This is a genomic window from Rhodococcus sp. NPDC055024, assembly GCF_053608585.1.
In genome coordinates this window covers 230,686-288,356 of sequence record NZ_JBSGVT010000003.1, presented here as the reverse complement: position 1 = coordinate 288,356, position 57,671 = coordinate 230,686, and the positions used below count along the sequence as shown (strand labels likewise).

Below are 57,671 nucleotides of genomic sequence, written 5' to 3'. Positions count from 1 at the left end.
GCCAGGCGAGGATCGACCTCGATGGACACGCGGCCGTCGACGCCGTTCGACGCCTCGAACTGCGGAGCCAGGATGTCGCACGCAGCGCGCACGTCGTCGGTGGTCACCGCGGTGATGGTGGCGTCGACATCGGCGCCGCGCTGCGCGAGCTCACGAACCTGAGCGTCGTAAGCCGAGCCCTTGGACAGGGCTGCCTGGAAGATCGACGGGTTGGTCGTGACGCCCACGATCGACTTCGTGTCGATGAGGTTCTGCAGGTTGCCGGACTGGATGCGATCTCGTGAGAGATCGTCGAGCCAGATGGAAACGCCTGCAGCGGAGAGCTTTTCGGTATTCACGTTCTGTGTCATCGAGATCATCCCTTCACAGCTGCGAGGGAGCGCTGCGCGGCTTCGACAGTCGCGTCGGCAGTGATGCCGAACTCCCGGTACAAGGTCTTGTAATCGGCGGAGGCGCCGTAGTGCTCGAGCGAGACGGCCTGACCGGCGTCGCCGAGGATGCGCCACCACGGCATTGCGATGCCGGCTTCGACGGACACGCGTGCGCGGACGGCGGGCGGAATGACCTCGTCGCGGTACGCCTGATCCTGCTCGAGGAACCAGTCGAGGCAGGGCACGGAAACGACGCGGGTTGCAACGCCCTGAGCTTCGAGGGTCTCACGAGCCTCGGTGGCCAGATGCAGTTCGGAACCGGTGGCCAGCAAGATGACCTCGGGCGAACCGTTGGCTGCGTCGACGAGAACGTACGCGCCGCGCTTGACGCCCTCGGCGGCCTTCTCCTTGGTGCCTTCGAGAACCGGGATGTCCTGGCGGGTGAGTGCCAGAGCGGTCGGTCCCGTCTTGTTCTCGAGTGCTGCCTGCCATGCGAACGAGGTCTCGTTGGCGTCACCCGGGCGGACGACGGCGAGATTCGGGATGGCGCGCAGTGCGGCCAGGTGCTCGACCGGCTGGTGAGTCGGGCCGTCTTCGCCGAGACCGATGGAGTCGTGGGTCCAGACGTAGGTGACGGCAGTCTTCATCAGTGCAGCCAGGCGAACGGCCGGACGCATGTAGTCGGAGAAGACCATGAAGGTTCCGCCGTACGGGCGGGTCGGGCCGTGCAGCGCGATGCCGTTGAGGATCGAGCCCATCGCATGCTCACGGATGCCGAAGTGGAGCGTGCGGCCGTAAGGCTGCGCATTCCAGTCGTTGGTGGAGATGGAGAACGGGCCGAACGAATCTGCGCCCTTGATGGTGGTGTTGTTGCTGCCCGCGAGGTCAGCGGAGCCGCCCCACAGCTCGGGCAGGATCGGTCCGAGCGCGTTGAGTGCCGAACCGGAGGCCTTGCGAGTCGCAACGCCCTTGGCGTCGGCCTCGTAGGTCGGGAGAGCGTCGGCCCAGCCGGCGGGGAATTCGCCGGCGAACAGACGGTCGAAGAGTTCCTTGCGCTCGGACTCACGTGCTGCCCAAGCGTCGAACTCGACCTGCCACGCCTTGTGTGCGTCGGCGCCGCGCGAGACGACCTCACGGGCGTGAGCCAAAGCGTCGGCGTCGACGTCGAAGGACTTGCTCGGATCGAATCCGAGGGCTTCCTTGACCGCAGCGACTTCGTCGGCACCCAGGGCGGAACCGTGGACGTCGCCGGTGTTCATCTTCTTCGGAGCCGGGAAACCGATGATGGTGCGGAGAAGGATGATCGACGGGCGATCGACGACGGCCTTGGCCGCAGCGACTGCGTCGAGAATGCCGGAGACGTTTTCGCCGCCCTCGACGTGCTGAACGTGCCAGCCGTACGCCTCGTAGCGCTTTCCGACGTCTTCGCCGAGAGCGATCGTGGTGTCGTGCTCGATGGAGATCTTGTTGTCGTCGTAGAAGACGATGAGGTTGCCCAGTTCCTGGACACCGGCGAGGGACGACGCCTCGGAGGTGACGCCTTCTTCGATGTCACCGTCGGACGCGATCACGTAGATGTGATGGTCGAAGGGGGAGGAGCCGACCGGGGTCTCCGGATCGAACAGCCCGCGCTCACGGCGCGCAGCCATCGCCATACCAACTGCGGAGGCGAGGCCCTGGCCCAGCGGACCCGTGGTCATCTCGACGCCGACGGTGTGGCCGACCTCGGGGTGGCCGGGGGTCAAAGCGCCCCACGTGCGGAGAGCTTCGAGGTCCGCGAGCTCGAGACCGTAGCCCGACAGGTAGAGCTGGGTGTACAGCGTCAAGGACGAATGGCCACAGGAAAGAACGAAGCGGTCACGGCCGACCCATTCTGCATCCGAAGGATCGTGGCGCATGACGCGCTGGAAGAGGGTGTATGCCAACGGCGCCAAGCTCATTGCAGTTCCGGGATGGCCGTTGCCGACCTTCTGAACCGCGTCGGCGGCGAGCACGCGGGCGGTATCGACAGCCTTGGTGTCCAGGTCGGTCCAGTCCGAGGGGTGGACGGGTTGCGTGAGGACGTGGATCTCGTCTGTGATCGACACTGGCAGATGTCTCCTGACATGGTGTACGTGGATTGCGAGGGTGGGTGTCCCTCCACTGCGTAACCCAGCCTAATGGTCCTGGCTGTCCGGGTCGATTCGGTTCCTCCATGGCTGCGGTCTACCATCGTCCGTAGTAGAGAACAGTGTCAGTAGTGTGTCGTGAAGAGTTAGTGCGGTAACGCGTGGTGCAAGGAGAGAACGTGCGGACAGGGCAACAGCCGAGCGGACATGGCTTCGGCAGCCCAGGTGCCGCCCCGCGGGCGACCAACACCGATACGGTGTGGGGTCGCGCAACGGGCAAGGTTCTGGCTTATATCGCGCTCACGAAGCCGCGAGTAATCGAATTGCTGTTGGTGGCAACCATTCCGGCAATGCTGCTGGCCGATCGCGGAACAGTCGACATCGCTCTGATCCTCAGCACCCTCTTCGGTGGCTGGATGGGTGCAGCGAGTGCGAACTCCCTCAACTGCGTCGTCGACGCCGACATCGACAAGGTCATGAAGCGCACCGCCAAGCGTCCGCTGGCCCGCGAGGCGGTACCGACCCGCAACGCGCTCGTCTTCGGACTTCTCCTGGGTCTCGCGTCGTTCCTGTGGCTGTGGTGGCGAGCCAACCTCCTCGCCGGCATCCTCGTCGTGATCACGATCGCGTTTTACGTACTCATCTACACGATGGTTCTCAAGCGTCGTACCTGGCAGAACGTCATCTGGGGTGGCGCTGCCGGATGTATGCCCGTCCTCGTCGGCTGGGCCGCAGTCACCGGATCACTGAGCTGGCAGCCCGTTGTGCTGTTCCTGATCATCTTCTTCTGGACGCCGCCGCACACCTGGGCGCTCGCAATGCGCTACAAGGAAGATTACAAAGCTGCCGGTGTTCCGATGCTTCCCGTGATCGCCACCGAAGAGCACGTCACCAAGCAGATCCTGTTCTACAGCTGGGCGATGGTCGTCACGACGCTCGTCCTCGTGCCCGCGTCCGGCGTCATCTACGCCGCCATCACCATCGTCGCCGGCGCGTGGTTCCTGCTCATGGCCCATCAGCTGTACCGCAGCGTTCGTGGCGGTGCCCAGGTCAAGCCGCTGCGCCTGTTCCTGCAGTCCAACAACTATCTTGCGATCGTCTTCGTCGGCCTCGCTGTCGACTCGGTGCTCGGACTCCAGACGATCAGTGACATGCTCAGCTGATTCTGCTGTGCGCCTTTATTAACCGCGGGCGGTTAATAAAGGCGCACAGCACTTCGCTAGGGGATCAGAACGATTGATCCCGTGGTTGCTCGACCTTCCAGATCCCGATGCGCTGTCGCCGCATCGGCGAGGGGATACTCGGCCCCGACGCGAATATCGAGCTTCCCGGCCGCAATGGCGTCGAAGACATCGCCGGCACGCCAGGTCAGTTCCTCACGAGTGCGAATGTGATGCGCGAGCGTCGGACGCGTCAGGAATAGTGAGCCCGACGAATTGAGCCGCTGCGGATCCACCGGCGGAACCGGACCACTGGCCGCGCCGAACAATGCGACGGTGCCGCGGATACGTACGGAAGCCAAGCTCGAATCAAAGGTTGTTGCGCCGACGCCGTCGTATGCTGCCGCGACTCCTTCGCCGCCGGTCAACTCCCGGACGCGCGCTGCGATGTCGTCGTCGTACCGCAGTACCTCCGAGGCGCCGGCGCCACGCGAGAGTTCTTCCTTCGCATCCGAAGACACAGTCGTGACGACCTTCGCTCCGAGGCTGACGGCCATCTGCGTCAGGATCAATCCGACGCCGCCCGCGCCCGCGTGCACGAGCACGGTGTCTCCGCTCTGGATCGGATACGTCGACTTCGCGAGGTAATGCGCCGTCATCCCCTGCAGGAGCGCCGACGCTGCGGCTGATGCCGGGACACCGTCGGGCACTTTGACTGCGACTGCGGCGGGAACAGCCACCTTCTCGGCATAGCTGCCAGTGGCCGCGGCCCACGCGACACGGTCGCCCACGGCGAAGTCGGTGACATCGGAACCGACGGCTTCGACAACACCGCTGCCCTCGTCGCCCGGAATGTAGGGGAGCGGCCGCTTGTACTGGCCCATTCGGAAGTACGTGTCGATGAAATTGATGCCGATCGCTTCGGTCCGGACAAGTAGATCGCCTGGGCCCGGTGTCGGTTCGGGTTGTTCGGTCAGAGTCAGAACCTCTGGTCCGCCGGTCTCGGTCACGTAGATGGCTCGCATGGTTTCTGTTCTACACCCGCGGCGACCGAGCCTCAGTCCATGCCTGGTGTCGCTTCCGGGCTACCGACCAGTATTGTCGAGTCATGAGCACCGATACAGAGAAGTCGGACGCCACCCCGTCCGCGCCGGAACTGCCGAAGTCCACGGTGAATGCCATCACCAAGTTCGTCGCCGAGCACGGCGGAACCGCCAGCGCCGTCATCCAGCCGGTCGGCGTTGCCGGCGTTCGCATCACTCTCGTGGGTGCCGACGGCATCCTCGGTGACCAGGTCGTCGAGGACCTCGCCACGGCCAATGCCGTCGTCGCATCCTTCGACAACGTCACCGTTGCCGAGTGGGAGCGTGAGCTGACGAGCATCGTCACCCCGCAGGAAGGCCACTTCAAGAAGATGGCCGGTTGGGTTGCCAATCAGACTCGGTTCCCGAAAGCTCGCAACGAATCCTGAAAATGACGTGTGGGGAGTAGGAACACCAAAAGGTGTTCCTACTCCCCACACGTGTCTTCAAGTGTCAGACAGCTGGTATCGGCGAGCCGGTCGGCGTGAACTGGCGGGTCTTGCCCGCGGCCCAAACTGCTGCCGTCGCAGCCGTGCACAGTCCGGCACCAGCGACGTGCATGATCACCAGAACTTCCGGCACATCGGTGAAGTACTGCACGACGCCGATGAGTGACTGCGCGAGGATCAGTCCCAGCAGGACCTTCAAGCGGAGCTTCACGGCCGCTGACGTTCCGACCGCGTAAAGGCCGAAGGTCAGTCCCACGACCAGCGCGAGGTATCCGACCAGCAGCTGCGAGTGCAGATGAACAAGCGTTACGATCTCGACCTCCAGGCGAGGCACCGTGCGTTCCAGTCCCTTGTCGCCCGCGTGCGGGCCTGCACCCGTTACGAGGGTGCCAGCGACCAAAACGCCGGCGAGCGCGACACCTGACAGCGCGGTAAGCCACCGCAGCGGCTTCGGCATCACGATCAGAGTTGTAGCCTCGTCGGGTTCGGCGATCTTCGCGTACATCACCGTGGCAACCCAGACCATCAGCATCGACGCCACCAGGTGGATTGCCACCGTCCACCACAGCAGGCCGGTCAGGACGGTGATTCCGCCGATGACTGCCTGAACCACGGTGCCGAGCGGCATCATCCAGGCGTAAACAAGCACCTCTTTGCGACGGCGAGCGCGAGTCACCGCGAGCACGATTGCAGCCGCGACGATCACAACCAGGAATGTGAGCAGGCGGTTGCCGAACTCGACAGCCTGATGAATGACCGCGACCTGTCCGTGGCCGACCGGGACGAAGCTACCGGGGAAGCACTGCGGCCACGTCGGGCAACCGAGTCCCGAGTCCGTCACGCGCACCACCGCGCCGGTGACAGCGATGCCGCCCTGCGTCAGGATCACGATGAACGCGATGATCTTCTGCGTTTTCAGCGAGGGGAGAGGTAGTCGATCCACCAAGCGCAAAAATCCGGCATACACACGATTCACCACGCCAACGATCGTAGTTCCCCATCAACTACACAGTGTCGTTGGGGGCAGCTCGCTCCGCGCCTGCCCCGCGTCGTTGGGGGCAGCTCGCTCCGCGCCTGCCCCGCGTCGTTGGGGGCAGCTCGCTCCGCGCCTGCCCCGCGTCGTTGGGGCCAGCAAGCTCCGCGTCGTTGGGGCCAGCTCGCGTCAGTTTGCGCGAACCCGCACGATTCCCGAGATCGTGCCCTGGAAGTACTCGCCCGACTCGGTGATGAGCGCAGACATCTGCAGGGTGTCGTTGAGGATGGTCGACGGCAGGGGAGTCGAACCGATCTGTGACCCGTCCTTCGAGTCGATCACCGCGAACGAGTACCCGTCCAGCGGCGAGGTGTTCGCAGCGCCGTCCCGGGTGACGGTGTAGATCGCGCCATCAGCGGTCGAGAGGTGCGGGACCGCGGAGCTTCGAATCGTGTTGTCCCACACGACATGGCAGCCGACCGGGTCGATGTCGACGCGGGTCATGCCGCCGTTGAAGGGTGCCGTGGCGGGGACCGCCGGGCCGGCGCCTTCAGGAGTTGTGGGGTACGGGTATCCGTAAGTGCCGGCGACGTAGACCGAATGACCGATGCCGACGGGCGAGTTCTCGCTGCCGCTCGGTGAGCCGTCCTGGCTTGCAGCGGACAACACCGGTTGTGTGCACACCTCGGCGCCCGTGTCAGCGCGATAGACGTGCAAGCTCACCGTCGGATGGGCGTTGTCGACGATGGTCAAGAAATCACTGCCCGTCGAGGGGCCGAAGTACGTCGGAGTCGATCCGGTACCCCAGCTGAGCTGACCGGGATTGCGGGCCGGCCCGCGATCGTACGGCTGACGCCAGTCGACGACGACCTCGTCGCCGCTTCGCTTCAGTTGGTAGAGCGCGTGTGTGGTAGCGACGGCAGTGCCCGTCGGGGAGGTGGAGATGCTGTTCTGCACCTGTTCACCCTCGGGGAGAGCGATGCTGTGCGCGATTCGATCCGTGCCGACATACCCGACGGTGCCGTGCCCGGTGGCGAACCAGACATTGCCTTCCCAGTCGGGAGCGAGGCCGGTGACGTTGTCGTCGGCGGCAACCGCACCACTGAGATCGACGGCATCGGCGAGTTCCAGCCGCCAACTGCCGTCCGGATTCTGAGCATGGGAAATGCGGACCAGCAGACGATTTCCGTCGACCGCGACGAGGCGGTTCTCGTTGTCCAGGTAGGCGTAGACGCCGCCGAGGAGACTGCCCTTCGCGAGCGGCAGTTGCGCCACGGATCTACCCAACGGCGTGGCGTCGGCCTTCGGATCGATCAAATGGATGGTCGGGATCTGGCCGAGCATCGTCGTGCAGAGCGAGACGATCATGCCGTCGGAACCCTGCAGGACCGTCGGGCAGGCGGCCATCATCGGGAAGGCGGTCACTTCGTGGGGGCCGGTTCCGGGTCCGGGCAGCGGAGTGACGTCGGACGAGCCCGCGTCACCGTGCATGGTGGAGGTACCGACGGGACCGAGGTACGGATTCGCAGGTGCGAGTGGACCGGACACCGAGGGAGTCGCCGTTGCGGGTCCGGCACACAACATCACTGTTGCGGCCACACAGCCGACGATCTGAGCTGTCCGTCGTGTACTCACGTGAACTTGAACCACCTTGCTGCGCAGACACCGGCCACCGCGGCCCAGATGAGAAGTACGAGAATCGAGAACCAGTCCATCGAGGTGTCGAGGGCCGCTTCGAGAGCGTGAGCGAGAGCACCGGACGGAACAATGCGCACCAGCGTGTGAACAGCGGTCGGAAGTTCGCCACTGGCGAAGACCACACTGCCGATGCCCACCATGATGAACCACAAGACGTTGGCGAGAGCGAGAACGATCTCCGCTCGCAAAGTGCCGCCGAGCAGCAGTCCCAGCGCTGCAAACGTGACAGTACCGATGGCAATGACCACTGCGCCGAGTACCAGTTCGGCGAACGACGGACGCCACCCCAACGCCAAACCGATAGCGCCGAGCAGCAATGCCTGCAGTGCCACGACGATGATGACGGCGGCGCTCTTGCCCGCGATGATTCCCCACCGCGGTAGCGGCGTTGCACCGAGTCGTTTGAGCGCGCCGTATCGGCGATCGAATCCGACGGCGATGGCCTGTCCGGTGAACGCCGTCGACATCACGGCAACCATCATGACACCAGGGAGCACGGTATCGACCCGAGAATCGCCCAAATCGCCGATCGGAAGTAGACACAGTCCGATGAGCAAGGTGATCGGGATGAACATCGTCAGCAGCAACTGCTCACCGTTGCGGAGCAGAAGAGTCAGTTCCAGTTTGGTCTGCGCCGCCAGCATTTCGGCCGCCGAACTGGGGCGGGGATCCGGCGAGAAAGTGCCAGGCTCGAAGCGGTTCTCGGCGAGCCGGCGTTCCCTGGCTCCGTTGGCAGTCCCACTGTTCTGGCCGTTCGCTGCTGTTTCGTTCATGACCTTGATCTCCGTCATCCCCTCAGTTCCCGGCCCGTCAATTCGAGGAAGACGTCTTCCAGACTCCGTTGATCGACGCGAATGTCGTTGATCAGCACGTCCTGATCGGCACACCACGTCGCGACTGTCGCCACGGTTGCCGGATCGATTGCACCTTCGACGACGTAGGTGCCGGGGTTGGATTCCTCGACGCGGAACCCGGCGAGTGAGCCGACTAGCGAGTCGAGGCTCAAACCGGGAACCGTCGTCAGACGGAGTTGGCCTTCGGCGCCCTTGCTGGTGACCTCGGCCGGCGTTCCCGACGCGACGATCTTGCCGTGGTCGATGATGACCAGTTCGTCGGCGAGCGCTTCGGCCTCGTCCATGAGGTGCGTGGTGAGCAGGACGCTGACGCCGTCGCGGCGCAGAGCGTCGATGAGTTCCCACACGAGTAGACGTGCCTGAGCGTCGAGTCCGGCGGTGGGTTCGTCGAGAAATACCAACTCGGGACGGCCGACAAGCGCGCACGCCAGAGACAGTCGTTGCTGCTGGCCGCCGGAAAGGCGACGGTAGGGTGTCTTGCGCGCATCGGTGAGGCCGAGTTTGGCAAGGAGCCAGGTGGGATCGAGTGGGTCGGCAGAGTATGCGGCGACGAGGTCGAGCATTTCTCCGGCTTTGGACCCGGGGTATGCGCCGCCGCCCTGAAGCATGACGCCGATTCGCGAGCGGACTTCACCGGAGTCGGCGATGGGGTCGAGACCGAGCACTCGAACGGTGCCGGCGTCGGGGGTGACAAACCCTTCGCACATCTCGACGGTGGTTGTCTTACCGGCTCCGTTTGGGCCGAGCAGGGCAACGACCTGGGCCGTCTCGACAGTGAGATCGATACCGTCGACGGCTCGAACACCGTCGAAGGACTTGACGACACCCTGGATCTGTACCGCCGGCGTCGACGATCTGGAGGCTCTCGAGGTCACGGGGAATCAGCGTAAGCCCCCGCCGAGTTGTCTTCGTCTACCGGTCCGCCTTTCGTGATCTCCGCTACTGGCTTGTCGCTGCGCCAGGGGAGTGAATTGCGGGTGAAGACGATGAGCGTTCCGGCGGTGAGGATGGTCGCGATGACGGCCTGCACGATCATGAACGGAAGGTATTCGGCGCCGTTCGACATCAACATGACGCTGACGATCGAGGTGAACACCACAGCGGGGATGCGGAAAATCGGCGCGGTGGCCCAGGCTGCGAGCGGAAGTATCGCCCACAGCAGGTACCAGGGCTGAACGACCGGGAACAGGAGAACGATGGCCCCGAGTGCGATGCCGAGTCCACCGACCGGGTGAATGCGGCCCATGTACACCGAGATCATCATCCGCGCGGTGATGAGAATGGCAACCAGGTACGCGATTGGCCGCGTGATCGTGAGGATTGCCGTCGTGTGATCGCCGAGTCCGAGCAGTACACCGGCCAACCCCGTGCCGACGCCCAGCAGCGTCGGGATGGACATCCAACTCCTGACCGCCGTAGCGGTGTCGAGGGTGTTGATCCAACCCATGCCGAGCCCACTGGCCGAGCTGATGACAAACGTGACGACGGCGGCAACGATGCCCAGGAGAATCGCGGCTCCCGCCAGGGCTTTCCAGGTGCCACCCCAACGCCGGGCCAGAGCCATGCCGACAAATCCGAGTGCGAGCAAGGACGGAATTTTGACGGTCGACGACAACGCGATCAATCCGGATCCCGCGATGAGATAGAACAGTGCCCGCCCACGGATGGGCCCGGACCCTTCGACTGCGCGGAGGGCGATCTCGATTCCGGCGAGCATCAACCCGAGCATGAGCGCTTCGTTGTGGATGCCGGCCACCAAGTGGAAGAGCAGCAGCGGGTTCGCGGCTCCGAGCCAGAGTGAACTGACTGCGGAGACGCCGCATCGCTTGGCCAGTCGAGGTATCGCCCACACGATGAGCGCGACGCCGGCCAATGCGAGCAAGCGGTGCAAGAAGATTCCGGCCACGATGTTGTCGCCGGTCAGTGAGCTGATTCCGCGTCCCAGCCACAGGAAGAACGGCCCGTACGGAGCCGGCGTGTCCCGCCAGATGGTCGGAACAGTGCGGGTGAGGACGTGGTCGACGCCCAGTGCCGCCTTGGGGCCGATGGCGTACGGATCGAGTCCGCGGGCCGCGATTTCGCTTTGTGCCAGATACGAGTAGACGTCGCGGCTGAACATCGGCGGTGCGACGGAGAGCGGCAGGATCCACAGCAGGAGTGTGCGGTCCAACTGAGAGCGGGTCATGCGCCGCGGTGCGCCGGATCGGCTGCGTATGTCGCCGACGGCGAATCGGCCCATCATCAGCCAGGCGAGAACGACGAGCACCGTTCCGGTCATCGTCATGGTGAGCGAGACCGTCGGCATACGTCCGGGAAGGCTGAGGACTCGAAGGCCGGCGGTCGGATTCTGCAGGACGGGTTGTGCGCCGGCGCCGAGCGCGCCCACTGCCATCAAGACCGCGCCGGTCGCTCCGAATCGACGGATACCTCGCAGTTGCGCGGTTTCCTTCGCGTTCAGGCCCGGGCGCTCGCTTTCGTCGCCGTGCAACACCGCGGCCATACTCTGCCGGGGAGCGGAACCGAAAGGCCGAACGCCGATCGTGGAAAGCGCGAGTGCCTTGGGTTTGTCCAGCAGGATCACGCGCGCCGATCGCGCGGTCGTCGTCTTCTCGGGGGTCTGCGGCACACCAGGCAGCGTAGCGGCTCCATCCAGCCGGACAGACAAGCACAAACAACGTGCGCTGTCCGGATATTCCCGGATGTAATGCAGGTTGCCCTTAGTAGACCTGCGAAAAGAATTCGGTCACACTTGTGTTGTGAAAAGAAATGCGTCAGACCCTCGAAGCAAGGAAGTTGCAGGTCAGCCCACTGTAGCGACCTCGCCGAGTGCTGCCGCAAATCCGGTGACGGTGAGCGTCGAAGGCCAGACCCGGGCCGCAGTGGTCAAGCTGCTACTCGAAGAAGGCCCCATTACGGCCTCCGAAATCGGCACACGTCTCGGTTTGAGTGCCGCAGGTGTCCGACGTCACTTGGACGCCTTGATCGAGTCCGGTGAAGCACGAACGGCTTCGGCGGCGTCGCTGCGCCAGCGCGGACGCGGTCGACCTGCCAAGCAGTTCCAGATCACCGCGACCGGCCGCGGGCGCCTCGGCCATACCTACGACGATCTGGCGGGAGCCGCGATGCGGCAACTCCGCGAAATCGGCGGGGACGCGGCAATCGAGGAGTTCGCCAAGCGTCGGGTTCAGGCCATCGTCGGAGACGTCGAACCGGCTGATCCGACAGATGTGGACAACGTCGAGGCGACAGCGGACGCAATCGCCGAAGCCTTCAATGCGGTGGGGTTCGCAGCGTCGACCCGGCCGGTAGGCAACGGCGTGCAGATCTGCCAACATCACTGCCCGGTTTCCCATGTGGCAGAAGAGTTTCCGGAACTGTGTGAGGCAGAGCAGCAAGCATTCCGGCAGTTGCTCGGAACGCATGTCCAGCGCCTGGCGACCATCGCCAACGGTGACTGCGCCTGCACGACGCACGTGCCCCTCGTGTCCACCGGGAGTAGATGACCGGACCACAGTGTTCTACAGAGCGTTGCTCTACTGAGCGTTACCCCAGAGCGGCGTTCGAATAGAGATTTTTCAGCTAGTTCCTCAAAGTCAGAACTGCTCGACCGCAGCGACCAGCCCTCGCTGAGACCGAGCAGCCGTCAAGAAACAAGACTCCGGAAGGAGCTCGCATGACCGTCACATCAGACCAGGCGACTACCACTGCAGCTGCAGGCACCGAGCCGCTCACGCAGGAAGAGACCATCGCGTCCCTCGGTCATTACGGCTACGGCTGGTCCGATTCCGACGAAGCCGGAGCCAGCGCGCAGCGCGGGCTCTCCGAGGCTGTCGTGCGGGACATCTCGGCGAAGAAGAGCGAGCCGGAGTGGATGCTCGACATCCGTCTCAAGGCTCTGCGCACCTTCGACAAGAAGCCGATGCCGAACTGGGGCTCCGACCTCGAAGGCATCCACTTCGACAACATCAAGTACTTCGTGCGCTCGAGCGAGAAGCAGGCCGAGTCCTGGGAAGACCTGCCCGAGGACATCAAGAACACGTACGACAAGCTCGGCATCCCCGAGGCAGAGAAGCAACGCCTGGTTGCCGGCGTCGCAGCTCAGTACGAGTCCGAGGTCGTCTACCACTCGATCCGTGAGGATCTCGAGCAGCAGGGCGTCATCTTCCTCGACACCGACACCGGCCTCAAGACGCACCCGGAGCTGTTCAAGGAGTACTTCGGTTCGGTCATTCCGGCCGGCGACAACAAGTTCTCCGCACTGAACACCGCTGTGTGGTCGGGTGGCTCGTTCATCTACGTTCCGCCGGGAGTCCACGTGGACATCCCGCTGCAGGCGTACTTCCGCATCAACACCGAGAACATGGGTCAGTTCGAGCGCACCCTGATCATCGTCGACGAAGATGCCTCCGTGCACTACGTCGAAGGTTGCACCGCGCCGATCTACAAGTCCGATTCACTGCACTCGGCGGTTGTCGAGATCATCGTGAAGAAGGGCGGCCACTGCCGCTACACGACCATCCAGAACTGGTCCAACAACGTGTACAACCTGGTGACCAAGCGCACCAAGGTCGAAGCCGGTGGATCGATGGAGTGGATCGACGGCAACATCGGTTCCAAGGTGACCATGAAGTACCCGGCCGTGTGGCTGATGGGTGAGTACGCCCGCGGTGAGGTTCTCTCCGTTGCGTTCTCCGGCGAGGGCCAGCACCAGGACACCGGCGCCAAGATGCTCCACCTCGCGCCGCACACGTCCTCGACCATCATCAGCAAGTCTGTCGCCCGTGGCGGTGGACGCGCGTCGTACCGCGGTCTGGTGCAGGTCAACAAGGGTGCCCACGGCTCCAAGTCGACCGTCAAGTGTGACGCTCTGCTCGTCGACCAGATCAGCCGAAGCGACACCTACCCGTACGTCGACATCCGCGAGGACGACGTCACCATGGGTCACGAGGCCACGGTTTCCAAGGTCAGTGACGATCAGCTCTTCTACCTGATGAGCCGCGGACTGACCGAGGACGAAGCGATGGCCACCATCGTGCGTGGATTCGTCGAGCCCATCGCGAAGGAACTCCCGATGGAGTACGCGCTCGAGCTCAACCGCCTTATCGAACTTCAGATGGAAGGGGCTGTGGGTTAGTGACCACGCCAGAGACCGGAGTCATCGGAGCTGTTGCCGGGGAGAACCCGACCGCTCCTGTAAAGGGTGCAGCCACCGGCTCACCTATCACGAACAAGGGCGAGCAGTTCTCGTCGTTCGACGTCAATGCATTCGAGGTTCCCGGCGGACGTGACGAGATCTGGCGGTTCACCCCGCTGCGTCGTCTGCGTGGATTGCACGACGGCAGCGCAGTTGCCAACGCTCAGGTCAGCGTCGAGGTGGACGGTGGCGGCGACATTACCGTCGAGACCGTCGGCCGTGACGACGAGCGTCTGGGCAAGGCTGGTGTTCCTGCGGATCGCATTGCAGCGCAGGCATATTCGAGCTTCGAGACTGCGACGGTCATCTCGGTTGGCGCCGAGGTCGAGGTCGAGAAGCCCGTCGTGGTCACCATGACCGGCCCCGGAGTCGACAATGTCGCCTACGGACATACCCAGATTCGTCTGGCGCAGTTCGCCAAGGCGACGTTCGTCATCGACCAGCGCGGCAGCGGAACCTTCGCGGAGAACATCGAATTCGTTCTCGGTGACAGCTCGCAGCTGACCCTCGTGGCCATTCAGGACTGGGCGGACGACGCAGTTCACGTGACGTCACACCACGCTCGCCTGAACCGCGACGCAGTGCTCCGGTACACCTCGATCAGCCTGGGCGGCGACCTGGTTCGCCTTTCCGCCACCGTCAAGTACGACGGACCGGGCGGCGACGCGGAACTGCTGGGCCTGTACTTCGCCGACGCCGGCCAGCACCTGGAACAGCGTCTGCTGGTGGATCACAGCCAGCCCAACTGCAAGTCCAACGTGGTCTACAAGGGCGCGCTTCAGGGCGATCCCGGATCCGGCAAGCCCGACGCGCACACCGTGTGGATCGGCGACGTTCTCATCCGCGCCGCAGCGGAGGGCACCGACACGTTCGAGCTCAACCGCAACCTGGTGCTCACCGACGGCGCCCGCGCCGACTCGGTTCCGAACCTCGAAATCGAAACCGGTGAGATCGTCGGAGCCGGCCACGCAAGTGCAACGGGACGTTTCGACGACGAGCAGCTGTTCTACCTGCGTGCTCGCGGTATCCCGGAGGATCAGGCGCGTCGTCTGGTCGTACGTGGGTTCTTCCACGAAATCATCAACAAGATCGCTGTTCCCGAGGTGCGCGATCGCCTCGAAGCCGCGGTCGAAGCCGAACTCGCAGCAGTCGGCTCCTGACCGCCCTGGCGGCGACACCACCCCGTCGCTACGCTCGCCCCGCCTCATCTTGAAGGAATTTCATGTCTACCAGTGACAACACCACCACACCGGCCATCTCGGTCCTCGAGGTTCGTGACCTGCACGTCGAGGTTGCGAACTCCGACGCCAACGCCGAGCCCATCCAGATCCTCAAGGGCGTCGACCTGACGGTTCGCTCCGGCGAGACCCACGCGATCATGGGCCCCAACGGCTCCGGCAAGTCGACTCTGTCGTACGCCATCGCCGGTCACCCCAAGTACCAGGTCACCTCCGGTTCGATCACCCTCAACGGTGAAGACGTTCTCGCGATGAGCGTCGACGAGCGTGCACGTGCCGGACTGTTCCTGGCCATGCAGTACCCCGTCGAGGTTCCCGGCGTCTCCATGTCCAACTTCCTTCGCACCGCCGCTACGGCAGTGCGCGGCGAGGCTCCCAAGCTGCGCCACTGGGTCAAGGAAGTCAAGGAAGCCCTCAGCGAGCTCGAGATCGACCCCTCGTTCATCGAGCGCTCGGTCAACGAAGGCTTCTCCGGTGGTGAGAAGAAGCGCCACGAGATCCTGCAGCTGGGCATGCTCAAGCCGAAGATCGCCATCCTCGACGAGACCGACTCTGGCCTCGACGTCGATGCTCTGCGCACCGTTTCCGAAGGCGTCAACCGCTACAAGGAGCGCGAGAACGGCGGAGTTCTGCTGATCACGCACTACACGCGCATCCTGCGCTACATCAACCCCGACTTCGTCCACGTGTTCGTCGGTGGCCGCATCGTCGAGTCCGGCGGACCGGAACTGGCCGACGAGCTCGAGACCAACGGCTACGTTCGTTTCACCGCGGACACCGCAGCTACCCAGGGAGCGTAATCACGATGACCACCTCGGTGCGCGAGCTCGACGTCACAGCGGTTCGGGCCGACTTCCCGATCCTGGCGCGGACCGTGCGCGACGGAAAACCTTTGGTGTACTTGGATTCCGGCGCTACTTCGCAGCGACCGGTCCAGGTTCTCGATGCCGAACGGGACTTCCTGACCACGTGTAACGCGGCAGTACACCGGGGTGCTCATCAGCTCGCAGAAGAAGCGACGGACGCGTACGAGAATGCTCGCGCCACCATCGCTTCCTTCGTGGGTGCGGATTCGGACGAGTTGGTGTTCACCAAGAACGCCACCGAGGCCCTGAATCTGGTGACCTACGTTCTCGGTGACGATCGCTTCGACCGTCACGTCGGTCCTGGCGACGAAATCGTCATCACCGAACTCGAACACCACGCCAACCTTGTTCCCTGGCAGGAACTTGCGCGCCGAACCGGTGCGACCCTCAAGTGGTACGGCGTCACCGACGACGGCCGGATCGATCTCGATTCGCTGGAGTTGACGGACGCGGTGAAGGTCGTCTCGTTCACCCACCAGTCCAACGTGACGGGTGCGATCGCACCGGTGGAGGAATTGGTGCGACGAGCACGCGCTGTCGGTGCACTTGTCGTGCTCGACGCGTGCCAGTCGGTGCCTCACATGGCAGTCGACTTCCACGAACTGGGAGTGGATTACGCGGCTTTCTCCGGCCACAAGATGCTCGGACCTTCGGGTGTCGGCGTCCTTTACGGCCGTCGTGAACTGCTGGCAGCGATGCCTCCGTTCATCACCGGCGGCTCGATGATCGAGACGGTCACCATGGAGGTCAGCACTTACGCGCCGCCGCCTCAGCGTTTCGAGGCCGGTGTCCCGATGACCTCACAGGTGGTCGGACTGGGCGCTGCCGTGGATTACCTGAACACCTTCGGGATGGACGCCGTCGCCGCGCACGAGCACGTGTTGGTGGATGCTGCGCTCGAGAAGTTGTCGGCGATCGAAGGCCTGCGCATCATCGGACCGCAGACGTCCGAGAACCGCGGCGGCGCGATTTCCTTTGTCGTGGACGGTATTCACGCCCACGACCTCGGCCAGATCCTCGACGACGAGGGTGTAGCGATCCGCGTCGGCCACCATTGCGCGTGGCCGTTGCATCGCAAGTTCGGCGTGGCTGCGACGGCCCGCGCATCGTTTGCGCTCTACAACACCACCGCGGAAATCGACGTTCTCGTAGCGGCGATCAAGCGTGCGCAGGAATTTTTCGGTGTCGCAGGGGAGTTGAACTGAATCATGCGCATGGAGCAGATGTATCAGGAAGTGATCCTCGATCACTACAAACATCCGCACGGCCGCGGACTCCGCGAGCCGTTCGGCGCCGAGGTGCACCACGTCAACCCGACGTGTGGCGACGAGGTGACGTTGCGCGTCCAGATCTCCGAGGACGGAACGGTCTCCGACGTCTCGTACGACGGACAGGGCTGTTCGATCAGCCAGGCGTCGACGTCAGTGCTCAACGACCTCGTCATCGGGATGCAGGTCACCGACGCACTGAAGACGGTGACGGCGTTCAACGAGATGGTGAGCAGTCGAGGCACCGTCGAGGGGGACGAGGACGTTCTCGGCGACGGCATCGCCTTCGTCGGCGTCTCGAAGTACCCGGCACGCGTCAAGTGCGCCTTGCTCGGATGGATGGCATTCAAGGATGCTGTAGTCCAGATTGTCGACGGCAGTGCTGTGACGACGGCGGACAGCAGTGAATTGGTCGACACGACTGAAGGACAGGGATCATGACCGAGACACAACCAGTGCAGGACGCCGAGGTCGGCGCTCCGGTGAATCCGAATCCCGATTCCACTGCGGAATTCGGTGGCGCACAGGGCAGTGGCACTGTCCCGTCGCCTGAGCGACTCGACGAACTCGAAGAAGCGATGCGCGACGTCGTCGACCCCGAACTGGGGATCAACGTCGTCGATCTCGGATTGGTCTACGGACTCTTCGAAGACGACGGCGTCGTCACGATCGACATGACTCTGACGTCGGCGGCGTGCCCGTTGACCGACGTGATCGAGGACCAGGCACGCGGTGCACTGGTGCGTAGCGATCTGTGTACCGACATGAAGATCAACTGGGTGTGGTTGCCGCCGTGGGGACCGGACAAGATCACCGAGGACGGACGCGAGCAGCTGCGCGCACTCGGCTTCACCGTCTGACGAGTGATCTCAGCACGATCAACTGAATAAATTTCACCGGAGCGTCGGTGCCCGTTCGTCGGGTACCGGCGCTTCGGTTTGTTATATAGGGCCGTTTTAGCCATGATATTCAGGACAATAGTCCCAAATGGTTGTTTGATGAATATTTGCTGGAAGCTGACTCATCGGTAACATCGCAGCTGATTGTCACGATGTGATCTCCGGCGGGCGATTTGCCAGTTTCCGTCGGACCTTTCCAACGTATTCGTCTCATTTCGAAGTACCCCGATCAGTTCGAGGCGTCCAACGGACGCATATACCTGTTTGCATCATGATCAAGTTGTAAGAGGGAGATTCGTGTGGATGGCAGTCCCGACCGAGGAATCGTTTCCGCAGCTCGTCCGGACGACGAACTCACCTTCCCTCTTTCTGCCGCGCAACTTTCCCTACTTGTCGCACAACAGCTTCGACCCGAGATACCGGTCAGCATCGCTCAGTACGTCGATGTGGACGGCCCGCTCGACATCGACCTGCTGACCGCTGCCAGTAAGCAGACCGGCCGCGAGATCGGTTCCGGATACCTGCGCCTGGTCGAGGTCGACGGGGTTGCGCGTCAGTGGCTCGATGTCGACATGGACGATTCCCTCGACGTGGTCGACCTGCGCACCGAATCAGATCCGGAATCGGCGGCGCGCGAATGGATGCGGCGCGAGCACACCGCCGCCATCGACCCGTTCACCGATCGCCTGGTCAGGCTCGCGGTCCTGATTCTTCGCGACGACCATTCCTACTGGTACAGCCGCATCCATCACGTAGCCCTCGACGGTTTCGGTGCGATGTCGATGATGAACCGCACGGCCGAGATCTACACCGCCGCCGTGCGGGATCTGCCAGTTCCCCCAGTGGTAACTGCGCCTCTCGAGGCTTTGGTGAAGGCTGAGTCCGACTATCTGGGCTCCACGCGGTGGGAGCGCGATCGCGACTACTGGACTACGAAGATGGCCGACAAGCCGAGCGGAACCTCGCTCGCGTCCTCGACTGCTCCGTCGCAGGCGTGGTCACGGCTGCGGTCGGCGACCGTGCCGGAAGAACTGCGAAGCTCCCTCGAACGCCTTGCCGAAGTGCACAACGTGACGACGTCCTCGGTGGTGATCGGCGCTCTGGCCGCCTACCTCGCCCGGGCGATCGGAACTCGCGATGTCGTGCTCAGCCTCCCGGTCTCGGGGCGGACGACAAAAGCTGCTCGCAGGTCCGGCGGAATGATGTCGAACGTCGTCCCGCTACGCGCGAGCGTCGACCCCTACTTCGCAGTGGGGGATTTGCTTCGTGAGGTGAAGCTCGAACTCACCGGTGCACTGCGTCATCAGAAGTACCGCCACGAGGACCTGCGACGCGTCCTCAACGCCGGTGATCACAGTATCGCCGACGGCCGCGGCTTCCACGGACCGCTGATCAACCTCATGCTGTTCCACTCCGGAATCACTCTCGGCGACGCGCACGGCGAACTCCACGTGATCTCGACCGGGCCGATCGAAGACCTCTCGGTCAACGTCTATCAGACTTCCGCGGCCGAAGAGATCCAGATCGACTTCGCCGCGAATCCAGACCTCTACACCGATGAGGACATTTCGCGTCACCATCGACGGTTCCTCGACTTCCTCGAATTGTTCTGTGCCGCAGAATCGGGAACTCGATTGATGGACATCGACCCGGACGCCGCGGGGAAGTGGATCGCAGAAGTACAGCACGCCCGCAACGTCGAATACTGGTCGTCGACATTGTCGAACCCGGCCGAGGAGCTGGGGTTGCCGGTCGTCGCCGGAACCGGTCGAACGTCCACGCCCCTCCAGATCGAGGCAGACCTCTGCCGCCGCCTCGAGACGATGGCGACGACGATGAACACGAGTCTGTTCGTGCTGTTCCAGTCTGCGATGACCGGACTGCTGCGCCGCGTCGGTTCGGCCGACGAGGTGTCGATCGGAGTTTCGGTTCGCGGATACGGCGCCTCGAATCCGGACGACTTCGTCTCGATGTTCGCCAATCAGCTGGTGCTTCGCTCGACAGTGTCGAACACCATGACGCTCACCGATCTGGTCGGCGCGGTGGACACCGTCTCGATCGACGCCTTCGAACACGCAGACATTCTTCTGTCTTCGGTGACCGCCGCCCTCGGCGACGGTCGATGGGTGGAGACGGGCCCGTTGTTCCGGGCGATGGTCTGCTTCGAGGAGCCGCTGGATGCTCACCCGAGATTTCCGGGACTCATGGTCGGTGCGCCGATCGGGTCCGACCTCGCGACAGCTCCGGAACTGTTTGTCTCCCTCGCGATTCCGACGGGTGAGCATGCCGACTTCGATCAGCCGATCTCCGGGGTTCTGGATTGGCTCGGCACGAAAGAACAAGCCGACGACCTCGCCGACCGCTATCTACGAATCTTGACCGCAATGGTCAGTGCTCCGCAGTCGGTGCTCGGCGCTGTGGACTTGCTCCGCGCGGACGCGCGCCAGGCGCTTGTACCGCCCGTTCTGCCGACCACGCCGGTCCGAACGCTCTCCGACATCTTCGCCGACCGTGTTCGCGCGACCCCTGACGCGATCGCCGTCGTGGGTGACGAGCGAGTGTCGTACCTCGAACTCGATCGACGATCGAATCGGTTGGCGCGCAAGCTCGTCGATCATGGTGTGCAATCGGAGTCGCTGGTCGGAATCATGCTGCCGAAATCCGTCGACATGATTGTCGCGGCTGTCGCGGTGTTGAAGGCCGGCGGCGGATATCTCCCGCTCGATCGCGCGCACCCGGCCGAGCGATTGGCATATGTGGTCGAGGATGCGCAACCGGTGTGCATCATTTCCGATTCCACCTTCCCGAACTCCACCTTCCCGAACTCTGATGTGACGGTCGTCGGAGTCGACTCCGACGAGTACTCCGGTGCGAGTCTGGAAGCCGATGAGCGCCCGCGTGCGCACGGAGCCGACAATCTGGCGTACGTGATCTACACCTCGGGGTCGACGGGTCGACCCAAAGGCGTCTCCGTCACCCATGCCACCGTGGTGCGATTGTTCGAGAACACGCACGTCGAATTCGGATTCGACGGCAACGATGTGTGGACGATGTTCCACTCGTTCGCCTTCGACTTCTCGGTGTGGGAACTGTGGGGCGCGCTGCTCCACGGTGGAACTCTGGTGCTGGTCGATCACGAAGTCTCACGTGACCCCGATGCCTTCCGGGCGCTGGTTGCGGCGGAAGGCGTCACGGTGCTCAATCAGACGCCTTCGGCCTTCTACCAGTACATCGAAGCCGACCTTCGGGCCGATTCGCAGACCCGGCTCCGGTTCGTGATCTTCGGTGGCGAAGCGTTGGACCTGCGTCGTCTCGGGCGCTGGTACGACAGTCACCCGGGCTACGACAATCACCCGAAACCCGGGCCCGCGCTCGTCAACATGTACGGCATCACCGAGACGACGGTGCACGTCACGCATCTCGAACTCGACCGACCGAGCGCGAGTTCGGTTACCGGCAGCCGGATCGGTGACGCGATCGACGGACTTCGTGTGTACCTGCTCGACGAGCATCTCTCGCCGGTCCCGGCGGGAATCGCGGGGGAGATCTACGTCGCGGGCGGTCAACTCGCCCGTGGTTATCTGGGCCGACCCGATCTCACCGCGGGCCGGTTCGTCGCGGATCCGTTCAATGCCGGCGGACGACGGCTGTACCGCTCCGGCGACCGTGCACGCTGGATCGCGCCCGGACAACTCGAGTACCTCGGACGCGGCGACGCACAGGTCAAGATCCGCGGATTCCGGATCGAACTCGGCGAGATCGACTCCGTCATCCTCAGCGCGCCGGGAATCGACGACGCCGTGACCGTCGTGGCTCCGACGCCGGCCGGTGGCGCTCTGGTGACTTACGTGACGGCTTCCGGCGCCGTGGACGTCGACGTCCTCCGCGCCCACGCCGCCGAAGTCCTCCCGACCTACATGGTTCCCGACGCCTTCATGGTCATCGATTCGATTCCGTTGACCACCAACGGAAAACTCGACCGGCGTGCGCTGCCGTCGCCGATCCTGGCCTCCACCAAGGTCTTCCGGCCTCCGACGACACCGACCGAGGGCAAGGTTGCCGCGGTTCTGGCTGACATCCTGGGTAGCGGACCGCTCGGACTCGACGACAATTTCTTCCATCTGGGCGGAAACTCGCTGGTAGCGACGACGGCGGTAGCGCGCTTGACCGAAGCTACCGGGGTTCGGATGCCGCTGCGTGCTCTCTTCGATCACCCCACGGTGTCCGGGATCGCGGCGACCATCGAGCGTGCCGCACAGACCCCGGACGCCGACGGTATTCAGGTCGTGGCCCGGCCTGCTGTACTGCCGCTCGCTCCCGCGCAGCAGCGACTGTGGTTCCTCAACCGTGTCGCACCGGAATCAGGTGCCTACAACATTCCGTTGGCGGTGTCGCTGCGCGGCGCCGTCGATCCCGACGCACTCAGTGCCGCGATCGTGGACGTGGTGACCCGCCACGAGTCACTACGCACGGTGTTTCCTCACATCGGGGACAACGCAACGCAGAAGGTTCTGGACCTGGGCGAGGGTATCGCGGGGCTCGAGTCGATCGAGGTGGAACGCGAAAGCCTCGAGAGGGTGATCTTCGAATTCTGTTCGGCGGGTTTCGATCTGGTTCGCGAACGCCCGGTGCGCTACCTGTTGATCACTGTCGCCGACGACACGGAGGGCAGAGACGAGGAAGCCGTCCTCGTCGTAGTTCTGCATCACATGGTGGCCGACGGTTGGTCGCTCGCGCCGTTGGCCGCCGACCTCACCGGCGCCTACGCGGCCCGCGTCGGCGGCAACAGCCCGCAGTGGGCGCCCCTTCCGGTGCAGTACGCCGACTACACGCTCTGGCACCGGGAACACCTCGGGGACACGGCATCCACCGATTCGCTTGCCCACTCACAGATCGCGTTCTGGAAGCAGCAGCTGGCAGGAGCACCCGAGCAGCTCCACCTGCCGACGGACCGTCCGCGCGCACTCGACCCGACCATGCGCGGAGCCGGCGTCGACATCAGAATCGGCGCTTCCACGCATCAGAAGCTCGTTGTCCTTGCCGCCGATCACGACGCCACACCTTTCATCGCTCTGCACGCGTGCTTCGCCCTGCTTCTGGCCAGGTACAGCGGCACGGACGACATCGTCATCGGAACACCGGTGGCTGGGCGAGGGGACAGGTCTCTCGATCTGCTGGTCGGCATGTTCGTGAACACCCTTGCCTTGCGGACCGTCGTCGATCGTGATGCACCCTTCGGGGAGTACCTCGCGCAGGTCAGAGCCGTCGATGTGGATGCCTTCGACAATGCGGACGTGCCGTTCGACGTCGTCGTGGACGCGCTCGAACTGGACCGCTCGTCCTCGCATCACCCGGTCTTTCAGGCGGCCATCACCTCGCGGATAACCACCGCTCACACAGCCGAACTCGCCGGAGTGTCGATGACGGCGCGGGCGGTGGAGACGGGGCTGACCAAGTTCGATCTCGAACTCACCGTCACGGAGCGTCGCGAGGGCGGGTCCGCAGCGGGAATCGATGCCACGTTCACCTATTCCACCGATCTGTTCGACAAAACGACCGTCGAAGCGTTGGCGCGTAACTTTGTGACACTCGTGGAATCAGCAGTGTCGGAACCGACTGCACCGGTTGGCGGCCTTCGTGTACTCGGTGCCCGGGAGAGCGCCGTGATTTTGCCGCGGCGCGGCGACCTCTCCCTCGGCGAATCGACCTTGGCGCAGATCCTGGGCGAGACCGCGCTGGCCCACCCCGACGCGATCGCCCTCGAAGACTCCGAGCGGTCACTCTCGTACGCAGAGTTGGAGCGCCGATCGAATCGGATCGCCCGATACCTCATGGACCTGGGTGTCGGCCCCGAGACTCCGGTCGCGCTGGCTGTTTCCCGATCGGTCGACTCGGTGCTCGCAGTCTGGGCGGTCACCAAAGCCGGCGGCGTTTTCGTCCCGGTCGATCCTCGCTATCCCGCAGATCGCGTTGCGCACATGCTCGAAGATTCGGGGGTGCGGATCGGAATTCGGTCAGCCGAGGTTGCGGCGGGTCCGGCGGTCGGCGGGAACGTTGCGGTCTGGATCGACCTCGGCGACGCGGACACCGTTGCAGAATGTGCCGCCTACTCCGATGCTGCGATCGACGAAGCGGACAGAACGGGATCGATCTCTGCGGCCTCGGCTGCGTACGTCATCTACACGTCCGGCTCGACCGGAGTGCCGAAGGGCACCGTCGTCACTCACGCGGGTTTGGTCAATCTTGCTCGCGAACAACAGGATCGGTACCGGATCACCGCTGATTCGCGGACTCTGCATTTTGCGTCGCCGAGCTTCGACGGCGCCGTACTCGAACTTCTGCTCGCCGGTTCGACCGGCGCGACGATGGTGATCGCACCCGCCGACATCTACGGAGGGGAGGCGTTGAGCGAGTTCCTCCGAAGCCGCGAGGTCACTCATGCCTTCATCACTCCGGCTGCTCTGGCGACCGTCGATCCGGCGGGCGTGACGGCACTGGAATGCGTCGTCGTCGGCGGCGATGTGTGCACTCCGGAACTGGTCTCGAGCTGGGGCAACGGGCGCAGACTGCACAACGGATACGGTCCGACCGAAACCACCGTCATGGTCGCCATCAGTGATCCACTTTCACCGGGCGAGCCGATCACCATCGGCGGTCCCATCCGCGGGATCGACGCCGTGGTGCTCGACGCCCGGCTGCAACCGGTCCCCATCGGCGGCGTCGGCGAGCTGTACATCGGTGGGCCGGGCCTTGCACGTGGTTACCACCTTCGTCCCGCACTGACGTCGGATCGGTTTGTCGCGCATCCGTACTCGACGCCCGGTGCCCGGATGTACCGAACCGGTGACCTGGTCCGCTGGACCAAGGACCTGACCCTTCGCTACGTGGGCCGCAGCGATCACCAGCTCAAGATCCGCGGGTTCCGCATCGAACTCGGCGAGATCGACGCTGCCCTGATGGATTCCCCTCTCGTGCACTTCGCGACGACAATTCCCGTCGAATCTGCTGCCGGCACCACCCTGGCGTCGTACGTGCTGCTGAACGGACACGCTGATACCGAGTCGCTCTTTGCCACCCTCGCCGAGACGCTGCCGCGCTACATGATTCCGTCGTCGATCACCCCGATCGACGCGATTCCGCTGACCCCGGTCGGCAAACTCGATCGCAGAGCACTACCGACACCGATTCCGCGCGAAATCCTCGGAACGGGTCGTGATCCGGAACCCGGGCTCGAACGAACCGTCGCCGACGTCTTCGCCTCACTGCTCGACGTATCCGAGGTCCGGGCCGCCGACAACTTCTTCGATCTCGGAGGCAACTCCCTCGTCGCGACGCAGGTGTCCGCACGGTTGAGCGCAGCGACGGGATTCGCCGTGGACGTGCGCTCGATCTTCGAAGCGCCGACCGTCGAAGCTCTCGCTGCACGTCTGGCGGCGAACGCCGAAGAATCAGACGATCGACCTGCCCTGAGCGCCGGTGCTCGCCCGGACCGCCTGCCACTCTCCGCTGCACAACAGCGACTGTGGTTCGTCAATCGCTTCGATCCGCAGTCCTCGGTCTACAACATCCCGTTCGCGATCCGGATCACCGGACAAATCCACGGCGATGCGCTCGAAGACGCACTTGCGGACGTCATCGCACGCCACGAGGTACTTCGAACGATCTACGTCGACAGCGTGGACGGCCCGAGCCAGGTCATCCGAGCGCTTTCCGACGTGCAGTTCTCGATCGAGCACTATGTCGGCTCCGAAGGAGTCGACGCGGCGACGACGGAGTTTGCAGCGGCGACGGAGTTTGCGGCGCGGGGGTTCGACCTCGGTTCGGATCTGCCGATTCGGGCACTGCTCGTGCGCGAGGACGCCGACGCTCACGTACTGGTCGTCGTCATCCACCACATCGCCTTCGACGGCTGGTCCCTGACTCCTTTTGCCACAGATTTCATCGCTGCGTACACCGCGCGCGTTGTCGGAGATGCACCAGTTTTTGCGCCGCTCGACGTGCAGTACGCCGATTACGCGCTGTGGCAGCAAGACTCGCTCGGACAGACCAACGATCCGGAGTCTCTGGTTGCCCGCGAGCTGACGTTCTGGACAGCTGCCATGGCGGGTGCCCCGGACGAGGTACTGCTACCCGCGGATCGCGCACGCGGATCTGTCACCACCAACGCTGTCGGATCGGTCCCGATCGTCATCGACGCGGCGACGGGGGAGCGACTCGGCGCCCTGGCGCGACGGAGTGGTACGACGCAATTCATGGTCGTGCACGCGATCCTGGCGGTTGTTCTCGCCCGTCTCGGTGCAACCGACGACGTGGTGATCGGGACTCCGGTAGCGGGCCGCGGGCGACCCGAACTGGATTCCCTGATCGGGATGTTCGTCAATTCGGTACCGCTTCGCACACCGGTCGATCATCGAGCGTCCTTCACCTCCTTGCTCGAGGTGGTCCGCGATCTCGACCTTGCCGCGTTCGCCCACGCCGAGCTGCCCTTCGAGGTGCTGGTCGACGCCCTCGATCTCGACCGGTCCACCACACGGCACCCCCTGTTCCAGGTCATGCTGTCGTACCACCAGAATCTGCTCTCGCCGCAGGTCACGGTCCACGACGCGCATCTAGAGGCGCAGCCACTCGAACCGTCCGTCGCGAAGTTCGACCTCGAGTTCACCCTGCTGGCCGGCGACTCCGAGAACAAGGAGATCACCGGATCGCTCAGGTTTGCCGAGGCGCTCTTCGACACCGTCACCGCAGAATCGATTGCCGCCCGGGTTCAGTCTGTGGCCCGCGCCGTCGCCGCCGAACCGGACACGGCGATCGACGACATCGAATTCCTCAGCACCCTCGAGCGGGCGTCGCTGATGCCGGTTCGCGGTCCGGCGTGGACAGCCTCGCGTACTTTGGCCGAGATCTTGACGCGGACTGCTACCCGCTCAGGCGAATCGGTGGCCCTTCGATCCGGTGACATTACCGTGCTCTACCGCGACCTGTTCGCCCGTGCGTCTTCCCTTGCCCGGCGCTTGACCACCGAGGGGATCGGCGCCGAAGATATTGTGGCAATAGCCATTCCGCGTTCGATCGACTCGATCGTCGCGTTGTGGGGCGTCGCCTTGACCGGTGCCGCGTTTGTTCCGGTCGATCCGCGATACCCCGCCGATCGAATTCTGCACATGCTCACCGATTCGGGAGCCACCCGCGGAGTGACGACGGAAGCGGTGATCGAGTCGCTGCCCCGCCCGGTTCCGTGGATGACGATGGGCGGCATCGAGGATGCCGGTGTCGGGCAGCCGGTCCCGGCCGCACCGATCCGAATCGACAACCTCGCCTACATCATCTACACCTCCGGATCGACGGGAAAGCCCAAGGGGGTCAGCGTCACTCACCGTGGCCTGAGCGCATTGGCGGCCGAGCAGACGGCGCGCTACGGCATCTCGGCGCAGTCGCGGACGCTGCACTTCTCCTCACCGAGTTTCGACGCATCCATCCTCGAACTGCTGCTCGCCGTGGGTGAGGGCGGGGCGATGGTGATCGCCTCTCCCGACGTCTACGGCGGCGCGGACCTCGCGAAACTTGTCACCGATCACCAGGTGACCCACGCGTTCATCACGCCGGCTGCACTGGCCTCGGTCGATCCCACCGGGCTGGACGTCTTGCAGTCGATCGTTGTCGGCGGTGAGGCCTGCTCACCCGAACTGGTCCGCAAGTGGGCGCCCGGTCGCCGGTTGTTCAACGGATACGGGCCGACGGAAACCACCGTCATGGTGTGCATCAGCGATGCCTTGACAGCGGGGGAGACCGTGACCATCGGCGGACCCGTCCGCGGAGTGTCTGCGGTGGTTCTCGACGGTTCCGCTCGGCCGGTTCCCGTCGGGGTCACCGGCGAGCTCTACATCGCCGGCCTGGGACTGGCCCGCGGCTACCTCGACCAACCCGCCTTGACCGCGACGCGATTCGTGGCGGCGCCGTTCGGTCCGGCCGGCACCCGCATGTACCGGACCGGAGACCTGGTTCGGTGGACGCCGCACGAGACGCTCGAATACGTCGGACGCTCTGATCACCAGGTGAAAGTGCGCGGATTCCGCATCGAACTGGGCGAGATCGACTCCGTGCTCAGCGCATACCCCGGCGTCGAGTTCGCGGTCACCGTGGGCGTGAACGCAGCCTCCGGTGAGACGATGTTGGCGTCGTACGTGGTGCTCGGCACGGAATCCGTCGAGGTGGACGAGCTGTTGAGTCACGCGCGCCGCTCGCTCCCGGCCTTCATGGTGCCGTCGGCGATCACCCCGATCGAGCGCGTTCCGCTCACCCCCGTCGGGAAACTCGACCGAGCCGCGCTGCCTGCGCCGACACTGCGTTCGTCCGAACGAAGTGTCGAGCCGCTGATCACCGAGACCGAATTCCGGGTCGCCGGCATCGTGGCGGAACTGCTGGGAATAGAACAGATCAGTGCGTCGGACAGCTTCTTCGAACTCGGTGGCAACTCCCTACTCGCCACCAGACTGGCTCAGCGCCTGGGGGAGTCCCTGGGTAGGCAGATCCCTGTCCGAATGCTGTTCGAGCACCCCGAAATTCGGGAACTTGCCGCCGCGCTCGACACTTCCGCCGAGGTAAAGGCACTTCCTCCGATCAGCGCTGCCGATCGCCCGGACCGGATTCCGCTTTCCTACGCGCAAGCACGCATCTGGTTCCTCAATCAGATGGATCCCAGCTCGCCGGCCTACAACGTCCCTGCCGCGATTTCGCTCGACGGTGCTCTCGACGTGCCGGCTCTCGAAGCTGCTGTCCTCGACGTGATCGAAAGACACGAGATCCTGCGCACGGTGTTCCCCGACTCCGACACCGGTCCACACCAGGTGATCCAGGACGTGTTCACCTCGCTGGAATTCGGAAACGCCGACACCCGCGAACCGGCAGAGCTCGCCCGAGAATTTGCGTCGCACGGGTTCGACGTCACAACCCAAGCCCCCGTTCGGGCACTTCTGCTCGAGTCGACACCGCAGCAACACACTCTGGTCATCGTGATCCACCACATCGCGGCGGACGGGTGGTCGATCGCCCCGTTGATGAAGGACGTTCTCACCGCCTACGTCGCGAGAAGTTCGGGACACGCCCCCGAGTTCATGCCCCTCGAGGTGCACTACGCGGACTTCGCCATCTGGCAGCGGGAAGCGCTGGGCGCGGTGAACGAATCCGAGAGCGTGCTCGGGGCACAGGCGTCGTACTGGCGGGAGACGTTGCGGGGAGCACCCGAGCTGATCGACCTTCCCAGCGATCGGGCTCGCCCGCTCACCCAGTCGTTGAGCGGTGCCCACGCCGCGGTCTCGCTCCCGGCGCACACCCGGATCGCGGTCGAGGCGGTTGCCGGCGCGAATGGGGCGACGCCGTTCATGGTGTTGCACGCTGCCTACGCGGTGCTGCTGGCCAGGCTCAGCCGGAGCACCGACATCGTGATCGGATCTCCGGTCGCCGGGCGCGGACACCGAGTTCTCGACGACCTCGTCGGGATGTTCGTGGGCACGGTAGGGCTGCGTACGACGATTGACCCCGGATCCACCTTCGTCGACGTCCTGCGTACAGTCCGGTCCGTAGATCTCGACGCGTTCGCCCACGCGGACATTCCGTTCGAGCAGGTCGTGGACGTCGTGGCGCCGACCCGGGCCACCGACCGTCATCCGGTGTTCCAGACGATGATCTCGTTCCACGGCGCTCATCCGACGGCATGGGATCTCCCGGGACTTACCGTTCGCGCCCACGAGGTCACACCGGACATCGCCAAGTACGACCTGCAGTTCACCGTTGTCGAACAGACCGCGGAGGAGGGCGGTGGCTATGCGGCCTCCCTCACCTATGCACGGGACCTCTTCGACGCCGACACGGCGAACTCGTTTGCGGTGATGCTGGAAACGATCGTCGAGACACTGACCGCCCAGCCCTCCGTCGTCGTCGGTGACGTGGACCTCGTGGGACATGGTCGGCGCGCGCTGCACGGACGTCCGGCCGGCGATGCTCTGACCTTGCCGGAACTGCTGCTTCGCGGCGCCGCCGATCCGCATTCCCTGGCACTTGTCGACGTCGCCGCATCCACCACGCTCACGTACGGCGAACTCGACCGCCGCTCCGACGCGATGGCGTTTGCACTGATCGCTCGCGGAATCACTCCGGAAATGATTGTGGCATTAGCGCTTCCGAGGTCAGCCGACTACGTGATCGCTCTCTGGGCCGTGGCGAAAGCAGGCGGAGTGTTCCTTCCCGTCGATCCCGCGTATCCCGCCGAGCGGATCGAGCACATGCTCACCGACAGTGGGGCCGTCCTCGGTATCACCAGGGGCCGGTATCTGGCCGAGCTCCCGGACGTCACGTCGTGGATCGAACTCGACGCGGCCGAATTCACCGCCGAAATCGAGGCCGTCCATTCCGAGACTCTGCCCGACGCGCCACTCGAGCTCGACAATCCGGCCTACCTGATCTACACCTCGGGCTCGACCGGAAAACCCAAGGGCGTGTTGGTCACTCACGCCGGACTGGCAGCGTTCGCCGACGAACAGCGTGAACGCTTCGGGGTCACCACACACTCCCGCGCTCTGAGCTTCGCCTCGACGAGCTTCGACGCTTCGGTGCTCGAGCTGTTGCTGGCGTTCGGCGCCGGCGCAACGATGGTGATAGCGCCGCCGACAATTATCGGCGGCGTCGAATTGCACGAATTGCTCGACGAGCAGGCAATCACCCATGCGTTTGTGACTCCGGCCGCGCTGGCAACTGTCGATCCCGCTGGACTCGACCATCTCGAAGCCGTAGTCGTCGGCGGCGATGCGTGCTCTGCCGACCTCGTATCTCGGTGGGCCCCTGGGCGTCGAATGTTCAACGCGTACGGCCCCACCGAGGCAACTGTCGCGGTCACCATCAGCGATTCGCTCGCAGCGGGGGAGCCCGTGACTATCGGCGGTCCGATCCGCGGCGTGGACGCGATGATTCTCGATTCCCGCCTGCACTCGGTCCCCGGCCGGGTCGTCGGTGAGCTCTACGTCAGCGGCGACGGTCTCGCCCGCGGGTACCTCGGCAACCCCGCGCTGACGGCGACGCGGTTCGTCGCCGACCCGCACGGACCCGAAGGCGCTCGGATGTACCGAACCGGGGATCTCGTGCGTGAAGATCGTGCGGGGTCGCTTGTCTACCTCGGACGCGCGGACCACCAGGTCAAGGTGCGAGGGTTCCGGATCGAACTCGGTGAAATCGACGCGGTGCTGGCAGCGGAGGCGTCTGTGCATTCGGCCGTGAGCGTGGTCGTCGGTGAAGGTGGCGACGCTCGGATCGTCGCGTACGTCGTCCCGGCCAACGGGGACGTCGACGCCTCCGCGTTACGCCGCCACGCAGCCATATCCCTGCCTGCGCACATGATCCCGTCCACTGTTGTCGCGATCGATGCAGTCCCGACCACACCGGCCGGCAAGCTGGATCGCACCGCTCTTCCGGCTCCCCTCTGGGAGTCGCCCAGTGGACGCGCCCCGGAAGGCAGCGACGAGATCGCGATCTGCGCTGCTTTCGCAGAGGTGCTGGATCTCGCCGACGCCGACACCTTCGCCGATTCGAGTTTCTTCGAACTCGGCGGAAACTCACTCATGGCAACGCGTTTGGTCGCTGCCATCAAGGAACGCACCGGCCTGACCGTCCCCGTCGCGTGGATATTCTCCGACCCGACTCCGGAGGCATTGGCGCGCAGACTCTTCGAACTCGAGGAAACAGTTGTGACAAGTGACGCGGATACCTCCGCACTTGCAGTAGTTCTGCCACTGCGGCCGGAAGGCCGCGCCGAGCCACTGTTCTGCATCCATCCGGCCATCGGATTGGCCTGGTGCTACGGGGCGCTCGACCGCTACGTCGATTCGAGCCGGCCGCTGTACGGCCTGCAGTCGCCGGTCCTGACGGACCCCGAATTCCGGGCGGAGCTGATCGAGGACTTCGCGGCGCGGTACGTCGAGGAAATCCGCGGCGTCCAGCCGCACGGTCCGTATCACCTGCTGGGGTGGTCGATCGGCGGATTGATCGCCCATGCGGCGGCGGTGCAGTTGCAAGCAGCCGGTGAGAGCGTCGCCGACCTGATTCTGCTCGACAGCTTCGTTCTCGAAGACCCGACTATGGCAGGTGCGCAGCCTTCTCTCGCCGAACTGATCGGCGGGTTGGGGATCTCGGTGCCGGACACCGACGAGCGCGATCTGACACCCGAGGACGCCGAGGAACTGTTGCGCGGAGCCATTGGCGATCATCCCTTGGTCTCGAGCGAGCGGATCGAGCGACTGTTCGAGGAGTACTCGGCCGGCGCCGAGCTGGCTCACCGTTACCGTCCGGGCAAGTTCGTGGGCGATCTGCTCTTCTTCTCGGCACAGACCGACACATTCGACCCACTGCGGACTGCGTCGGCGTGGCGCCCGTTCGTGTCCGGGGTGATCATCGACCGTCCGGTGCCCACGTCACACGCCGAGATGTTCACCGAAGCAGGGCTGGACGCTGTCGGACCCGTGATCAACCTGGCAGTCGGAACGGGCCGTCACGCCGCCCCGGACGTCGACGCGGAACTGGACGCTCTGATCGAGGTTCAGGACGTGCGCGGCTGACTCAGGCGCGCTTCTTCGCTCGCGTCTTGCTTCCACTCGTTTTGCCGGCAGAGGTTTTGCTTGCGTTCGACTTGGCTTCGTCCACACTGCGCTGGAGTGCGGCAACCAGGTCGACCACTTCGGCGTCGGTGCCTTCCTGATCGACCTCGGCGGCAGGGATGACCTTCTTGCCGCCGTTCTCGATCATCTCGTCGAGGAACTGCCGCAGTTGGAGTTGGTAATCGTCGGTGAACTCGGTCGGATCGAAGTCGCCCGCCATGCTCTCGACGAGCGTCTGCGCCATCTTCAGTTCCTTGACCTTCGGCTTCTCCACGTCGTCGAGCGAGGGGAACTCTGCGGCGCGAACTTCGTCAGGCCAGAGAAGCGTCTGGATCACGAGGACACCGTCGCGGGCGCGCATCGCGGCCAGACGCGTCTTCTGCCGCAGCGTGAAGTGCACGAGTGCTGTTCGATCGCTCTCGGTGAGCACAGTCGAGAGCAGGACGTACGCCTTTGGTGACGCCGAATCCGGTTCGAGGAAGTAGCTCTTCTCGAACAAGATCGGGTCGATCTGATCGTTCGGCACGAATTCCAGCACCGGAATCTCGTGCTTCTCGGCGGCTGGGAGCTTGTTGAAGTCCTCGTCGCTCAGGATGACCCGTGACCCGTCCTCCGAGTCGTACGCCTTGTCGATGTCCGCGAATTGGACCGTGTTGCCGCACTCGGAACACACGCGGTTGTACTTGATGCGGCCACCGTCTTTTGCATGGACCTGGTGAAATCGGATGTCGTGGTCCTCGGTCGCCGAGTACACCTTGACCGGAACGTTGACCAGACCGAAGGCTATCGAGCCTTTCCAAATCGAGCGCATGTCTCCCATGATGGTCGTCGCCGGCCGTTTGCGCGAGGCAAACGCTCTCGGTTGATCCCGAACCGTTGCGTGTGGATGGGTCGGTTCGGGGCGTATCGAGCGGGTATCCGCTCCGAGAACCCGACTCGCACCCCTGGGGGGCACGCTCCGATGAGAATCCGAACCTACCGTCGACGCGTCACCGCTGCGCTGGCGATTTCACTGTTTCCACTGCTGTTCGCACCGTGGCCCGCAACAGCCGAACAGGTACGCACCGTCAGGGTCACCGTTCATTCGGATGCGATGGACCGCGACATACCACTCGAGGTGATCCTTCCCGCCGACACCAGCGCCCCACGCCCGACGCTGTATCTGCTCAACGGCGCCGGCGGTGGCGAGGACAGTGCAACGTGGGAAGGACGGACGGATGTCCTGGACTTCTTCGCCGACAAGAATGTCAACGTCGTGACGCCGTTGGAAGGAGCGTTCAGCTACTACACCGATTGGCAGAAAGACGATCCCGTACTCGGACGCAACAAGTGGCAGACATTTCTCACCCGCGAACTACCGCCCGTGATCGACGCGCAGTTCGGCACCAACGGGGTCAACTCCATCGCGGCGATCTCGATGACGGCGACCTCGGTTCTCAACCTCGCGATCTCAGCACCGGGGCTCTATCGCAGTGTCGGCGCCTACAGCGGATGCGCGGAGACCTCCACCCAGCCAGGGCAGGACTACGTGCGGCTGGTGGTCGGCGCGCGGGGAGGCGCTGACCCGACAAACATGTGGGGACCGTTCGACAGTCCCGGATGGCGCGAGAACGATCCCGTCGTGAACGCGGAGAAACTGCGAGGAACCGAACTGTACGTCTCCACCGGTTCAGGGCTGCCAGGTCCACACGAAAACCTTCAGGCACCCGATGTGAACGGAAGTCCCGGAGCGCTCCTGAATCAGATCATCGTCGGCGGCATCATCGAATCCGCGGTCAACGGGTGTACGCACGGACTGGCGGACCGACTGAACGCTCTGGGAATCCCCGCGACCTTCGACTTCAAGCCGACCGGAACACACTCGTGGGGTTACTGGCAGGACGATCTACACAATTCCTGGCCGATGATCGCCGGCTCGATGGGAACGCAGTAGTCGGTCCAGAGTGCTCACCTCAGAAACGGCGCGCGCATCAACGTCTTTCGGACGTGCCACGGTGACGATCGGAACAGTGTTGCCATCACCTTCGCCGTCGCGGACGCGTCCCGCCGATCGGACAGGTAGGACCGCTGAGCCTCGATCGGTAGATCGAAGAACGTGTCGAAAAATGTCGCGACCTCGCCGGAGCCGAGGGTGAGAAGTGCGTTCAGGCCAACGCGGCGAAGGGCAGACACTGCCCTGGCCGATCGCGGCCAGAGTGCTGCGTTGGGATCCCCACCGCCGGCGATTGCTTTCGCGACAGTGTCTGCCTCGGCGAGTGAGGAGGCAACGCTGTATCCCGTTCCAGGATGCATCAAACCGCCTCGCCCGCCGAACCGGAGGATGCCGTCCGGTGAGGACCCCCTCGGGCCTTCGACCGCAAAACGGACTCGCTCGACCGGCGCGTCGTCGGGCACTTCGCAGCCCCGATTGTGAAGTCGGGTGCGCAGACGTGCTTCGAGTTCGCGGAGCCCCAACGCCGGCCGGCCGACGAGGCAGGTCTCCTCGAGGAGAACTCGCTCGTCGTCGAGTGGGACCGCATAGAGGAACGACGGGGCGTCGGCGTCGGAAGTGCCGTTGTCTCTTCGCCAGTCCATGAACCAGTCTTCGCCATCGCCCAGAATCGGATCGGCCAGGGCGCGGTCGACGATCACTCCGAAGGCGGTCTGCTGCGCGGTTGTCACTGTCAGATCGGTGCCTCTGGCGTCGACGACGACGGATCCCGTCAGCTGCGATCCGTCCACGCACTCGACGGTGGTGGGGGACAGTGTTCGAGCGCGCAATGCTCTGAACTGCATGGAAGCATCAGAGAGAAATGATTGCAGTAATGGTGTATTCAATACGCAATATGCGCGATCAAGCTTTTTCTGTCCATCGGTCCACACGTTCGGACATTGAATCCGGCTCGCGATCACCTCGTCCGGCAGCCACGACGGAAGCTCGTCCGCCCACGCCGAATACGTCGGAGTCCACACCCGATGGGGATGCGGATCGACAACGACGACGGTGAGTTGCCGGGCGATACAGCGGGTCGCGAGTGCCCGTCCGGCCGGGCCACCACCGACGATCACCACGTCGGCGGAGGAGTTTTCTGTGCTCACGACCGGCGCACTACATCGATCCCGTTGCGAGCAGACCGCCGTCGACCCGCACGGTTTCGCCGGTGATCCACGCCGCCGCGTCGGAGACGAGGAAGCCGACCAGGCCGGCAACGTCTTCGGGAGTGCCGAGCCGTTTCATCGGGTAACCCGCCGACGCCTTGTCCTCGCCGGCAGCGACCAAGGCCGCCGCAAACTGCGTCTTGACGATCCCGGGAGCCACGGCATTGACACGAATCTTCGGTCCCAGTTGCCAGGCCAGTTCTTCCGTCAAACGGATGAGCGCAGCCTTCGATGCGCCGTACGCGGCGATCACGCCCGTCGATCGGATCCCGGCCACGCTGGCCAGATTCACCACCGCGCCACCGTGTTCTCCCATCCATGCCCGATGCGTTTGTTGGACGTAACCGAGGGCGGCAACCACGTTCACGTCGAAAATCTTGCGCACGGCGTCGAGGTCCGCCTCCATGAGCGAACCGAAGACGGGATTGATGCCGGTGTTGTTGACCAGAATGTCGAGTGAACCGAATTCGGAGACGGCGCGGTCGACGGCGCCGGAGCGGGCTTCGGCATCGGCAGCGTTGCCCGCGAATGCGACGACCTTTCCGCCGTGACCCAGAGCGGACAGTTCTGTTGCAGCGGCCTCGAGGGGCTCCGGCTTGCGGGCGGTGATCAGGACGTCTGCGCCGCGCGCGAGGAGTTCGGCGGCGACAGCTTTGCCGATCCCGCGACTTGCGCCGGTGACGATGGCGGCGCGGCCTTCGAGGTCGCGAGGACGAGTGCTGTTTTCGCTAGTCATGTCCCGAACGTTAGCGGACTCACACGCTGCTGGTCGGAACGACCGTCAGGTCACGGTAAAATCGATAGTTCTTGTGTCTGAAGTCAGGCATTGTTTACCCGTATTCGTCGTTTTTCCTGAGGAGTTTGCTTGATTACCGCCACTGACCTCGAAGTTCGTGCCGGTGTCCGCACCCTTCTCACGGCTCCCGGGCCCTCGCTGCGCATCCAGCCGGGCGATCGGATCGGACTCGTCGGACGTAACGGAGCCGGAAAGACGACCACACTGCGCATCCTGGCCGGTGAAGGTGAGGCATACGCGGGAAGCGTCGTACGCACCGGCGAACTCGGATACCTCCCTCAGGACCCCAAGGAGGGTGACCTGAGCATCCTCGCCAAGGACCGGGTTCTCTCCGCACGAGGTCTCGACACGATGCTCCGCGAGATGGAGAAGCAGCAGATCCTGATGGGCGAGGTGCTCGATCAGGAATCCCAGGATCGCGCCGTCAAGAAGTACGGCCAGCTCGAGGATCGGTTCTCGGCCCTCGGCGGATACGAAGCCGAGAGTGAAGCCGCACGAATCACCAGCAGCCTGGGCCTCGAAGACCGTATTCTCGGGCAGCCGCTCAGCACGCTGTCCGGTGGTCAGCGTCGTCGCGTCGAATTGGCACGAATCCTCTTTGCCGCCTCGGACGGCAGCGGTGCCCGCTCAGACACGACGCTGCTCCTCGACGAGCCCACCAACCACCTCGACGCCGACTCCATCACCTGGCTACGTGGATTCCTCCAGAACCACGAGGGTGGACTGGTGGTCATCAGCCACGACGTCGACCTGCTCAACGACGTCGTCAACCGCGTGTGGTTCCTCGATGCCGTCCGCGGTGAAGCCGACGTCTACAACATGAACTGGAAGAAGTACCTCGACGCACGCGCCACGGACGAGCAGCGTCGCCGTCGCGAGCGCGCCAATGCCGAGAAGAAGGCCGGCGCGCTGCGGATTCAGGCTGCGAAGATGGGCGCGAAGGCAACCAAGGCCGTCGCCGCGCAGAACATGGCGAAGCGAGCCGACAAGTTGATGGCGAACCTCGACGCAGAACGCGTCTCGGACAAGGTGGCGCGGATTCGTTTCCCCGAACCCGCAGCGTGTGGCAAGACTCCACTGATGGGCAAGAACCTCACCAAGGTGTACGGCTCGCTCGAGATCTTCACCGGTGTCGATCTCGCGATCGACCGTGGATCGCGTGTGGTCATCCTCGGACTCAACGGTGCGGGTAAGACCACGTTGCTTCGCATCCTCGCGGGCGCGGAGAAGGCGGACGCGGGCGAGCTGATCGCCGGTCACGGACTCAAGGTCGGATACTTCGCTCAGGAGCACGACACCCTCGACGACGACGCGTCCGTGTGGGAGAACATCCGCCACGCCGCGCCGGACACAGGGGAGCAGGAACTGCGTTCGCTGCTCGGTGCCTTCATGTTCACCGGCCCGCAGCTCGAACAGCCGGCCGGAACGCTCTCGGGTGGTGAGAAGACGCGTCTGGCTCTGGCCGGCCTGGTGTCTTCGGCCGCCAATGTTCTGCTTCTCGACGAGCCCACCAACAATCTGGACCCGATCTCGCGCGAGCAAGTGCTCGACGCGCTCCGCAGCTACACCGGCGCCGTCGTCCTGGTCACTCACGATCCGGGTGCTGCCGAGGCACTCAACCCCGAGCGCGTCATCCTCCTGCCCGACGGCAACGAGGACCACTGGTCGCAGGAGTACCTCGAGCTGATCCAGCTCGCCTGACCCCCTGTGAGTGGTTAGGGAGTCCCCGCACTCCTCAACCACTCACAGGGGCGAAGCCCCTAATCCCTTCGCCGCACAGACTCCTCGACCAGGTCGAGAACAGCCGAAAGGTTGTCGACGCCGTGGCCGGAGGCGATTCTCGCGACCAGGCCGTCCATCACCAGATCCAGATACCCGATCAGGATTTCGGTGGGAACGTCGTCACGCAGCCGGCCGGCCGATTTCTGTCGGGCGAGGCGCGCACTGGTCGCTTCCGTCAGTTCTGCGGAGCGCTGTGACCATTTCTCACGGAAATCGGCGTCGTTGCGTAGTCGACGCGCTATCTCCAGTCGCGTTCCCAGCCAATCGAATTGATCGGGCTGCGCGAGCATGTCCCGCATGACCTGGACGAGGCCCTCTTCGGCGACGACATCTGCCATCCGGCTCGCATCCTCGCTGGCAAGCGCGAGGAACAGGCCGTCCTTGTCCTTGAAGTGATGAAAGATCGCTCCCCGGGACAAACCGGTGACTTCTTCGAGACGGCGAACTGTGGCGCCGTCGTAGCCGTATTCCGCAAAGCAGCGGCGGGCGCCGTCAAGGATCTGACTGCGCCGTGCCGCGAGATGGTCTTCACTGACCTTGGGCACGGGCATCCCTCCTTTGTCGGGTTGCCTGTGAGCACTTTCGGCCGTAGGCGCTGAATGTCGACTCAGTGCACAAAGCGCTCACGACCACCGATGAAACATGGTTCGCCTTCCGGCGAAAGTGGTCGTGAGCGCTTTGTGACCCGTCATGGGCCGAAAGTGCTCACAGGCACGTAGTGCCTACTAGCCCCGGATCATGTTGCGAAGCACGTACTGCAGGATGCCACCGTTGCGGTAGTAATCCGCTTCGCCCGGGGTATCGATGCGTACGACTGCGTCGAACACGACCTTCTCGCCGTTCTCGCGCGTCGCCGTGACCTTCATGGTCTTCGGGGTGACGCCCTCGTTGAGCTTCTCGACGCCTTCGATGTCGAAGGTCTCGGTGCCGTCGAGCTTGAGCGAACCTGCGGACTCGCCGACCGGGAACTGCAGCGGGACAACGCCCATGCCGATGAGGTTGGAGCGGTGGATGCGCTCGAACGACTCGGTGATGACGGCCTTGACGCCGAGCAGGCTGGTGCCCTTGGCTGCCCAGTCACGCGAGGATCCGGAGCCGTACTCCTTGCCGCCCAGGACGACCAGCGGGATGCCGGCTGCCTGGTAGTTCTGCGACGCGTCGTAGATGAATGCCTGCGGTGCGCCTTCCTGCGTGAAGTCGCGGGTGTATCCACCCGAGACGTCGTCGAGGAGCTGGTTGCGCAGACGGATGTTCGCGAAGGTACCGCGAATCATGACCTCGTGGTTACCGCGACGCGAGCCGAGCGAGTTGTAATCCGCACGCTCGACGCCGTGAGAGTCGAGGTACTGCGCAGCGGGGGTACCGACCTTGATCGGACCTGCCGGGCTGATGTGGTCGGTGGTGACCGAGTCGCCGAGCAGCGCGAGGACGCGGGCGCCCTTGATATCCTTGACCGGAGCCGGATCCATCGTCATGCCGTCGAAGTAGGGTGGCTTCCGCACGTAGGTGGAGTTCACGTCCCACTCGAAGGTGTCACCCTTCGGGGTTTCGAGGTTCTGCCAGCGGCTGTCGCCCGCAAAGATGGTTGCGTACGACTTGCGGAACATGTCCTGGTCGATCGAGGACTTGATGGTCTCTTCGATTTCCTGCGTGGACGGCCAGATGTCCTTGAGGTAGACGGGGTTTCCGTCGGTGTCGTTACCGAGCGAGTCGGTCTCGAAGTCGAAGTCCATGGTTCCGGCGAGGCCGTAGGCAATCACCAGCGGCGGGGAAGCCAAGTAGTTCATCTTGACGTCGGGGGAGATACGTCCCTCGAAGTTACGGTTACCCGAGAGCACCGCGGTGACCGAGAGATCGTTGTCGTTGATCGCCTTGGAGACTGCCTCGGGCAGCGGTCCGGTGTTACCGATGCACGTGGTGCAGCCGTAACCACCGAGGTAGTAGCCGAGCTTCTCGAGGTACGGCCACAGGCCGGCCTTCTCGTAGTAGTCGGTCACGACCTGCGAACCGGGAGCCATGTTGGTCTTGACCCACGGCTTGGTGGCAAGGCCCTTTTCGACGGCGTTGCGTGCGAGCAGTGCAGCGCCGAGCATGACCGACGGGTTGGACGTGTTGGTGCAGGACGTGATGCCGGCAACAACGACGGCGCCGTGGTCGAGAACGAACTCACCAGCGTCGGACTTGACGACAACCGGCTTGCTCGGACGGCCTTCTGCACCGTTGGCAGCGGAGAGAACGTCGACCGCTCCGTCGTCGGCAAACGACAGAACTGCGGGGTCGGAAGCCGGGAAGGATTCCTCGACTGCCTCGTCGAGCTGGGTGTGCTCGGTCGGGTGGTTCTCTTCCACGTAGTTGTGGATGTCCTTGCGGAACGCAGTCTTGGACTCCGACAACAGGATTCGGTCCTGCGGGCGCTTCGGGCCGGCGATCGAGGGAACAACGGTTCCCAGATCCAGCTCGATGTACTCCGAGAAGACGGGTTCCTTGTCGGGGTTGTGCCACAGGCCCTGTTCCTTGGCGTACGCCTCGACGAGAGCGAGCTGCTCGTCGCTGCGACCGGTGAGGCGCAGGTATTCGATGGTCTCGGCGTCGATCGGGAAGATCGCTGCGGTGGAACCGAATTCGGGGCTCATGTTGCCCAGCGTTGCGCGGTTCGCGAGCGGAACCTCGGCAACACCGTTGCCGTAGAACTCGACGAACTTGCCGACGACGCCGTGCTTGCGGAGCATCTCGGTGGCGGTGAGCACGACGTCGGTTGCGGTGACGCCGGGCTTGATCTCACCGGAGAGCTTGAAGCCGACAACGCGGGGGATCAGCATGGAGACGGGCTGGCCGAGCATTGCTGCCTCGGCCTCGATGCCGCCGACGCCCCAGCCGAGCACGCCGAGGCCGTTGACCATCGTGGTGTGCGAGTCGGTGCCGACGCAGGTGTCGGGGTAGGCCTGTCCGTTACGGGACATCACGGTGGGAGCCAGGTATTCGATGTTGACCTGGTGAACGATTCCCATTCCCGGGGGGACGACCTTGAAGTCGTCGAATGCGCCCTGGCCCCAACGAAGGAACTGGTAACGCTCGCCGTTGCGCTCGTATTCGAGGTCGACGTTGCGCTCGAGTGCGTCGGCCTGGCCGAAGACGTCGAGGATGACCGAGTGGTCGATGACCATGTCGGCGGGGGAGAGCGGGTTGACCTTGTTCGGGTCGCCGCCGAGGGTGGTGACGGCCTCACGCATGGTGGCGAGGTCGACGATGCAAGGAACGCCGGTGAAGTCCTGCATGATCACGCGGGCAGGCGTGAACTGGATTTCGATGCTCGGCTCAGCTGAGGGATCCCAGCTCGCGATGGCGCGGATGTGATCCGCGGTGATGTTGGCACCGTCTTCGGTGCGGAGAAGGTTCTCGGCGAGAACCTTCAAGGAATAGGGCAATTTCTCGGTGCCGGGGACAGCCGAGAGGCGGAAGATCTCGTAAGAGTTCTCACCGACCTCGAGGGTTCCCTTGGCTCCGAATGAATCGATACTGGTGCTCACGTCTGCTCCACTCGTCTATGAGGGTCGCTACCGACGGGGCTGTGTCGGCAGCTGAAGCGAGGTACTTCGGCTGGTAGATCCTCCGTAGCTCACGCCAATCGCACAGTTCGCGTGAGAACTGTCCGAACATCGGAGCTGCAGTAGAACCTGTCCTGACCGGTGGTACCTCTCGGTCCAAGTCTAACAGTACGCTTGTCCTGTGAGAATTCAGGGCAAGTTGACCGAAACAATCTTCATGCAGACTGCGGGCCTGCGCAACGCAGGCTTGGCTGGGTGACCGCACCCACAGTTGCCACTCAGGCGGCACGCGCGGCGGTTGTGTGTGACGCCGGGTGGCAGTCGACCTGAAGTAGGCTGCATGCAGGCCCGTCGCGGGTCGGCCGCCGACAAACGACCTCGGACCAACTCCCCGCAACTCAGCGGTGGACGGAATCCGAACAGCACCCGGATGAGAGATGTCTGCTCCTACCAATCACGCTTTCGCGCCCGTGCACGTGAAGTCCCCGTCGCACACCGCTGTTCCGTCGGACGTCGATCTCGACGACGTATTCGCGGATCTCTCGACGGACGGCGTCTCCGCCCCCGAGTCCGATGTTGCCGGGCTGACCGCGGTGGTGACCGACGCTCGCGAACGTGGTGTCGACTTGAGCGTCGTCGTCGTCGACGCGAATCCGGGCCGGCCGTCCGATCTTCGGGACCTGGCCACGACGGTCGGCAAGACCGAAGGCGGCACGGTCCTTGTTCTGAGCCCGGACTGGATGGGCAGCTACAGCGACTCGATCTCTCGCGTCCAACTCGAAACTGCACAAGACCGGTCATTCGGCGAGAGCGCGAGTGTGACCGCGGACCGTTTCTCGCACGAGATCGTGGCGCCTGGTCCGCCGTGGCCGTTGTACACGGTTCTTGTCATCGCCGTGGTGGCGGTAATTGCCGGAATCACCTTCGCGGTCAAGTGGCGGCGAGAGCCGGAAAATACGCAAACCAGACATATCGGTTCTGCTTCAGGGATTGCGACATCTTCCGACCACCGGGCCGATTCCGTCTGACCTTGGTCCTTTTGCGAGATTTTCAGTAACTCGTCGAAAACAGGTACTCACCGCTGTTTGCGGTGAGTACCTGCCCTTTTTGGTGCCTGCATGCCATTCGACCAGCTCAAATACCGTTTGTGTTATTTGTGGCTAAAGTTTCCAAAGAACGCTTGAGTGTCGTACGGTACAACTGGCACTTTTTGGGGAAGAAGTGTCGCAGACAGGCTGATGTTGTTCGACGCGTACTTGTCGGTTGCCTTGTTCTCGAGGTTCCGGCGGTGGCGTTCTTACGGCACGTCCGGGTCAACCGTCAGCTCTCGGGCTGTGGGCGACCGGTGCTTGGTCTGCGCATTCCCTCCCCGCACGGATCGGCGACCCAGCGGGCCGTGGCGTTACACGCGAGGGAGAGTTATTTGTGAGGCAAGTAACACGTGGCGGCGAGTCCCGTCGTGGTCCTTCCCGTAAGTCGATGCGCCTGGCGCAACTGGTCATCGGATTCGGCGTCGTCGGATCCCTGATTGTCGGAACGCCGGCCATGTCCTCGGCCGTACCGCCGCCGCCACCGAATCCGAGTGACTCGGACATCGCCGCAGCAGATTCGCAGGTCTCGTCGAGCGTCGGCACCGTCAGCGCGCTCATCAATCAAGTCGCATCGGCCAACGAACAGTTGTCGGCACTCGACAACGAAGTTGCGATCAAGCGTGAAGACGTCAACAAGACTCTCGTGGATCTGCAGAACGCCCGCGGCGCCGCAGACTCTGCAGCGCAGGCCGTCGGAGTCACCAAACAAGCTCTGAAGGACGCGTCGGCGCAGATCGAAGTCGCTCAGACGGACTTCGACAAGTACGCACGCTCGAGCTACGTCAAGGGCACCAATACTGCGTCGATCTCGTCGTTCCTCGACGCCAAGGGGCCGGGCGACGTTCTCGACCGTGCCCAGGTCCTCAAACTTCTCGCCAACACACAGAGCGCAGTGCTCGACGGTCTTCAGCGAGCACGCACCGAGCAGGCGAACAAGGACTCCGCGACCCGCCAGGCCAAGCAGCAGGCCGACGCCGCCGCCGAGGTCGCCGCGCAGCTGAAGGATCTGGCGGAGCAAGCGATTCAGATCGCGCGCAACGCCCTCGATCAGCAGGTTGCCAAGAAGGCGTCGATCGAAGCCGAGCGTAACTCCGCTCAGGCCCAGCTCGACGCCGCCCGCAATGCCGTCGCCGGCTTGCAAGGGCAACGCCAGGCATACGCGACGTGGGACGAACAGCGCCGCGCCGAGGAAGCTCATCAGAAGGCTCTCGAAGCCGCTGCCAAGGAAGCAGCCGCTCAGGCCGCCGCCCGTGCCGCTGCCGACCAGGCAGCCAAGGACCGAGCTGCAGCACTGGCAGCAGCCCAGCGTCCGCACACCGCTGTCGAAGACCCGACTCCGACGGTAATCCCGGACGACGACGAGACCTGGACGGACGAAGAAACCGGGACCGACGAAGAAACAGGCACGGACGAAGAGACCGGCACCGACGAGGAAACGGTCACCACGCCCAAGCCCACCACCCCCAAGCCCACCACGCCCAAGCCGACGACGCCGAAACCCACCACGCCGAAGCCTTCCGTTACCGGAAGCGCTGCAATCGAATCCGTCATCGACCGCGGGATGTCTCAGCTAGGCGTGCAGTACGCCTGGGGCGGCGGCGACGAGAACGGTCCGACGCGAGGCATCCGTGACGGCGGCGTCGCTGACAGTTACGGCGATTTCAACAAAGTCGGGTTCGACTGCTCCGGCTTGATGATCTATGCCTTTGCCGGCATCGGGATCTCGTTGCCGCACTACACCGGCTATCAGTACACCGCGGGCACGCAGGTTCCGTCCTCGGAGATGAAGCGCGGCGACATGATCTTCTACGGCCCCAACGCCAGCCAGCACGTGGCGCTCTACCTCGGTAACGGGCAGATGCTCGAAGCACCACAATCCGGTTCGAGTGTCATGGTCTCGCCGGTTCGTTGGGGCGGAATGACGCCGTACGCCGTCCGACTGGTGTCCTGACGGTCAGAGGAAATTGTCGCTGACGCCCGCATTGTCAGGAGAAGTATCAAGTTCCCGACGTGGTGTTACGGCATCGAGCGCAACTACCTGGAATAGTTGACGGGGAACACGTTACTGTCGGTACTTTTCTAGGTGAAAGCGATGGATTCTTGGTGACCTCACGTGAAGATTCGGTCGGAACGGTCGACGTAAGCAAGGCGGGCGGAAGTGCGGACGGAGCAGCACCTTCCCTGACAGCCGACGTTCAGACCTTGGAACGAGCGATCTACGAGGTCAAGCGAGTCATCGTCGGGCAGGACCGGCTTGTCGAGCGCATTCTCGTCGGTCTCCTGGCCAAGGGGCACGTCCTCCTCGAGGGAGTCCCCGGCGTCGCCAAGACGCTGGCCGTCGAGACTTTCGCGAAGGTCGTCGGTGGTTCCTTCTCCCGCGTGCAGTTCACCCCGGACCTGGTGCCCACCGACCTCATCGGTACGCGCATCTACCGTCAGGGCCGCGAGGAGTTCGACACCGAACTCGGACCCGTCGTCGCGAACTTCGTCCTGGCCGACGAGATCAACCGCGCCCCGGCCAAGGTGCAGTCCGCGCTCCTCGAGGTGATGGCCGAACGCCACGTCTCGATCGGTGGCAAGCGGTACCACATGCCCGATCCGTTCCTGGTGATGGCGACGCAGAACCCCATCGAGAACGAGGGCGTCTATCCGCTCCCCGAGGCGCAGCGCGACCGCTTCCTGTTCAAGATCCTCGTCGACTACCCGACTGTCGAGGAAGAACGCGAAATCGTCTACCGGATGGGCGTCGCAGCCCCGGAGCCGCACCAGATCCTCGGTCCGGAGGAGTTGGTCAGGCTCCAACGCGTCGCCAGCAACGTCTTCGTCCACCACGCCCTGGTCGACTACGTGGTCCGAGTCATCGCCGCTACGCGCACGCCGCGTGACGTCGGACTCGAGGACGTCGCAGGCTGGATCGCCTACGGTGCCTCACCCCGTGCGACGCTCGGCATCATCGCCGCGTCGCGGGCCCTCGCACTCGTCCGCGGCCGCGACTACGTCGTGCCGCAGGACGTCATCGAAGTGATCCCGGACGTGTTGCGTCACCGCCTCGTTCTCTCGTACGACGCCATGGCCGACGAGGTGACTCCCGACGCCGTCATCGCCCGGGTACTGCAGACCGCCGGACTGCCGCAGATCGCCGCGCGACCGGTCCCCACCGTTCCCGGACCGCCCCAACAGGGCGCACCGCAAGCACCGCAGTTCAACGCACAGGGTGCCGTCAATCCACAGGGCGCCGTCAACCCACAGGGCACAGCTAATCCGCAGGGCAACGGCGCGCCGATCGCGACCGCTGAGACGATGAGTCGCCCGCAGTGACCGAAGGCCGCGACGGTGGCCAGGCGACACCCGCCGGATCCACCGGTTCTCCGCCGTCGTTCCGATCCGGCGAGCTCAGTGATCCCAAGCTCACCGCTGCGCTGCGCACCCTCGAGCTGACGGTTCGTCGCCGCCTCGACGGTGTGCTGCACGGCGACCACCTCGGTCTGATTCCCGGCCCGGGTTCGGAACCGGGGGACGCTCGCGAGTATCAGCCAGGCGACGACGTGCGGCAGATGGACTGGTCCGTCACCGCCCGTACGACGCACCCGCACGTGCGTCAGTCGGTCGCAGATCGTGAGCTCGAGACGTGGCTCGTCATCGACTTGTCCGCAAGTCTCGATTTCGGGACGGCCGGATGCGAGAAGCGCGACCTGGTCGTCGCCGCGGCTGCAGCGATCACCCACCTGACCAGTTCGGGAGGTAATCGCGTCGGCGCCATCATCTCGACGGGCGCACAGACAACACGAATTCCGGCCCGTGGTGGGCGAATTCACGCACAGGCGATGCTTCGTAAGATCGCGACGACCCCGCACGCTCCGGACGGGGTACGTGGCGATCTGGTCGGGGCGATCGAAGCGCTCAGACGCCCACAGCGTCGGCGCGGACTCGCGGTGGTCATCAGTGACTTCCTCGGGCCGATCGACTGGGAACGCTCGCTGCGCGCCATTTCGGGACGGCATGACGTGCTCGGCGTCGAAGTGGTAGATCCGCGTGACCTCGAACTGCCCGACGTCGGCGACGTGGTGCTCCACGATCCGGAGTCCGGTCGGACGAGAGAATTCACCACGACGCCGCAACTGCGAGCCGACTTCGCCAGAGTCGCCGCTGAGCACCGTGTCGAGGTCCGACAAGCTCTACGTCGTTGCGGCGCACCGCTGATGTCTCTGCACACCGACAGGGACTGGATCGCCGACGTCGTGAGATTCATCTCGGCACGCCGCCACAGTTATGGTGCCGGCGCCGGAACTGGGGGCGTTCGTTCGTGAGTCTTTCTCAATTCACCGCACCGTGGTGGCTGATGTTCCTCGCTGTCATCGCCGCGTTGGTGGTCGGTTACGTTTTTGTCCAGAAGCAGCGTGAAAAGCACACACTTCGGTTCACGAACTTCGCGCTACTGGAGAAGGTCGCGCCTTCGCGGCCGGGGCGGTGGCGTCATATTCCGGCGATTCTGATGGTCGTCGCGTTGGTGTTCTTCACTGTTGCCCTCGCCGGTCCGACGGCAGACAAGAAGGTCCCGCGAAACCGCGCCACCGTGATCCTCGTGATCGACGTGTCGCTGTCGATGCAGGCCACCGATGTCGAGCCGACGCGATTGGCAGCAGCGCAGGAAGCAGCCAAGTCGTTTGCCGACGGTCTCACTCCTGGAATCAACCTCGGGTTGGTCGCATTTGCCGGAACCGCCTCGGTTCTGGTGTCGCCCACCACGAATCGTGACGCGACGAAGGTCGCCATCGACAACCTGAAGCTCAGTGAGCGGACGGCGACGGGCGAGGCGATCTTCACCTCCTTGCAGTCGATCGACACGCTGTCGGCGGTTCTCGGCGGAAGCGATCAGGCGCCCCCGGCGCGCATCGTGTTGCTGTCCGACGGTAAGCAGACCGTTCCCGAGAACCCGGACGATCCGCGGGGCGGATTCACCGCTGCCCGTCAGGCCAAGGACAAAGGCGTTCCGATCTCGACCATTTCCTTCGGAACGACATACGGACGCGTCGAGATCGAAGGGGACCGAATCCCCGTCCCGGTCGACGATGCGTCGTTGAAAGAGATCGCCAACCTGTCCGGGGGAAGTTTTTTCACGGCATCGAGCCTGGAAGAACTGCGCCAGGTGTACGACACGCTCGAAGAGCAGATCGGTTTCGAGACGACTCGAGGCGACGCGAGTCGACCATGGTTGATCCTCGGCGTCGTGTTCGCGACCGCAGGTCTGACGATCGCCCTGGTACGCAGGCAGCGTCTGCCTTGATCGAGAGCAGTTCCGAATTGTCCAAATACCGCTGGTACGCGGCCCGCAGAGAATTGATAGGTTGATCGCCATGTCTATCCCTCCCACGCCAGTGGTTTCCGAACGGACCGTCACCACACCGCGCTCGGTGCTCGTCACCGGCGGCAACCGCGGAATCGGCTTGGCCGTCGCTCAGCGACTCGCTGCAGACGGTCACAAGGTAGCCGTCACGCATCGCGGTTCCGGTGTCCCTGAAGGTTTGTTCGGCGTTGTCTGCGACGTCACCGACACCGAGTCGATCGACCGGGCGTTCAAAGAGGTCGAGGCACACCAGGGCCCGGTCGAGGTCATCGTCGCCAACGCCGGCGTCACCGACGACACACTGATCATGCGGATGAGCGAAGAGCAGTTCACGAGCGTCGTCGACGCGAATCTGACCGGAACCTTCCGCCTCTCCAAGCGTGCGACCCGTTCGATGCTGCGCGCGCGTTTCGGACGGTTCATCTTCCTCGGTTCGGTGGTGGGTCTGGCAGGACAGGCCGGCCAGGTCAACTACGCCGCGTCCAAGGCAGGCATCGTCGGTATCGCTCGTTCCCTGACCAGGGAACTCGGCTCGCGCTCGATCACCGCCAACGTGGTCGCTCCCGGATTCATCGAGACAGACATGACGGCCGCCTTGGGCGACGACGTCAAGGACAAGGCCACCGAGTTCATCCCGTTGCAGCGGACCGGAAAGCCGGAAGATGTTGCAGCAGTTGTCAGTTTCCTCGCCTCGGACGATTCGGCATATGTCTCGGGTGCGGTCATCCCCGTCGACGGTGGACTCGGCATGGGGCACTGACCCGCTTTTTCGAACACGCACACCTTTCTCGTACGTCTGAAATCAGGAGGACATCTCATGGGCGGTTTGCTCGAGGGTAAGACCATTCTTGTCACCGGCATCATCACCGATTCGTCGATCGCGTTCCACGTGGCCAAGGTCGCGCAGGAGCAGGGCGCGAAGGTTCTCATCACCGGGTTCGATCGTCTGCGCCTCATCGACCGCATCGCACAGCGCCTGCCGCAGCCCGTGCCGCCGGCAATCTCGCTCAACGTCCAGAGTTCCGAGGATCTCGCCTCCCTCGCCGAGCGTGTTCGCGAGCTGGCTCCCGAGGGTATCGACGGCGTCGTCCACTCGATCGGCTTTGCCCCCCGTTCCTGCCTGGGAAGCCCGTTCATGGACGCGCCGTGGGAGGACGTGGCGGTCGCACTCGAGGTGTCCGCATACTCGTACAGCGCGCTGGCCAAGGCGTTGCTGCCGGTGCTCAACGACAACGCGTCCATCGTCGGTATGGACTTCGATCCGGCACGCGCGATGCCGTTCTACAACTGGATGGGCGTCTCCAAAGCGACGCTCGAGGCCGTGAACCGCTATGTGGCCAAAGAGGTCGGCGTTCGTGGCATCCGCTCGAACCTGGTGTCCTCCGGTCCGATCAAGACCCTGGCCGCCAAGGCCATTGCCGGTGACAGCACCGGTCCGGGCGCGGAGTTGGACAAGCTCAACACCGCGTGGGACGGCGCTGCGCCCATCGGCTGGGACGTCGACGATCGCGAGCCCGTGGCCAAGACCGTCTGCACCGTCCTCTCGGATTGGTTGCCCGGCACGACCGCGTCGATCATCTACGTCGACGGCGGCTTCCACGCGATGGTCGGCTAGTAGCACTAGTTCTACTACGCAGGTGAGTACCCGGATGATCCCCGCCGAACGGCATCGCGCAAGATTGAACTCATGACCGCAAGTATGGACATGCAGTTCGATGCTCTTCTCGTTTTGTCGTTCGGCGGTCCCGAAAAACCCGAAGACGTACGACCCTTCCTCGAAAACGTCACGCGCGGTAGGGGAGTGCCGGCGGAGCGCCTCGACGCCGTCGTCGAGCACTACATGCATTTCGGTGGGGTTTCACCTATCAACGCGCTCAATCGGGACCTGATCGACCGGGTCGAGGGTGAACTGGCAGCAGCCGGCCTGGACTTGCCCGTGTACTTCGGCAACCGCAACTGGCACCCGATGGTCGAAGACACCGTTGCCAAGATGCGCGAGGACGGTGTCCGCAACGCCGCCGTGTTCGCCACGTCGGCGTGGGGCGGTTACTCCGGGTGTCGGCAGTACCACGAGGACATCGCCCGTGCCCGTGAGGCGGTCGGTGACGGCGCACCGACGCTGACCAAACTCCGCCAGTACTACGACCATCCGCTGGTCGTCGGCGCATTCGCCGACGGGGTCCGAGCTGCCCGCGCCGAGTTGCCCGAAGCGACTCGCGATACCGCGCGCCTGGTGTTCACAGCGCATTCGGTACCGATTGCCGCAGACCGCAATGCGGGTCCCCCGACGGAGGGCGGAAACCTCTACAGCCGGCAGGTCGCCGAGGCCGCGAAGCTTGTTGCCGAAGCCGTCGGCGTCGAAGATTTTGATCTGGTGTGGCAGTCGCGATCAGGCCCGCCGCAGGTTCCGTGGCTGGACCCTGACATTTGCGATCATCTGGATACGTTGTCCGCCAAGGATGTTCGTGCTGTGATCGTGTGCCCCGTCGGCTTCGTCTCCGATCACCTCGAAGTGGTGTGGGATCTGGATACCGAGGCCAAGGACAAGGCAGCCGAACTCGGGATGGATTTCGTTCGTGCAGCGACACCCGGCCGCGATCAGCGTTTTGCGCAGCTGGTGCCCACGCTCGTTCAGGAACTGGCCGAGGCCGAGCAGCCACTGCGACTGGGGGTCGAGCCGCTGCTCGGCTCGACCACCAACGGACTCTCGTGCGCAGTGAACTGCTGCGCGGCCGTTCAGCGCCCCCGCTGACGCCCCGACGCTCAGGTGTTCGGCTGCTTGAGCTTTCCGCAGGGCCCCGGAACGGTGGACGTGCTGCGCGAGGTGAGGAGCGTCTCGACGATCTGTCGCTCTTGCGGGCTCAGTGACGGGTCGATGTAGTTGAGTTCGGGCGCGCCCAGTTCGCGGACTCGCCCGGCGAGGGTCGCGACAAACGAGACCCGTTCCTCGTCATCGTCGTTGACGTCGTGGATCTGCAGAACCGACACCGGGAACTTGCGCAGCGTCACGGGCAGGAAGCGGGCGCTCAACACGTGGTCGACATTGAAGCCGGCCCACTGTCCCTGGTTGGCTTCCACGCATTCGGCATCGGAGTGAATTGCGCTCTCGCCGATGTACTTACGGGCGGGCAGCATCTTCTTCGGTGCAAGTTCGGATGCGCCTTGCTGAAGGACGGGAAAGTCGCCGTCCGAGTACAACCACGGTTGGTTGGCCATCGAGATCAACCGGCCGGCGTCCAGATCCGGCAGATAACGAGACTTGAGGAGAAACGCGACGCTGTCGACCGAGATACCCAACAGTTCGGCAGCCTTTTGTCGGCTCATCGCAAACGTCGGGGCATTCTTCGGGGCGATCTGGATCAAATTGACCATGCGAACTCCTGTGAGTGTTCAATTGTTGCGGGCTTGGTACAGCTGACATGACAATTCGCCGATTATCAACCTCTAGCTGATTTCCGACTTGTAGATGAGTCGGTTGTCACCATCCGAGTTCGCGCAACCGGGGATCCCCGATCCCGAAGTGGTGCCCGATCTCGTGGATCACGGTTCGGCGAACCTGCTCGATGACCTCGTCTTCGGTGCTGCAGATCGCACAGATGGCCCTGCGGTAGATCGTGATGCGGTCGGGGAGTACGCCCGCGTACGTGGTGGTTCTCTTGGTCAGCGGGATACCTTGATACAGCCCGAGTAGCCCTGGTCGTCCCCCTTCGAGTTGAACGGTCACCGCGACATTGGCCATCTCCGCACCCAATTTGGGCGGCAGACTGTCGAGCGCCCGTTTGACCATGTCCTCGAACTGACTGTCGTCCACGTCGATCATTTGCCCATTGTGCGTGCGACGGTGGGATCCGGGTGTGTCCATGTGGAAACAGTGCAGCTTACGGCTATGTTCATTGCGTGGCCGAAGACCTCTATCACCGTTACGAATTCACATTCATCGTTCAGATGCTGACAGTCTCGCAAGAGCAGGCGATCGAAGAGAGCTTGGGCGGAAGAGTCGAGGATCGACGTGGGTTGCAGTTGCTGACGCTCACCGCGGAGGGCATGCGCGCAGCGACGACGGCTATCACCGTGGTGGACCAGTTGGTGGCCGCGGGCGTGCGCCCACAGCGGACACATCCTGACCTGGTGTCACGCCAGGACATTGCCGACCGTGCGGGCGTGACCCGGCAAGCCGTCGGACAATGGGTGCGAGGGGTTCGGCAGGCCGCTACTCCTTTTCCGATTCCTTACAATTCGGTGGCCGGTGGTATCTGGTTCTGGGGCGATGTCCTGGATTGGTTGCGCCGTCAGGGGTACAGCCAGGACACCGGTCTGCGCTACCCGACGCTGGACGAACATATTCGAATCGACCGCCACATCGCGATCAATCACAAGCCCGGGCGTTGACCAGACAAACTGTTTGCTTGAAAATAGCTATTGAAACAAACCGACGGTAGGTATAAAGTCCCTAGATACCTCAATCAATCTATCGGTGCGTCGGCCCGGCTCTGGGGGGAGTTGGGTCTGCGCTGCGGATACTCGAGCATGCGAGCAGGAATCCATGGTTTCAACCCCCGAAGTCACACCGCTGCCCACATCCGCTGCCCTCGCGACTTCTGTGGCCACTGCGGGTGTAGGAGCTACGGTGAAGCTACGCGAAGGTGGATCGGCCAAAGGGCGCTTGCGGGCGGCCACCGCGGCGCTGTTCCGGCGCTCGCGCCCACACGTCTCTTCCGCGCCGCCGTTGAGCGTGCTTCTCCTCGTCACCTCCGACAACGGTCTTTCCCAGCGGGCCGCCCTGGTTCTTCGGGAGGCAGGACACCTGGTCCGCACCTCCGTCGTAGCCGACGCAGAATCGGCGCTGGCCGCAACGGCGGCCGGGGATTTCGATATCGTCATCTGCCCATTCCTGAAAGCCTATGTACCGGAATCCATTTGGCAGCGGTGGACGACGATCATCATTCACCCCGGCCCACCCGGAGATCGCGGACCGTCGTCGCTGGACTGGGCAATTGCAGACGACGAACCGATCTGGGGAGTCACCGCATTGCAGGCCGCCGAGGAACTCGATGCAGGAGCGGTGTGGGCGTGGCGGACCTTCGAACTTCCGAGCGGGGCAACCAAATCCTCGGTGTACAACGGGGCCGTCACCGACGCGGCGATGGAGTGCATAGCGGAGGTCGTCGAGCATTTCCGTACTCCTGATTTCCAGCCGATCCCGTCCGAGCGCGTTTCCAGGCCCGTGGCATCGGCCCGATCGAGGCCGAGCATGAAACAGTCCGATCGCGTGTTCAGTTGGGCGGAGGACGCATCGAGCATCGTCCGCGCCGTCAACGCCGCCGACGGGTTTCCCGGCGTCGCCGTTCAACTCGGGCTCGACCGTGTCTACGTCTACGACGCTTTCCTCGACGCCCACGTCGATGCGGCACCTGGCACCATCGTCGAGTACTTCCACCAGGCAATACGCGTTGCTACCGGGGCAGGCTCGGTGTGGATCGGGCATGCTCGGCTCGTCGGCGCGGGCAATGTCAAACTTCCGTCGACCGCTGTCGTGCGGCCGGACGTGTTCGTTCCGCAGGTCTGGGAGAGCCGTTATCCCGAGACCGACTATCACCGGGACGGCGATATCGGATATCTCTCGTTCCGCTTCTACAACGGCGCGATGAGTACGAAGCAATGCGCACGCCTGGTGGCCAGGCTGCGCTGGGCGATCGCGCAGGACACCAAGATCCTTGTCCTCACGGGCGACTACGACAGATTCAGCAACGGCATCCACCTCAACGTCATCGAGGCGGCGTCGGATCAAGCCGGAGAAGCGTGGGCCAATATCAAGGCCATCAACGAGATCGCGAAAGCGATAGTCACCTGTACGGAGCAGGTGGTGGTTGCGGCCTTCACCGGCAACGCCGGTGCCGGCGGGGTCATGCTCCCGCTCGGAGCCGACGTAGTCGTGGCCAGGGACGGTGTGGTTCTCAATCCTCACTACGCCACGATGGGCCTGTTCGGCTCGGAACTGCACACGTACACGCTTCCGGCCCGCGTGGGCGAGGAGCAGGCACGCAGCCTGCTGACCGAATGCAGCCCTATCGGTATTCGCCGCGCATTGGACATCGGACTGGTCGACGCGATCGGCCCCAGGCGGCCGGATCTGTTCGAGGCGTGGCTGGACAAGGTCGCCGTCGACTTACTCGAAGGAGATCGCATGGAATCGATGCTGGAGCGCAAACGTCTTCGGCTGGAACGTGATCCGGTGCAGCCCTATGAGGAACGTGAACTCGAAGAGATGAAGATCGACATGTTCGGTGACCGCAACGGGTTTGCCGAGAAACGCCGGAACTTCGTGCTCAAGCTCTGATCGACACGCTGTTGGCCGACGCAACACGGGCGATGCGGACGACGTCCCACAGTCGACGCAGCAGGTCTTCACGCGTCTGCGCGGTGGACACGCTCGGTGCCTGATTGGTCCCGGCCGACGCGGCGACGGCAAGAATCGCTGCCACGTTGTCTGCGGTGTCGATCACCTGCAGATGCCGCGGTGACAGCGTCGACGGCCAGCGATACCCGGCCTGCGCCTGCAGTGCTTCGGCGACCAGGGTGCGCGCGTCGCTTCCGGGCATACCCGTGGCAACAGTCGGAAGCCCGCCGAGGATCTCCGCTGCATCCCGAACAGCTTGACGCAGTTCGTATTCGGCTTCGCGGAGTCCGATCGTTTCGGCGCTGCCCGCCACAGTCGGGATGGAGAAGACCGTCCACCGCAAGACGTCCGGGCCTTCCTTCGACGGCACGAGGCCGACTCCAGGTTTGCCGACGGCGCCGATTTGTATCCCCTCACCCGCGTTGATCGCAGCGCGAGCGAACTCAGTTCCCGTAGGCAGGCCTCGCACGTCGCCGGCCGTGGGAAGGACCAGGCGGACTTCGGCGGCCTCCGAGCGCGCGATTCTCAGCAGCGTGGAGATACCGGATGCCGTGAGACCCGGCCACTCGAGATCGTGGCGGACTGCGGTTTCCGCATCGGCGGCCCCGATCAGGTGCATCGGTGCCCACGCGGCAAGGGCGTCGATGACGTCGTCCGGCGCAGCGTCGCCGGCGAGCCATGACGCTGCCCACACGGTGAGGGTTGCGCTGGGAGAACTCATGACCGTGAAGTTTAGTTCGGCGTGGCGAGATGCGCGGCCCCGGCGTTGTGACCTAGCGTGATCCGGCGTGAGCGGTGGCAACGGATACGGTGACATTTTTGCGGGTCATACCCGTAAACAGAAGCGCGTGACGCCCGAAGTGGCGGCCGAACGTGATCTAGTCGTCGAGGATGCGGCGACGGGATTCTGCGGGGCGGTAGTCGGTTTCGAGCGCACGTACGACGGCGATTTCGTGCGCCTCGAGGACGGGCGTTCCCGGACGCGGTTGTTCGCGATGCGCGAGGCGGCTTTCCTCGTCGACGGCTCACCGGTCACCCTCGTCCGGCCTGCACCCAAGCCCGCGTCCGCCAAGCCCGCACGGTCGGCTTCGGGTTCGACGCGAGTCGAAGGCTTGCGTGCCCGCACGGCACTGCCCAGCCGGATCTGGGTGGAGGGCGTGCACGACGCCGCCCTCGTCGAGCGGGTATGGGGTCACGACCTTCGCGTCGAAGGCGTTGTCGTCGAACATCTCGAAGGACTCGACAATCTGGGGGAGCGGCTTGCCGAATTCGGTCCAGGTCCCGGCCGCCGCGTCGGGGTCCTGGTCGACCACCTGGTCACCGGTTCCAAGGAAACCCAACTGACGCAGGGCCTCGGCCCGAACGTGCTGGTGACCGGTCACCCGTACATCGACGTCTGGGAGGCAGTGCGCCCCACATCCGTCGGTATCGCAGCCTGGCCGAAGATTCCGCGCGGGGAGGATTGGAAGACGGGAATCTGCCGCGAACTCGGTTGGGGGACCCCTCAGGAGGGCTGGCGACGGGTCTACAACTCGGTGGAGAGCTTCCGCGATCTGGAAGCTCCGTTGATCGGCGCCGTCGAACAACTTGTCGATTTCGTTACCGAGCCGAACTGACGTAGCGGCGGCCTGGGTCACACATTCTGGTTAGATGGTGTTGTGGCTGCACTAATTTGGCTGATCGGAGCACTTGTGCTCGCCGGGGCCGAGGCGTTGGTGGGGGATTTCTTCCTGCTGATGCTCGCCGGTGGGGCGCTCGCTACTGCCGGTGTCAGTGCTGTCACCGACTTCCCGGTGTGGGTCGACGCCGTCATGTTCGGAGTTTTCTCCGCCGCTCTGGTCCTGGGCGTGCGACCGATCATGTTGCGTCGCTTCGGTAGTCCGCCGCCGACCCCGACCGGAATTCAAGCACTCGAAGGTAAGCACGCTCTGGTTCTGGAAGAAGTGGGCGAGCATTCCGGGCAGGTCAAGTTGGACGGCGAGGTGTGGACTGCCAGGCCGTACGACACCACCGAGGTGTACCCGCCGGGCACCAAGGTGACGGTGATGGAAATCAACGGCGCAACAGCAGTCGTCTGGAGGGGACCTTAATGGCAGCACTCATAGTGCTCGGTGTGTTGGTGCTATTCGTGATCTTGGTGGTCGCGAAGTCGGTGGCACTGGTACCGCAGGCAGAAGCCGCGGTCATCGAACGGCTCGGCAGATATTCGAAGACGGTGTCCGGTCAGCTGACGTTCTTGATCCCGTTCGCCGATCGCGTGCGCGCCAAGGTGGATCTTCGCGAGCGCGTCGTCTCCTTCCCGCCGCAACCGGTGATCACCCAGGACAACCTGACACTGTCCATCGACACCGTGGTGTACTTCCAGGTCACCAATCCCCAAGCTGCGGTGTACGAGATCAGCAACTACATCGCTGCCGTCGAGCAGTTGGCAACCACGACGCTGCGAAACGTCGTCGGCGGAATGACCCTCGAAGAGACGCTGACCTCGCGTGATTCCATCAACGGTCAGCTTCGCGGTGTCCTCGACGAGGCAACCGGTCGCTGGGGCCTGCGAGTGGCCCGCGTCGAGCTCAAGAGCATCGATCCGCCGCCCTCGATCCAGGAGTCGATGGAGAAGCAGATGAAGGCGGACCGTGAAAAGCGCGCCATGATTCTGACGGCTGAAGGTCACCGTGAGTCCGCCATCAAGACCGCCGAGGGTGCAAAGCAGAGTCAGATTCTTTCTGCCGAGGGCAACAAGCAGGCGTCGATCCTGAACGCCGAGGGCGAGCGTCAGTCT

General features: G+C 63.9%; 41 protein-coding genes (2 of these 41 only partly in view). 25 read left to right on the top strand and 16 right to left on the bottom strand.

All coding sequences use genetic code 11. The features are described from left to right. Positions 1–350: the 5' end (the start) of a transaldolase gene (gene tal / locus ACWF6P_RS10035; protein WP_378445962.1), read on the bottom strand. It extends 775 nt beyond the left edge of the window; 350 of the gene's 1,125 nt are visible here — the first part of the coding sequence; its start codon is at positions 348–350; its stop codon lies beyond the left edge, outside the window. A gap of 5 nt (positions 351–355) precedes the next feature. Further along, positions 356–2,458 (bottom strand): transketolase, encoded by a 2,103-nt coding sequence (tkt, locus tag ACWF6P_RS10030; protein WP_452620920.1) that lies wholly within the window; start codon positions 2,456–2,458, stop codon positions 356–358. 200 nt (positions 2,459–2,658) lie between these two features. Between tkt and ACWF6P_RS10025 the strand changes: the two genes are divergently transcribed. Next, positions 2,659–3,642: a heme o synthase gene (locus tag ACWF6P_RS10025; protein WP_283304656.1), complete on the top strand. Its 984-nt coding sequence runs from the start codon at positions 2,659–2,661 to the stop codon at positions 3,640–3,642. 56 nt (positions 3,643–3,698) lie between these two features. Here ACWF6P_RS10025 and ACWF6P_RS10020 read toward each other — a convergent pair whose 3' ends face one another. Next, positions 3,699–4,664 carry a quinone oxidoreductase family protein gene (locus ACWF6P_RS10020; protein WP_452620919.1) on the bottom strand — a complete coding sequence of 322 codons (966 nt, stop codon included), beginning with the start codon at positions 4,662–4,664 and terminating at the stop codon, positions 3,699–3,701. An 83-nt stretch (positions 4,665–4,747) separates the two neighbouring features. On the opposite strand from ACWF6P_RS10020, the gene ACWF6P_RS10015 reads away from it, so the two are divergent. Further along, entirely contained in the window at positions 4,748–5,110 is a 363-nt protein-coding gene (locus tag ACWF6P_RS10015; protein WP_230815574.1) for a hypothetical protein, read from the top strand. Between the two features lie 64 nt (positions 5,111–5,174). Here ACWF6P_RS10015 and ACWF6P_RS10010 read toward each other — a convergent pair whose 3' ends face one another. The 5 genes from ACWF6P_RS10010 to mptB form a co-directional block, all read right to left on the bottom strand. After that, on the bottom strand, positions 5,175–6,149 hold the full coding sequence (locus ACWF6P_RS10010) for a COX15/CtaA family protein (RefSeq protein WP_378533107.1): 975 nt from the start codon (positions 6,147–6,149) through the stop codon (positions 5,175–5,177). A gap of 183 nt (positions 6,150–6,332) precedes the next feature. Then, on the bottom strand, positions 6,333–7,727 hold the full coding sequence (locus tag ACWF6P_RS10005; RefSeq protein ID WP_452621008.1) for a hypothetical protein: 1,395 nt from the start codon (positions 7,725–7,727) through the stop codon (positions 6,333–6,335). A 47-nt stretch (positions 7,728–7,774) separates the two neighbouring features. Next, positions 7,775–8,614 carry an ABC transporter permease gene (locus ACWF6P_RS10000; protein WP_378630241.1) on the bottom strand — a complete coding sequence of 280 codons (840 nt, stop codon included), beginning with the start codon at positions 8,612–8,614 and terminating at the stop codon, positions 7,775–7,777. Positions 8,615–8,628: 14 nt separating this feature from the next. Next, positions 8,629–9,570 (bottom strand): ABC transporter ATP-binding protein, encoded by a 942-nt coding sequence (locus ACWF6P_RS09995; protein ID WP_452620918.1) that lies wholly within the window; start codon positions 9,568–9,570, stop codon positions 8,629–8,631. Beyond that, the gene (mptB, locus tag ACWF6P_RS09990) at positions 9,567–11,321 is read right to left on the bottom strand and encodes a polyprenol phosphomannose-dependent alpha 1,6 mannosyltransferase MptB (RefSeq protein ID WP_452620917.1); all 1,755 of its coding nucleotides are present in this window, start codon (positions 11,319–11,321) and stop codon (positions 9,567–9,569) included. The genes ACWF6P_RS09995 and mptB overlap by 4 nt, the downstream gene beginning before the upstream one ends. 130 nt (positions 11,322–11,451) lie before the next feature. Between mptB and ACWF6P_RS09985 the strand changes: the two genes are divergently transcribed. The 8 genes from ACWF6P_RS09985 to ACWF6P_RS09950 all read left to right on the top strand — a co-directional run bounded on the left by ACWF6P_RS09985 (position 11,452) and on the right by ACWF6P_RS09950 (position 32,760). Next, a complete protein-coding gene (locus tag ACWF6P_RS09985; RefSeq protein ID WP_076948451.1) occupies positions 11,452–12,198 on the top strand; it encodes a helix-turn-helix transcriptional regulator in 747 nt (248 codons plus the stop codon). 170 nt (positions 12,199–12,368) lie between these two features. After that, positions 12,369–13,829, top strand: a complete 1,461-nt coding sequence (sufB, locus tag ACWF6P_RS09980; protein WP_317552895.1) for a Fe-S cluster assembly protein SufB — start codon at positions 12,369–12,371, stop codon at positions 13,827–13,829. Beyond that, entirely contained in the window at positions 13,829–15,049 is a 1,221-nt protein-coding gene (sufD, locus tag ACWF6P_RS09975) for a Fe-S cluster assembly protein SufD (RefSeq protein ID WP_452620916.1), read from the top strand. Before sufB ends, sufD begins: the two co-directional genes overlap by 1 nt. A 62-nt stretch (positions 15,050–15,111) precedes the next feature. Continuing rightward, positions 15,112–15,927: a Fe-S cluster assembly ATPase SufC gene (gene sufC / locus ACWF6P_RS09970; RefSeq protein WP_230815582.1), complete on the top strand. Its 816-nt coding sequence runs from the start codon at positions 15,112–15,114 to the stop codon at positions 15,925–15,927. Positions 15,928–15,932: 5 nt separating this feature from the next. Further along, entirely contained in the window at positions 15,933–17,198 is a 1,266-nt protein-coding gene (locus ACWF6P_RS09965; protein ID WP_452620915.1) for a cysteine desulfurase, read from the top strand. A 3-nt stretch (positions 17,199–17,201) separates the two neighbouring features. Beyond that, positions 17,202–17,702: a Fe-S cluster assembly sulfur transfer protein SufU gene (gene sufU / locus ACWF6P_RS09960; protein WP_452620914.1), complete on the top strand. Its 501-nt coding sequence runs from the start codon at positions 17,202–17,204 to the stop codon at positions 17,700–17,702. Beyond that, positions 17,699–18,121 (top strand): metal-sulfur cluster assembly factor, encoded by a 423-nt coding sequence (locus tag ACWF6P_RS09955; RefSeq protein ID WP_003944963.1) that lies wholly within the window; start codon positions 17,699–17,701, stop codon positions 18,119–18,121. The genes sufU and ACWF6P_RS09955 overlap by 4 nt, the downstream gene beginning before the upstream one ends. 338 nt (positions 18,122–18,459) lie before the next feature. Next, positions 18,460–32,760 carry an amino acid adenylation domain-containing protein gene (locus tag ACWF6P_RS09950; RefSeq protein WP_452620913.1) on the top strand — a complete coding sequence of 4,767 codons (14,301 nt, stop codon included), beginning with the start codon at positions 18,460–18,462 and terminating at the stop codon, positions 32,758–32,760. Between the two features lies 1 nt (position 32,761). On the opposite strand, the gene ku is transcribed toward ACWF6P_RS09950, so the two are convergent. Beyond that, on the bottom strand, positions 32,762–33,610 hold the full coding sequence (gene ku / locus ACWF6P_RS09945) for a non-homologous end joining protein Ku (protein WP_452620912.1): 849 nt from the start codon (positions 33,608–33,610) through the stop codon (positions 32,762–32,764). A 150-nt stretch (positions 33,611–33,760) separates the two neighbouring features. Between ku and ACWF6P_RS09940 the strand changes: the two genes are divergently transcribed. After that, entirely contained in the window at positions 33,761–34,732 is a 972-nt protein-coding gene (locus tag ACWF6P_RS09940; RefSeq protein ID WP_452620911.1) for an alpha/beta hydrolase, read from the top strand. Between the two features lie 14 nt (positions 34,733–34,746). Here ACWF6P_RS09940 and ACWF6P_RS09935 read toward each other — a convergent pair whose 3' ends face one another. Next, positions 34,747–35,877: a lycopene cyclase family protein gene (locus tag ACWF6P_RS09935; RefSeq protein WP_452620910.1), complete on the bottom strand. Its 1,131-nt coding sequence runs from the start codon at positions 35,875–35,877 to the stop codon at positions 34,747–34,749. Between the two features lie 10 nt (positions 35,878–35,887). Beyond that, a complete protein-coding gene (locus ACWF6P_RS09930; RefSeq protein WP_452620909.1) occupies positions 35,888–36,673 on the bottom strand; it encodes an SDR family oxidoreductase in 786 nt (261 codons plus the stop codon). Positions 36,674–36,802: 129 nt separating this feature from the next. Between ACWF6P_RS09930 and ACWF6P_RS09925 the strand changes: the two genes are divergently transcribed. Further along, positions 36,803–38,434 carry an ABC-F family ATP-binding cassette domain-containing protein gene (locus ACWF6P_RS09925; protein ID WP_020907739.1) on the top strand — a complete coding sequence of 544 codons (1,632 nt, stop codon included), beginning with the start codon at positions 36,803–36,805 and terminating at the stop codon, positions 38,432–38,434. A gap of 59 nt (positions 38,435–38,493) precedes the next feature. Here the strand turns inward: ACWF6P_RS09925 and ACWF6P_RS09920 are convergent, their stop codons facing one another. Together ACWF6P_RS09920 and acnA are read right to left on the bottom strand one after the other, a co-directional pair. Next, positions 38,494–39,060 carry a TetR/AcrR family transcriptional regulator gene (locus ACWF6P_RS09920; protein ID WP_214886600.1) on the bottom strand — a complete coding sequence of 189 codons (567 nt, stop codon included), beginning with the start codon at positions 39,058–39,060 and terminating at the stop codon, positions 38,494–38,496. Positions 39,061–39,240: 180 nt separating this feature from the next. After that, positions 39,241–42,042 (bottom strand): aconitate hydratase AcnA, encoded by a 2,802-nt coding sequence (gene acnA, locus ACWF6P_RS09915; protein ID WP_003944995.1) that lies wholly within the window; start codon positions 42,040–42,042, stop codon positions 39,241–39,243. A gap of 455 nt (positions 42,043–42,497) precedes the next feature. On the opposite strand from acnA, the gene ACWF6P_RS09910 reads away from it, so the two are divergent. The 8 genes from ACWF6P_RS09910 (at position 42,498) to ACWF6P_RS09875 (ending at position 51,247) form a co-directional block, all read left to right on the top strand. Next, positions 42,498–43,088: an Rv1476 family membrane protein gene (locus tag ACWF6P_RS09910; RefSeq protein WP_452620908.1), complete on the top strand. Its 591-nt coding sequence runs from the start codon at positions 42,498–42,500 to the stop codon at positions 43,086–43,088. 451 nt (positions 43,089–43,539) lie between these two features. Beyond that, a complete protein-coding gene (locus ACWF6P_RS09905) occupies positions 43,540–45,102 on the top strand; it encodes an NlpC/P60 family protein (protein ID WP_452621007.1) in 1,563 nt (520 codons plus the stop codon). Between the two features lie 152 nt (positions 45,103–45,254). Continuing rightward, positions 45,255–46,469, top strand: a complete 1,215-nt coding sequence (locus ACWF6P_RS09900; protein WP_452620907.1) for an AAA family ATPase — start codon at positions 45,255–45,257, stop codon at positions 46,467–46,469. Beyond that, positions 46,466–47,458, top strand: a complete 993-nt coding sequence (locus ACWF6P_RS09895) for a DUF58 domain-containing protein (RefSeq protein WP_003944991.1) — start codon at positions 46,466–46,468, stop codon at positions 47,456–47,458. The genes ACWF6P_RS09900 and ACWF6P_RS09895 overlap by 4 nt, the downstream gene beginning before the upstream one ends. After that, positions 47,455–48,435, top strand: coding sequence for a VWA domain-containing protein (locus ACWF6P_RS09890; RefSeq protein WP_452620906.1), 981 nt, complete (start codon positions 47,455–47,457; stop codon positions 48,433–48,435). The genes ACWF6P_RS09895 and ACWF6P_RS09890 overlap by 4 nt, the downstream gene beginning before the upstream one ends. A 70-nt stretch (positions 48,436–48,505) precedes the next feature. Next, positions 48,506–49,255, top strand: coding sequence for a 3-oxoacyl-ACP reductase FabG1 (gene fabG1, locus ACWF6P_RS09885; RefSeq protein WP_378533077.1), 750 nt, complete (start codon positions 48,506–48,508; stop codon positions 49,253–49,255). A gap of 57 nt (positions 49,256–49,312) precedes the next feature. Next, entirely contained in the window at positions 49,313–50,110 is a 798-nt protein-coding gene (gene inhA, locus ACWF6P_RS09880) for an NADH-dependent enoyl-ACP reductase InhA (protein WP_003944803.1), read from the top strand. Between the two features lie 84 nt (positions 50,111–50,194). After that, positions 50,195–51,247, top strand: a complete 1,053-nt coding sequence (locus ACWF6P_RS09875) for a ferrochelatase (RefSeq protein WP_378631320.1) — start codon at positions 50,195–50,197, stop codon at positions 51,245–51,247. Positions 51,248–51,258: 11 nt separating this feature from the next. Here ACWF6P_RS09875 and ACWF6P_RS09870 read toward each other — a convergent pair whose 3' ends face one another. Beyond that, entirely contained in the window at positions 51,259–51,867 is a 609-nt protein-coding gene (locus ACWF6P_RS09870) for a transcriptional regulator (protein WP_452620905.1), read from the bottom strand. 106 nt (positions 51,868–51,973) lie between these two features. After that, a complete protein-coding gene (locus ACWF6P_RS09865; protein WP_003944783.1) occupies positions 51,974–52,315 on the bottom strand; it encodes a metallopeptidase family protein in 342 nt (113 codons plus the stop codon). Between the two features lie 77 nt (positions 52,316–52,392). On the opposite strand from ACWF6P_RS09865, the gene ACWF6P_RS09860 reads away from it, so the two are divergent. After that, complete coding sequence (locus ACWF6P_RS09860) at positions 52,393–52,884, top strand: hypothetical protein (RefSeq protein WP_378544251.1); 492 nt, start codon at positions 52,393–52,395, stop codon at positions 52,882–52,884. A 238-nt stretch (positions 52,885–53,122) separates the two neighbouring features. Then, complete coding sequence (locus ACWF6P_RS09855; RefSeq protein WP_452620904.1) at positions 53,123–54,832, top strand: enoyl-CoA hydratase-related protein; 1,710 nt, start codon at positions 53,123–53,125, stop codon at positions 54,830–54,832. On the opposite strand, the gene ACWF6P_RS09850 is transcribed toward ACWF6P_RS09855, so the two are convergent. Continuing rightward, positions 54,822–55,613, bottom strand: coding sequence for a hypothetical protein (locus ACWF6P_RS09850; protein WP_452620903.1), 792 nt, complete (start codon positions 55,611–55,613; stop codon positions 54,822–54,824). The two genes, ACWF6P_RS09855 and ACWF6P_RS09850, sit on opposite strands and share 11 nt — an antisense overlap. A gap of 67 nt (positions 55,614–55,680) precedes the next feature. On the opposite strand from ACWF6P_RS09850, the gene ACWF6P_RS09845 reads away from it, so the two are divergent. The 3 genes in view from ACWF6P_RS09845 to ACWF6P_RS09835 are tightly spaced (at most 42 nt apart) and all read left to right on the top strand, a layout consistent with a single transcriptional unit that may run on beyond the window. Continuing rightward, a complete protein-coding gene (locus tag ACWF6P_RS09845) occupies positions 55,681–56,508 on the top strand; it encodes a DUF3097 domain-containing protein (protein WP_452620902.1) in 828 nt (275 codons plus the stop codon). Positions 56,509–56,550: 42 nt separating this feature from the next. Continuing rightward, positions 56,551–56,982 carry an NfeD family protein gene (locus ACWF6P_RS09840; protein ID WP_003944877.1) on the top strand — a complete coding sequence of 144 codons (432 nt, stop codon included), beginning with the start codon at positions 56,551–56,553 and terminating at the stop codon, positions 56,980–56,982. Further along, positions 56,982–57,671, top strand: the 5' portion of a protein-coding gene (locus ACWF6P_RS09835) for an SPFH domain-containing protein (protein ID WP_378445985.1). 594 nt of this gene lie beyond the right edge of the window; only the first 690 of its 1,284 coding nucleotides appear in the window; its start codon is at positions 56,982–56,984; its stop codon lies beyond the right edge, outside the window. The genes ACWF6P_RS09840 and ACWF6P_RS09835 overlap by 1 nt, the downstream gene beginning before the upstream one ends.

Bases quoted from the DNA above. Each gene is read 5' to 3' on its own strand.
- ACWF6P_RS10020 (WP_452620919.1), bottom strand. From the start codon at position 4,664: ATGCGAGCCATCTACGTGACCGAGACCGGCGGACCAGAGGTTCTGACT.
- ACWF6P_RS10015 (WP_230815574.1), top strand. From the start codon at position 4,748: ATGAGCACCGATACAGAGAAGTCGGACGCCACCCCGTCCGCGCCGGAA.
- ACWF6P_RS10005 (WP_452621008.1), bottom strand. From the start codon at position 7,727: ATGTTGTGTGCCGGACCCGCAACGGCGACTCCCTCGGTGTCCGGTCCA.
- ACWF6P_RS10000 (WP_378630241.1), bottom strand. From the start codon at position 8,614: ATGAACGAAACAGCAGCGAACGGCCAGAACAGTGGGACTGCCAACGGA.
- sufB (WP_317552895.1), top strand. From the start codon at position 12,369: ATGACCGTCACATCAGACCAGGCGACTACCACTGCAGCTGCAGGCACC.
- sufC (WP_230815582.1), top strand. From the start codon at position 15,112: ATGTCTACCAGTGACAACACCACCACACCGGCCATCTCGGTCCTCGAG.
- ACWF6P_RS09965 (WP_452620915.1), top strand. From the start codon at position 15,933: ATGACCACCTCGGTGCGCGAGCTCGACGTCACAGCGGTTCGGGCCGAC.
- sufU (WP_452620914.1), top strand. From the start codon at position 17,202: ATGCGCATGGAGCAGATGTATCAGGAAGTGATCCTCGATCACTACAAA.
- ACWF6P_RS09955 (WP_003944963.1), top strand. From the start codon at position 17,699: ATGACCGAGACACAACCAGTGCAGGACGCCGAGGTCGGCGCTCCGGTG.
- ku (WP_452620912.1), bottom strand. From the start codon at position 33,610: ATGCGCTCGATTTGGAAAGGCTCGATAGCCTTCGGTCTGGTCAACGTT.
- ACWF6P_RS09940 (WP_452620911.1), top strand. From the start codon at position 33,761: ATGAGAATCCGAACCTACCGTCGACGCGTCACCGCTGCGCTGGCGATT.
- ACWF6P_RS09930 (WP_452620909.1), bottom strand. From the start codon at position 36,673: ATGACTAGCGAAAACAGCACTCGTCCTCGCGACCTCGAAGGCCGCGCC.
- ACWF6P_RS09910 (WP_452620908.1), top strand. From the start codon at position 42,498: ATGTCTGCTCCTACCAATCACGCTTTCGCGCCCGTGCACGTGAAGTCC.
- ACWF6P_RS09905 (WP_452621007.1), top strand. From the start codon at position 43,540: ATGCGCCTGGCGCAACTGGTCATCGGATTCGGCGTCGTCGGATCCCTG.
- fabG1 (WP_378533077.1), top strand. From the start codon at position 48,506: ATGTCTATCCCTCCCACGCCAGTGGTTTCCGAACGGACCGTCACCACA.
- inhA (WP_003944803.1), top strand. From the start codon at position 49,313: ATGGGCGGTTTGCTCGAGGGTAAGACCATTCTTGTCACCGGCATCATC.
- ACWF6P_RS09875 (WP_378631320.1), top strand. From the start codon at position 50,195: ATGGACATGCAGTTCGATGCTCTTCTCGTTTTGTCGTTCGGCGGTCCC.
- ACWF6P_RS09870 (WP_452620905.1), bottom strand. From the start codon at position 51,867: ATGGTCAATTTGATCCAGATCGCCCCGAAGAATGCCCCGACGTTTGCG.
- ACWF6P_RS09865 (WP_003944783.1), bottom strand. From the start codon at position 52,315: ATGATCGACGTGGACGACAGTCAGTTCGAGGACATGGTCAAACGGGCG.
- ACWF6P_RS09850 (WP_452620903.1), bottom strand. From the start codon at position 55,613: ATGAGTTCTCCCAGCGCAACCCTCACCGTGTGGGCAGCGTCATGGCTC.